Genomic DNA, 57,671 nt, shown 5'->3' with positions numbered 1-57,671 from the left:
GACGAATTAATTGAGATCGATCTTTCAGAATTAAAGCCTCACTTAAACGGTCCATTTACGCCAGATCTAGCGACTCCGATTTCTGAAATGGGAGAAAAAGCTAAAGAAAATGATTGGCCTATTAATGTTGACTGGGGATTAATTGGTTCTTGTACCAACTCTTCTTACGAGGATTTGACCCGGGCAGCTTCAATTGCAAAACAAGCGGTTGACAAAAAAATTAAATCAAAGTCAGATTTTGGTATTAACCCGGGGTCTGAACAAATTAGATATACGGCAGAGCGTGACGGACTTTTAAAGATCTTTGAAGACTTAGATGCTACTGTATTTACAAATGCCTGCGGGCCTTGTATAGGACAGTGGGATCGTAGCGACCGTAAAGGTGAAGAGAAAAATACTATTGTTCATTCTTTTAACCGTAACTTCTCTAAGCGTGCCGATGGTAACCCAAATACGCATGCTTTTGTAGGTTCTCCTGAGATGGTTGCTGCAATTGCAATTTCCGGTCGTTTAGATTTCGATCCAACTCGTGATAAATTAATGAACGAAGATGGAGAAGAAGTGATGCTGGATGAGCCACAAGGAATAGAACTTCCAACAAAAGGTTTTGCCGTAGAGGATGCTGGATACATTGCACCTAAAGAAGATGGTAGTAGTGTAGAAGTAAAAGTAGCTGAAGATAGCGAACGTTTGCAGTTACTTACTCCCTTTGAGCCTTGGGATGGTAAAAACCTAACAGGGGCAAAATTGTTAATCAAAGCCTGGGGTAAATGTACTACCGATCATATTTCTATGGCTGGTCCCTGGTTACGTTACCGTGGTCACTTAGATAATATTTCTAATAACTGCCTTATTGGAGCTGTGAATGCTTATAATAAGAAAACCAATTTTGTAAAAAATCAGCTTACAGGAGAATATGATGGTGTACCTGCTGTACAACGAGAATATAAAAAGGAAGGGGTGCCAACAGTAGTAGTGGGAGATCACAACTACGGGGAAGGTTCTTCTCGTGAGCATGCTGCTATGGAGCCTCGTCACTTAGGTGTTAAAGTGGTATTGGTAAAATCTTTTGCCCGTATCCATGAAACTAATCTTAAGAAGCAGGGAATGTTAGCGCTTACTTTCGTAAACGAAAATGATTATGATTTAATTCAGGAAGATGATACGTTCAACTTTGTAGATCTTGAGGAGTTTGCTCCAGACAAGAAAATCACTATAGAGGTCGTACATGCTGATGGATCTAAAGATACAATCAAAGCAGAACATACATACAACGAGCCACAAATTGAGTGGTATAAGCATGGTTCTGCATTAAACTTAATCAAAAAGCAAAATGGTGCTGCTTAAGTAAGTTTAAAATTTAAGACTAAAAAGCCCTCGTGAAAACGAGGGCTTTTTGCTTTTAAGTCGTTTTTTACTTTAGCTTTATCTCTAATAGCCGTGGTTTTTTAGAATTATTGAAAACCAGTATATTGTTGTTTTTTAAATGGCTTATTGTTGCTGGAACAGGGAAATCTTCTTCGCGAAGTTTATATAATTCTGCGCTCTTATTTAAGATATTTACTTTTAGCAGTTCATGATGTCTGGTGTCCAGGATATGAACTGTTTCTTTAGAATTTTTGCTTATTGCATTCGGTAAAAACCGCTGCGCTGCCTTCAGGTTTTTTCTTTCAGCAAATAAACTGCTATTAAGTTCAATTTCGTAATCAGGGTTAAAATTGATCCTATTCGTTGCGAGGCTGTATCCATAAATTCCTTTTGTTCCTTTATGCTCAAATTTATCATCCTTCACAGCGATTAATAATCGGTTACTAGACGCGTCATAACTTAAGCCACTGGCATTTCTGGAGGCGTCATTGAATATTTGATATTCGGTGATTAAGGGATCTTTTTTGTAATGTTCAAGCTTAATAAGCATACCTTCTTTTTTAAGGATAAAAGCGGTAGTGCCTACAATTTCTATATCGGTGTAATTTTGACTATTCCCAAAGTTGATTTGCTTTTCAATATTTTGGGTTTTCAGATTATAAATATAAATACTGCCTTTATCCCTTGTAATACAGGCAATCTTTTGCTGATTTATCATGCCGATTCCAGAGGTGTTTTTTAATTGGTCGGGTAAGTCCCATGTGCTGGTGATCTGATATCTAAAGATATCTGGCTCTGGATTCTTTTTTCTAAAACTTACCACCAGGCTTGTAATAATTGCTAATAAACTGGCGGCTAAAATCATGCTTTTCTTCTTCATCATTTTCAATTTTTATATATCCAAATATGAAAACTGAAACTGGAAAGAATTTGGAGTTTTGGCCTTCTAAGTATTAAAGATTACTTAAACAGATCGTTTTATAATGCAATGAGATTCCTTAAAATCCTCTTATTTAAGTTATTTTTGCTAAAAATTACGGGTTATGAAAAAGCTTTTTAAAAATGAATGGCTAAATATCATTTTGATTGTGATTATTATAGCCATGATTTTGCCACAAACCAGAACCCCAATTGCTATAGTTTTTAATAAGCTTATAGCTTCAAATCCAAGTGTGACCGATGTGGAAGAGCGCCCACAAATCGAATCCTACAATTGGATTTTGGAAGACCGATTTAAGAATGAAGTTGACTTTAGCCAATTTAAAGGAAAGGTTATTCTAATCAATTATTGGGCTACCTGGTGTCCTCCTTGTATTGCTGAAATGCCTAGTCTGGAAGAAGTCTATCAGGATTATAAGGATAGGGTAGTTTTTCTTTTTATTAGCGGAGAGGATTTAGAAACCAGCCAGGGCTTTATGAATGCCAAAGGCTATGATATGCCCGTCTATCGCATGAAAACGAATTATCCAGATCCTTTAGAGGGGTATAAACTGCCAACCTCTTATCTTATCGATAAATATGGTAGGATAGTGATTAAAAAAGAAGGTGCCGCAGATTGGAATAGCAAAGGTTTCAGGAATACGCTAGAGGAGCTATTGGAGGATTAAAGACGAAATTTTCTAAAAAAAGAAATGATAAACTCAGGGTCAAAAAGACTAAACATAATATTTAGATCTTCATTGAAAGGGGTTTCTTCATCTAAATATGCGAATATTTCTTCAACCGAATTTTTCTGGTAAAATTTGCTGAAAATTTGTTCTCCTTTGTCATTTCTGCGGGCAAGGACATCTAAAAAAATAGCATCGTAAAATTTATATTTTCTTAGGAAAAGATCTTTTGATGGTTTGTGACCAGATTTGATATTTTTGATGATTTTTGAAATCTTTTTTTCGGTATGCTTAAATGAGTAACCTGTAGAAGCTTTAACCCATCCGCCACCAGTACCGATTTTAGTGATTTTAGCGCTATTATCTTTTTCAAAAGGAAAATCGGTCATGGGGATAATTCCCTGTTCTTTATTTAAAATTTCGTAGGTATCTAATTTTAGGTATTCTGAAATATATTTTTTCAACTGCTCGTCATAAATGGTTTCTTCTGTAAGATACGGAGTGAAAAAGGTGTATTCTATCAGCGCTTCATTTTCAGAAAAAGGTAAGATATAAGTGAAACTTGTACTGTTTTTATAGCTCAATCTAAAATCCATCATCGTAAATTGATTAGGCGTAAAAACTGGGAATTCAGATTTTATATGATAACCTTTAAAATGTTGATAGATTCTGGTGTAATCCTGAGTTTCGTAATACTTTGAAGGAATACGGCTATCGAAAAAATGAGTGGCGTTGTAGGTGTTGTTTTTTCCTATCGCTTTCATGGTTACTGGATCGATTTCTGAAATTTCATCTTCAATTAAAATAAAGTCTTCCGAAGTAGTAATTTCAGCGAGAGCGTATTCAAAAAAGCGTTCTGAAGCTAGCATTTTATAGGAATATGGCGTCAGATCCAAATGTTCATCAGCAATATTAGAAATGAATTTTCCTTTTTGCCATTGTGTAGTAATCAAAGCATCCCATCGGCCATGTCCTTTTTCCCAAAAACACCATGTTTTGTCTCTAGTAATTTTAAATGAGGGATCTATAATGGCGATTTTCTTTCCTTTAAAGAAAACATCCTCTTTTAAGCGTAAGGCCAGTTGAAGTCCCGCCAGACCACCCCCAACAATCGCATAAAAATATACAGGGCCTAGCATAGCTTAGGTTTACTTAGATTTTTTGAAGTATTTAAAAGGAACAAACAGCATCCCGAAGTTTTCGCCGTCTTCTTTGCCAATATGTTTATGATGCATTTTATGTGCTCTTCTAATTCCTTTCGCGTACGTACTGTTGGCGTTTCTAAAGATTTTAAAGCGTTGATGAATAAAAATATCGTGAACACTAAAATAAGCGATACCATAAGCTAAGATTCCCAGACCAATGGGCAGGGTAAACCAAACATTTTCATAACGCCATAAAAGGAAGCAGCCAATACTTACGGCAGCGTAGAATACAAAAAAAAGATCGTTGCGCTCCCACCAGCTGCTGTGATCTTTTTGATGATGGTCCTTATGCAAACTCCATAAAAAGCCATGCATAATATATTTGTGGGTAAACCAGGCCATGCCTTCCATGCCAATAAAAGTGGCTAAAAATATGACGATCCAAAGTAGTGTAATCATAGTCTAAATTTACAAATTATATAAGATTTAGTCGGCATGAGATATAAGATTTTGCAAGTAATCCTGCTTTTTGATAATCTGATACCCTAATTCGCTTTTTCTTAATTTCTAAAGATGGGGTTTGTTTTAATTTGTAAAGTAATTTTTTGTAATAAATATAGGCGGTATAAACGCCAAATTTGGCTTCAACAGGCAAGTGGATTATTCCGTTTAAACCTTTTCTAAAATCTTCTTCAATTTCAGCAATGATTCTTTTTTTACTTTCTTCATCTAATTGATCAAGATTGGTGTTAGGAAAATAACTTCGGTTAAGATCCTCAAAATCGGCTTTTAGATCTCTTAAGAAATTCACTTTTTGAAATGCCGATCCAAGGCTCATGGCCGACTCTTTAAGTTGGTCGTACTTTTTCTGATCTCCCTTTACAAATACTTTTAGGCACATAAGGCCAACAACATCTGCGCTTCCGTAAATATATTCTTTATATTCTTCGATGCTTAGGTAATCGGATTTATGAAGGTCCAGTCGCATACTTTTCATAAAAGCGACATACAATTCTTTATCGATATTGTATTTATGGACGGTTTCCTGGAAAGCATTAAGAATAGGGTTTAGACTAATTTTATCAGCTAAAGCTTTGTATAAGTCGGTTTCAAAATCATTGAATAATTTCTCTTTGTCATAATCGTGAAAGCTGTCTACAATTTCATCTGCAAAGCGTACGAAACCATAAATGTTGTAAATGTCCTGTCTTATGCTGGGAGCTAACATTTTTGTAGCAGAAGAAAAAGAAGTACTGTAAGCATTGGTAACTTCTTTACTGCACGTTCTCGAGACAACGTCAAAAATAGATTTCATAGCATTAATTTTTATTTTTTGTGATTAGCCCGGCGGTTAATTTTCCAGAGATCAATGATGGTGGAACTCCCGGCCCCGGTACCGTTAGTTGTCCTGCAAAAAACAGATTGTTTACTTTTTTACTTTTAAGCTTTGGTCTTAGAAAAGCTGTTTGCAGCAGGGTATTCGCGAGCCCATAGGCGTTTCCTTTATACGAATTATAAGCTTCTTTAAAATCGTTTACACAAAAAGACTCTTTAAATATAACATTATTCTTAACACTTTGATTGGTGAGGGTTTCAAATCTAGTGATAATTTTCTCGAAATATTTAGCTCTTAATTCCGCCGTATCTTCAATATCCGGGGCTAGTGGAATTAAAAAAATTCCGGCTTCCTTTCCTTCCGGTGCTACATTATCATCGGTTACCGAAGGAAAGCTCGCATAGAAAAGCGGATTTTCCGGCCATTTAGGATTATCGTATATATTTTGTGCATGTACATCAAAATCGGTATCAAAAAACAAACTATGATGTACCGTGTCTTTTAATTTTTTATCAAACCCCACATAAAAAAGTAGGGAAGAAGGAGCAAATGTACGGCTCTCCCAGTATTTTTCAGAATATTGGCGGTGCTCTTCAGGAAGTAATTGTTCGCTGTGATGATAATCAGCACCACTCAGCACGATATCGCTGGCTATAAATTCATCATTTACATATAAACCCTTAGCAGTATTATTTTCAACTTTAATATTAGAAACAGTGCTATTGGTTTTAATCTTTACGCCTAAACTTTCGGCTAGAGATTGAATGCCGCGAATTACTTCGTACATTCCTCCTTTTGGATGCCATGTACCCAACCCAAAGTCGGCATAATTCATAAAACTGTAAAAAGAAGGGGTGTTTGTAGGTTTAGCGCCTAAAAACAAGACCGGAAATTCAAGAATCTTGATGAGATTTTGATTATTAAATTCTTTCCTAACTTTTTTGGAGATGGTACTAAAAAACTGCCCGATCCTAGCTGCGGTTTGGGGGGTAACCAGTTCCAGTGGCGAAACGCCGGGGCGGTATACCACATCTTTTATAGCAATGTCATAATTTTCCCGGGCTTCTTTAATAAACTTCTTTAAAGCTTTAGAACTACCAGGCTCTTCTTTTTCGAAAGCAGCATAAATTTTTTCAAGACTATCTTCAATACTTATATAATGACCTTTTTCAAAATATACCCTATAGGCAGGATTGAGTTTGATTAACTGGTAATAATCCTCCGGTTTTTTATCAAAATCAGCAAAAAAGCGTTCAAAAACATCAGGCATCCAGTACCAGGTAGGGCCAATATCAAAAGTGAATCCCTCTTTTTTTAACTGTCTTGCTCTACCGCCAACCTCGCTGTTTTTTTCATAGATCGTGATATCATAACCTTCTTTGGCCAGGTAACACGAGGCCGCGAGTGAAGCAAACCCAGAGCCGATAATACTTATTTTTTGCTTCATTTTTAGATGGTCTTTATAAAATTATTCAAATCGCGGTATATTTTAATATTTTCGGGTAATGGGGAATCTTTGAGCATATTTGCTTTATGACCAAATAAATTGAGTTCATACTGGCGGCCATCACAAATAATTTCCTGAAATTCATTAATAAAATCCTGCATATTCACAGGTGCAATGGTGCAGTAACTTAAAAAACGTACATTAGGATAACGTTCTAATAAAAATTTCATGTTGGAAAGGGGTAAACTTGGCCCCAGAAAGATGGTTTGATATCCGGAATGCAACAGCAGGTATTGTATATATAAGATCCCGATATCATGAATTTCGTTTTCTGGCAGAAAAAGAATAAACAGATCATCTTTAATGGGTTTTTTACTGCTTTTTATGTCTACAATATTTATATAAAGTTTTTGCTTTATTAAATCTACGATATAATGCTCGTGAATAGGTTTTATGGTATCAGTTTGCCAAAGCATTCCCACCTCATTTAAAAGCGGAAGAAAGATATTGTTAAAGATGGTTTTAAACGTCTTTTTTTCGAGTAAAGCTTTATAGGTTTTATCGAAAAGACTTTCGTCAAAATTCATCATGGCCATCTTAAACTGATTGATCGCCCTGTTTTCGTCACTAATACTGGAAGTGATACGATGAACCATTGCGGTAATTTCTTCTTCGCTTAGTTTTGAAATCCGTGAAATCTTATATCCATTCTCGTTAAGAAAAGCGATGTTCAATATTTTTTGCAGACTGGAACTATCGTACATTCTAATATTGGTGTCGGTACGTTCCGGTGTTAAAATATTATAGCGCTTTTCCCACATTCTTATCGTGTGAGCCTTAATACCGCTAAGATTTTCGAGATCTTTAATGCTAAAGTTTTGCTTAATTAATTCCATATAACCTATGATACTTAACAAATCTAAAGAAATAGAACCTGTAATTTATATATAGAAAAGTTAAAATGTTTAATCTAGAGATTAATTGGTTAAACAAAATAAAAAAAATGATACAATTGTCGATTTTTAATCACGATGGAACAGCGTTTTTTAAATACTTATCCCAAATCCCATTTGAAGTTTCGAGGTATATTCTTTAGTATTTAATGGTGTTTCACTATCAAAATAATAGTCATAAATCGCAAAGAATTTAAGCCATTTGTTTAAGGGAAAGTCGAATCTAAATTGTTCGAGCAGTCGATAATCATCAAGATTTCTATACAACGGCTGATAGTAAAAAGTATTGGTGAGCATAAAATTGCGGGATGAAGAGGTGTAGGAAAAACTAATATAGGTACTATTTCTATGATTATAGCTTTTACTTCGTAGTGTATCATTATATTCCACCTCGTACATATAGCTATTGCCTAAATGTCCCGTAAAGTTTTTACGGTCAATCCAATTAAAGCGTACACCAGCACCAATAAGATTTCTTTGTCGCACCACCAGTAGTTGGTTGTATTGTCCCTGTAGGAAAGCTTCCAATTTTATAAGTTTATCAATACTATAGTTAAACCTTCCATGTAGAAACCAGGAGTTTTGTAAGTTTCCCTCATCGGCATCAACGAGATTATAATTCCCTAGCAGGAGGTAGGTTTTTTTAAGGTCTTTGGACCGAATTTGGGTAGTGATAGTTGCCTGAATCTGATTCACTGTAACACCATCATTATTAGAGTGATCAAAACCAAAATCGGCATTAAGCACAAATTGAGTAGAGTCAGACTGGATACGTTGAGTTTCTATATTAACCAATTGGGCACTTAATAACCAGGGTAGAAATAAGCAAATTAATAATAAGGTTTTAGGCATTTCAAATGTTCAGAGCGCAAATATAATAGCTTTCGTGAATTAGAAACGGTGATGTTAGTTCTGAATTTATTTTATTGGCATCGCTAGAAGTGTATAAAATTCCGATTCTGATACTTAGCCGGATGCATAGAAATCTTAAAGGATTTTCCATTTTTTCCATATGGCTTTCCTCAAAGTTGTTGATTAGCATGATTAATAACGTGCGGAAACAACATAACATAATAGATGACTCATTAGAGTTAAGCTACAAACGCATAAGCAGAATCCTTTAATGCAAAAATAAAAGCGTTTAGGGCTCAGTTTAAAGGTTAGAGGATGATATAGATTACCTGCAATTTTGGCCTAAACACAACAATTAGGATTGATCCATTAAATGAATAGTTAACTAAAGAAATTTTGGAAAATAGAAGTGTAAAGTGCCCAGGATGGGAGTTGAATATATGTGTTTAGATGTTTTTCATTTTAGTATTTTCCTTGTATTAACCTGCCGTATGAGTGATATCAAGGTTTTTGAGCTAACATCTATTAACATCTAAACACATTATTTAATATTAAAAACGGATAAAGTTCGGATAAAGTTTTATTTTTGACCAAAACAAATCTGTATGGCATCTGTAAATTTTAGGTTAAAAGGGGTAAGGAACCCCACTCCTATATATGTCCGCTTTCGTCACGGTAATGATTTTAATATCTGGAAAAAAACAGGAAAAGTAATTGATCCTAAGAACTGGACGGTTGACAATAAGAAAAAGATCAACGGAATTACGCCAAAGCTAATTAAGAATGATCCAGAACTTGGAAACTTAAATATTAGTTTAGAAAAGTTATCCATTCATATTATTGAAGCCTTTAATAAATCCAATCCCAAAGAAATTACCGCGGATTGGTTGGAAAAGCAAATTGATATTTTCAATGGTGTTTATGATGAAGCTGAGGATGAGCTAAACGAAGGTTTACTTCATGCTGTAAACAATTTAATCGAGAACGCTCACACCCGTGAGAACTATAAAGGCAGTTTAGGACTCTCTAAAAGTAGGATTAACTCTTATATATCCTTGCGAAATATTTTAAAACAATATCAGGGTAGAAAGAAGTTTAAAGTTTCAGATGTAAATATAAAATTCGCAAAAGAATTTCTTAACTGGATGATAGGTGAAAGAAACTATTCTGAAAGTTATTCCCGAAAAATTATAGCAGATCTTAAAACTGTTTGCGTGGAGGCTGAAATGGATGGCATCCCTACTCATTTACAGCTTAAAAAGGTAAAGGGCGGTAAACCAAAAACGGATTATATTATATATCTAAATCCTGAAGAACTGAAAACGATTAAAAATACCGATATGAATAATAGAAAGCTTAATAATGCCAAAAAATGGCTATTATTAGGCTGCAATATTGGTCAAAGAGGTTCAGATCTTTTAGGGCTTAGAGAATCGAATTTTGTAACTAGACAGGGGCTAGATTTAATTGAGTTAACTCAGCAAAAAACAGGAAAGAATGTGACTATTCCGGTTCTGGAAACCACTAAAGAGATATTACAGGAGGGGTTACCTTATCCTATTTCACTTCAGAAATTTAATAACTATTTGAAAATTCTTTGTAGAGAAGCTGGTATTGCAGAAATTATTCCAGGTCGTAAAATAGTTTTAGTTGATGAAAATGGGAATGAATTACCTAAAGATGAGGATGGGAATTACCTCGGAAAGGGAGAAAAGAGAACATTACAAGGTTATTACCCAAAATGGCAATTAATCAGCTCCCATACTTGTAGAAGATCTTTTGCATCTAATCAATATGGAATATTGCCAACTCCTTTAATAATGCAAATAACAGCTCACAGTACTGAGAAAATGCTACTGAATTATATAGGTAAATCCTCTATGGATTACGCACAAGCAATAGCTGAATTTTATAAAAATCAAAAATAATATAAAAGCTAAAAGCGTTTGTGTATGCCCCCAGTCTTTAAAGCCGTATTTACGTAAAACCGTAAGGTTTTTAATGAATCTTCGGTTAGCTTCGTTGGCTAATAATTAAATCAATCAAATGAAAACTAAAATTTTATTACTTTCTTTTTTAAGTGTTCTTTTATTCTCCTGTAGTTCCGATGATAACGAACCTGAACCCCAGATTACCACTTATCAAATTGTCAATAATGCCGAAAGTCAACCTAATGAAAATGTATCTGAATTAGACGGGACCTTATATGAAGTCACCGTTTTGAAATATATTGATGATGATTTGGCTGGCCAGGATGATCTTGATCCTATTTCTGCCGATGGAGGAAAATCCAATAAAATTGAGTTAAGTGAAGATGTAGAAAAAATAAAAGTTTCTTTTAAATGGCTGCCTGAGAGTTCCCCTTATTATGATATTCTGGATTTAGATCGTGTTTATACCGCTTCGTTTACCTATATCAATGTAGGTGAGGACAATGAAATTATTATCGACGGGAATACACTAGTAAAAAATACAGCTGCCTTTGCTCCTGAAAAAGAAAGCATGACCTTTATACAAGCTATCCAATAAAGGATAAACCTAGCTTAACCAACCAGTAAAAGGGCAGGCTTTGTAGTTTGCCCTTTTCTATTGCTAGCTTCTAGATTGAAAATCAAGTATTCCGTTCTCAATTGTACCCATACGGTTATCTAGGGAAGTCAATGTTCTATCCATGGTTTCCAGATGTCGGTTATATCTAGTGTTCAAAGCTATCTCTGAAAGATAAATACTACTTTGTTCGGCAATTAAAACACTTTGGCGCGTATCAATTCGCATAGCATTTAAGTAGCCATTCATAACATTGGCAGTATCTTCGGTTATGCTTTTAATAGCTCCACTCATTCCTGATCTGTTCTCCGGTTGATATAGAGATCCCATACCGGTTGATGAAAGAATATCATCAATTGCGTTTAGATCGTCTCTCGCTCCATTAATCATAGAAGCATATAATTCTCTCAAAGATTCTATTTCTCTGGCTGAAAAGCCTCCATCTTCTCCATAATCAGCAAACTGTTCGTAGAATTTCGCTACTTCGTCTTCAACGTATTTCATTTTGAAGGCGTTAAGCATAGCGTTTTTCATCATATCCTCAAAAGTCTCTGCGAAATCTTCAGCCGCTAGTTTACCCTCTCTAAATCCTTGAATTAGACTATCAGCGATTGAATCCGCAGTAGTACCGGTAAATAACTCGTTTAGTTCTTTTTGTAGCTCCACAACTTCGCGCCTGGCATCTTCCGCTTTTTGTTCTAGCTCTTCCAGTTTGGCCTGATCGGTTCCGCTTCCTTTCCCTTTTTTGGCAATGGTAAGACCTAAGACTTTTACTTGTTTTTCGGCTTCTTTTTCGGCTTCCTGGGCCTTCTTAGCTTGTTCTTCTAAATCCTCTAATTCAAGAATAGCCTGCTGCCTGCTGCCAACTCTGTCCTCTCCAACACTTTGAGAAATAGTGTAGTCCAGTTTTTCTATTGTTTTTTCAAGTTTGGCAATCGCTTCTTCATACACGGCCGTATTACTTTCGACTTCAGTAGATATAGCAGAAGTAAGTACTTTCATAGCACCGCCAATGATATTCCCGCTGGCGATCATTCCGGCTCCTTCGGCGACTCCTGCAAACTGTGCTAATCTATTTGCTCCTTCTTCATCACCAGAGATATTATAATATAAATCTGCCATGCCGTAAAGACCATCTGTGACAGAATAAAGGGCATCAATTAATTTTTTATTGACTTGATCTTCTTTTCGGCTAGGCTCAGTAATTATTTTAGAATCCTTTTCGGAAAGCAATCCCTTACTTCCACTAAGTCCAGCTTGCTTAAGCGTTTTTTCTAATTCTTTAGTGTCAATTTTGACCTTAGCATTATTAGATTGATTGGTTTGATAATCAGAATACCCTAGACTTTGAGAAGTTAAAAGAGTACTTTCTTTATTATTCTTAGCTAATATTAACGCCTCTTTTTCAGCAGCATTTTGAGCGGCTGCAATCCTACGATCTAGGTATTGCTCGTAGTCATCCCCTTGCTTGAGAAGGTTGGCGTACAAACTATTAGCCAGATCATCATAACCGCGTCTAACCAGATTAAAATAGTTCTGATATTTTAATTCAGTTTCCTTAAGTTCTTTTTGAAGTTCTTTTAGTGCATCTTGATCGCCATTTTCGCCATTGCCTGAAAAATCTGTATTCAAATATCGTTTTCTGGCTTCCGCGTACTTCTTGATTTCTTGGTTTTCGGATTCAAGAAATGGCTTTAGGCTTTCTAATTTCTGCAAGTCATCTATTTGACGGAATTGAGCAATAACCTTTTGACGTTCCTGAAGAGCTTTTTCAATCTCTGCGACACCAGAATCGGCAAATCGATTTAACTCGGAAGATTGCATGGCTTTATTAATTTCTTTTATAGCCTGGATCCTTCCTTGTTCGGTTTGTAGTTGTTCTTTGGACTTTCTGTTATCCTTATCTCTCAGCTCATCAACAAGCGCACTTTGCTCTTTTAAACTATCCGTGATCTTGCCTTGCTGGATAACGGTCTGTGATAAATTATTTATCGATTCTTGTGCGAATCCTTTTAGAGATTCACCGAATTTATCACCGGAATTTAATTGCCGGTCAAAGGCTCCCTCAACATCTTGTAGTTGCTCTTTTACAGATTTTAGGATATCACTATTGCTCTGGTCGAAATTGATATTCAAGTCAACGCCATTATCTTTGGCTATCACCTGTAAGTTTGCAAGTTCATCATTGAATTTGTCTTGAACGTTTTCCAGATTGATTTCAATATCGCCCTGCTTTTGGCTGGCCTTTATAATTTCCTCTTGTCGCTTTTGGAATTTATAGCGCTCAATATAGGAATCATTAACCCGGTCAAGGATCAATAGAAGATCTTCATTAGAAGCTTTTTCTTTATCAATTCCAGCTAAAAAATCTGGGAATTGATCTATAATTTGATCGCGAACTTTTTTAAACTCATCGGAACCATCTTTAACCCGGTGAATTTCATCTCTTAGCTTTACAATTTCAACACGTTGCTGATCGAATGAGTCTTTTAAAGAATCACTGTCATCTAGCGCCTTATTAACAAAACCAGCGAAGTTACTTGAGATTTGAACAATGGCATTTCCTACTTCTTCTGTAGTCGCTTTGATACGGTTGTTTAGAATCGCCCATTGATTTTGATTTGAGCTTAACATTCGCTCATTAGCAATGGTGGTGGCACCAGCTGCCTTCGCGTATTCAGCTAGATCTTTTTGCGCTCCTTCGGCATTTTCACCCGATACAGCAAGTATAGCACTCATAGCTTCAACACGGCCGGTAAGTTCTTTAAGCTTGTTCTGGCTTCCTCCGGCTTCATTATAGATTGCCTGGAAAGCATTTTGCAGAGTCATAGATTGTGCGGCCCCGTCTCCTAAAACTTCATTGGTAGCTTCTATGGCCGCTCTTATTTGTGTCATTGCCTGGCTAGTGGGAACACCTTGTTTCGTGAGCGTTGCAATAGCGGCTGCCACTTCCTCAAAGTTATAGCCAGAAGATGCTGCGAGAGGAGCAACCTCAGACAAAGAATGCGATAATTCATCAATCGTTGTTTTCCCTAGGCGAACAGTTGTAAACAAGATATCGGATACTCTTCCGGCATCTTCGGCTTCTAACTTAAAGGCATTTAATACAGTGGTTAATCCGTCGGCTGCCACTTCGGTACTGGTTACCCCAGCCGTTGCGGCTTTTGTGGAAGCTTCAAGAAGTTTAAGACCTTCGGCTCCATCATAACCAGCAGAAACTATTTGATAATAAGCTTTTGCGAGTTTAGCAGGTGGATCTGGGCTTATTTTGGAAAGTGCAAATACTGCTGCAGATATTCCTTCAAAGTCCTTTTGAGCAGCTTGAGAGATCGTTTGTACCTCTTTCATTGCTTGCTCGAATTCTCGCATCATTTGATACGCATCATTTGCAATCTTGCTAAAAGCTGTTGCTGCCCCAGTAGCAAGAATGCTAAACGGACTTATTTTTCCAATTGTAGATGCAAGGTTTCTAACTATTCCAGTTGCATTTGCTGCCCCGGATTTTAACCCATCTAAATCTATTCCTGATTCAAAGAATAAAGAATTACTCCCTCTAACCGCCATAATTATCGCATTTAAACAGTGCAATGTAGAGTAGGGGAGAGGCGTAAAGCCTTTATTTACGGTCGGTTATGCGTAGATGCAATTAGTTTTGAAAGTGAATTTCGGATATGTATTTAAAAGTCGTTTTTGTGAAATAAATTCTTTATTTTTAAACTGTATAACTTTTATAAAATCTTATAGAAATGCAAATAACCACTATAAATATGGCTAATGTCCACGATGGAAAGCCTTTCAATACGGCTCAATGGAGAATGGCTACAATGGAGGAAAAAGCTAAAGTGTATAGCAGAATTGCTTCTTTTAATAATCAAAGATGTAATGACGTAATTGGAGGAAGTTAGACAAGGCTTTTATTAATAGGATAATCATATTTTAAAAGACTCGTCCTATACTTATTATAATCATTGTACGCGGTTTTTATGCCTACTGAAAATACAACAGCGGCTTCTTCAACTGCTTTTTTTATTGTATAGCCTTTAGCTCGTTTTCGGGTTATAAAAATACCAATGAGGCTTTGTCTTTTATGAACTAGCTTCATGTTACGATTCATAGCTTAATAAACTAGATCGCGCTTAGTAGCTTGAATTTCGGCTTTTCCTTCGCTATAATCTTCGATTAAACACAAACCTTTACTTTGGATTTTGGAACTCCCAAAAACTACTACTTTGGAATTTTTAGAAATCACCTTGCTATTATGGAAAGCCGTTATAAATGAAGAGTCGTAGCTTTCGCAAATAGAGTTATCAAAACATCGCGCTTGGCTATGACCGGAAACAATAGCTTTGGCATCTTTAAATAAGATTAGTTTGCAATCTTTCTCTACTGTGGTTCCAGAAAAGAAGATTCCGGCATCGTTCATTTTCTTTTCATCGCCCAGGGATAGAATAATATCACTATTCACAACATCGCTATTGATTAGCCATTCAATATTTTCAAAAAGCATTTGTAATGCTGCTTGATCTGTGAAGTTCGCTTTAAGGCGTTCAAGCTTAAACCAGTACTGCTTGCAAAGTTCGTTTTCGTCGAAATTAATTTCCTTGATGCTATTGTAAATGTGGTCAAATAACGTTCTCATCGATTAATTTTAATTGATTTCAGTAAATCCTTGATCTTTTTAGAGGTTGGAGCAGATCCGGTAATCACATCGTAACCCATGCTTTCTACTGCAGCGGCATAGCTCATACCGGCCACTCCGATCAAAACGAACCCCGTACTTTGTTTTTCAGCCACTTCAGCGGCTATCTTCTTTCCATTCTTTACACCTTCGCTTTTGTCACCATCGAACCGGGAAAATATTTCTTTACCGTCTTTTAGAATGATATAACCAATGGAAGCGGCTAAGTTACCGGTGCGGTCGCCATGCGTTCTATTTCTCTTAGCATCCTCGGCAAACTCATCACCTGCGTAATGTAGCGCTTCAATAACCCTATCTTCATAAGTGTTAATCTGACTTTGAATGTATTGGTTAACCGCTGCTATTTTGAATTTTGGTTTCATTTTTTACTGGGCCTGCGTTCGTCAATCCATGCTTGCATATCATTCAAGATTATTTCGGTAAGCTTTATTTGATCTTCCGGGCTATAATCATCGAAATTTGCTGCGAAGAGTAAGCCAGCTTCAAATGGATCTGTAGAAAACTTGTTTATTTTTCGATTGATATCCGCACTAACCATTTTCTTAAACTTGGCATCTTTAACCTGTTCCGCTTTGGATAGGTTTGGCCGGCCGCTTATTAAAAGCTTGATTAAAGCAGCGGCATGAACAATGTTATTAACACGAACGCCAGCAAAATTATATCCTGTTTTCATAATGATGTAATTAACTTACCACTCTACGTGCAAAATCTTTGATCTCTTCTTCGGATGGCCTGTTTACAGACTTTAGTCCTTTAAGTTTCTCTTGCAGTTGGGTGATTTCTGCCTCAGTCTCTGCAATTTCTTTTTCGTTCTCTGTCATCGTAATTTAATTAGAGGTTCTTACTTCCTTTTCGATTAATGAGGTGACAAAGCCGGTCATTGTTTGATCGTTCTTCGCTGCTTTAATCCTAAGTTTCTTTTTCAAACTAGAATGCAGGTTGATAATCAGCAATTCATGGTCTTTGTCTTTTTTCTTACTCATTTTAAAAAGGCTTACTGTTTCAATTGCGAAGATATAGACAGGTGTATATAGTTAACCCCGATTTAATAAGTTAGATGCGTAGATGCTATTTAGGCAACCAGCGCAATTTTACGCTCGTTGTATCTGGCGTTAACTTTGACGTCAGTGATTGGGGATAGGACTGGGAAAAATTTCCCTATCCTTCTTTTTTGAAATGGAAGAAGCATGGTTAAATTTAGCTCAGGGAAATTTTTCCCTCATCTCTTATGTTGATTCCCAGAATAGAAAAAGCAACATCTTCGTGCATCCAGGTGCCACGATTATTTCCTCCATTAATAGTATTTACAATATTTTTCACTTCGCATTTTTTCGAAGTGCCTACTCCGTTAACTTTATCGACTAATTTTAACCTACCATAATTTCTGGTAGCTCCTAGTACAGATAGAAAATTTTCTGTGCTAATAAATCAGACCTGTGTGATTTTCTCACAGCTTCTAATTCGTTAAACTCCTTTGATAGTTTTAACTAAATCATCGAAGTGTAATTTTCTCTTTCCGGGCTTTTGTTTTATTGATATAAGTTCCGTTATGGGAATATGCTTAACGGCTAAAGCGTTTACTATATTTCCCGATGGGCATTTATGCCTACCGGATAATTCTTTTTATTGATACCATCTTTTCTTGTAACGATTAAAATATGCACTAGGATATTTATCCTACTGGCTAAAGCCTTTACTAGTTCATTTGTGATACGTGATTTTTTATCACGTATGCTAAAACTATTGATTTAAAGCAATACGGAATTTTCCCGCAATAGCCTTTATTAATTCTTCAAAGCCGGAATTCCGGCTTTGGTTCAGAATCAACCAAGTTAAATTTAAATTGGATCGAAACTACTGAGGGAAAAACTTCCCTGAGTGACACTGAGCGCAAAATTACGCTTAGTAAACTTTTCGTCGAAAATGACGTAAAGTCCAATTAAGAGTTGATACAAAAAAGAAATCCCTAGCAATTGCAGGAACTGTTAGAAGTTCAGTTGATAATCTTCTCCGTATTTTATCCGAAATATAAATTAGCCTCACCAAGTTAAGCCTTTTACAGGTTTTGGTTTTACGACTTCGAAATCATCATTCTTTAACCCGAATATTCTTTTCATCATCTTTGAATCTAATAAATCAGGGGAATCACCTTGTAAATACTTTTCTTTCATGGTCTGCTTAGCGATAAGTGCCAGCGGTTCTTCATCCATGCGTTTCTTTTTCTTAATGGCTTTACGCTCATGCAAGAGCCTTTGACGTACAGTCATTTTAGTATCGTACATCTTATCGGCTACCTTTGGCGAAATATATTGATCCATGACTTCACCATCCAGATAGTAACATTGTGCCTTGAGGTTTTTAAATTTACGGCCGTCTTTCATTTCATAAGCTTTTCCACCGTTATCAAATGGAATTGAATTAGGGATAAATGCATTATCGGTACCACCAATGAAAGAACCTACTCCGTTCGCATCATATGTGATTTTTGAATTCGGCACACCATGACGTCTAGCCATTTCTAAAATAGCATCGATCACTTCTTTTCCAGTGGATTTGTCTATGATCTCGATATCTTCCCAGCGTTCCCCTTCAAAGTAAGAAATAACCAGCTTATTCTTTCCAGAGGTAGCAACGTCCACTGTGATACATTTTTCTCCTGATTTTACCCAGTCATTGGTGAAGTAGTCCTTAAACTGATTGTAATTATAGATATCGCTTGGATTAAGAGAAACCTTCCAGTTCCCGTCTAATAGCTGCAATTTAGTTTGATCGTCCTGAGCGGCAAGGTTTGCCAGGTAGTCGGGGTTTTTACTTAAAAGTTTTTTGTTGTCGTAAATGGAGCCACCTATGAAAGTAATTGATTTGATGAAGTGTTTAGGGGCTATGCCTGAAGCCTTAACCAATGGATCAATGAAATATGCCGCTTTCTTTATGAGTTCTTCTATAGAACTTCCCCAGATCATAGTATCTCCATCCTTTATAAAATATCGGATCACGCCTTGGCGCTCTTCTATCGGGAAACCATCATCCCCAATCCACCACTTTACGAGCTCATACACCCAGCTGTCAGGATCAGGGTTACATGTCGCCCGTATGTAAGGTTTAACTCCGCAACTAGATCTGTTACGGGATAATAGATAGAAAAATGTTTCCTTGGAGAAGTGGGTAAGCTCATCAAAGCCAATAAAAGGAATTTGGGAACCTTGCCAGCTTGTGACATTCTTCTCATGCTCCAGGTGTGAAAACTTAATCTTGGCACCGCTCGGAAATGTCCATTGCAATTCTGTTTGGTTTGGAGTGCCGCCTACTATAGAGTACAATTTTTTAGATTCATCCCATAAACCGCCCTCGGCTTTTATCTGTGTGGTTAGCCTTCTGAATATCACACCACCAAAGTCGGCTGTATTGATATCCCTTAACGGGTCCATGAGTAAGCAGAATGTTTTACCAACTCCGGCAGCTGATCCACCGATCACGATATCAGCCCCAGAAGAAAGTGCTTTTTCCTGATAACCCGGTTGGGCTTTAATTTGAGTTATTTCTTCCATTGTCTGGAATTTGAACCATTACTATATTGCTGCTGGCTTTTTGTCTATTGTCCGCTTCGTTAAATCCGATATGCTTATTAATCATCGCCTGAGCGTTCTCCTTATCCACAAATACGCATTCTACGTAATCCTCGGTAACTATGTTATCGCCTTGGGTGAACGTCTTTCTACGGTGCTTAAATGACTTAATCAGCTTTCGAACATCCAGAGGTAAAGCCTTTACTTCATCTACACTAAGTCCCAAAACTTCGGTAATGTCCGATTCTACCCATTTATGTAGCTTCTTTAAAACATCTTGGTGTGAGACTTTAAGCTCTTCGCTTACTTCATTTTTAAGCTCTGCAATATAATTTTGAACGTCAACATTAGTCAACAGCCTTTGCCCTTGTGATTTTGCTGTTTTAGGTGAATACCCCGCTCTTATGGCTGCTTGTTTGGCGTTTAAATCAATCACATACTCCTGGCTAAACCTTTTTCTTTTTTCGCTTAGGTTTTTCGTATTCTGGCTCATAGTCTGGTTTTATAATTCGTATCACTTCAATCTCGCTTATCTTTAAATAGAACTCAGAGAGATCATTCAATAACAGATGAAAAGAAGCTTTTCGAGTATTGAAGTACCATTTAATAAATTTGGCTCTATCCTCTTCAAGTTCAATTCCGAATTCCTGTTTAAATTCCTCCCGGGTAAACTTGATGATTTCATTGGTTTTGTCTGTTAAGGATTGCTTCAAAAAAGCAGCTTCTAAATCAAATTCCTTAACTTCAACTATATGCTCTTCAATGGGTGGGGTTGTCTTTAACGTTTTATACAGTCCTAGCTTTGGTTCTTTTTTGGCTTCAATAACTCGCTGTATAAACCAACTCATTTTTTTTCCATTGATGAACCGGTGTATCTTAACTTGGAATAGTCTCATTTAATTTAAATCCGGTTTTAGTTGGTGTGAAATTATCTCGTATGAAATACGGTGTATTCGCCCAGCCTTTTATTTGTTCCGCATTCTTATTAAGAAAATTAAGGCCTCTTTTTGGCATTCCCTTAACCTGGTACTTCGCAGGTATTGGTTCGCCAGCTAAATAATTCTTCATGACATTTCGAGGAATACGCACCGAAGTAGACAGGCATTTGCACTGGGGATGGAAGCCCACAAACTTAAATTCCTTCGGATAAAGGCCTACTAGTTCATCACAAATATCGGGTTCTCTTGCACTTGGGCTAACTCTTATTCGCTGGCCCACAATAAAGGGTAGACTTTGTCTTCTTTGAAAATCATTATCTCTATACGCCATATTAACCTCCGTGCGGCTCATTCTTAATGCATTCTTGTAGCTCGATCGATATACACCTCTTCCCGGATGATATCGCCTTGCTGGTTTACTCAATTGCAGTTTTCCATTCTCGTCTCGAATTCTTCGAAATCTTCGGTTTGGCTCTTTGAGGAACTTTTTTAAATCGGTTGCCATTTCTGGTGCGCTTCTTCCATTAACGACACCGCTCTCTAATAATAGATCGATATTTTCCTGCGTCTGTCTGGTGAGTTTCCAGACCCGGTCACTTAATCCTAATCCTTTTACTTTACGGTTGATAAATGCCATGGTAGCCCCTTCATTTTTCATAAGCATAGTGTTCACTTGCTCCGAGGTCATATCCATATCTTGGAGATAATTTTTAATGAAATCATCAGTACAGGCATTCGACTGGTCAACGCCTCTTGTAATTTGCTGAATAAAAAGCGCCTCCAAGTCATCATGGAATCGTTGGAGCGCTCTGTCTAATTCTTGTTTTCTGGCTTGGCTCAATCTGCCGTTATAATTGCGTAGGATGGTCCCGAATTCATTCGTGTATTCAGAATATAATTGATTCATGTGCCATTCCTGCGCACTAATCAATGAGAAGATCTTACGCTCGCATGGGTCTATTGAATCACTCATCTTCACCGCTATTTAAAAATCCACCGCTTCGCTGTTTTTCTTCATTTTGAATTTTGGTAAATTCATTGTCAGCATCTTGAGTAAATGGACTTAGTTTAATTCCAGATTCTTGGCTAAGGATAGCATTACCACCGGTGGCATCGATAAGCGTTTCGATTTGCTCTTTCAAGTCATCGGGAAGGGATAGATTGAATTTGATATTGAAATCAAACTTTTCTTTGTTTCCTTGGCCTGCAGAAATCACGTTCAATATGCGTTCAATAACTATTTGGTATTGATTCTGTTTTGCCTTGGCTTTATTGATCGCATCTTGCAGCATCAATTTTAAAGCTCTTCCAGATATCGCACCAATACCTTTCACATTGTTGAACGATAGATCAGGAGTGCGCGAAATGTTGAAGATCATTTCTTTCAGAGTTTTAAGCTCTAAGTCTATGGATTCAACTCCGGTGTCTCTTTGGATGAATTTAGCGTCAGCTTCTAAAACATGACCGTTTTTTTCTGCAAAACCGAGCATTAAAGATTTTCCGTCTTCACTTATATCGATCAACGTTTCTTCTTTTCCTTCTTTATTTTTAAAGGAGCCACCTTTCAAGCCTAGTATTGGAAAAGCAAAGTAATTATTAGATCCTGAAAGTTTGGATACCAGCATTTCAATACGGTCGATGAGTTCTTTAACCTCCCACCACTCTGGTTTCTTTTGATCCATGAAAACAATTGGAATAACACCAAAACCGTGATTGTCTTTTCCTTGATATTTCATGTCTCCATCTTTCCCCTCGTAATAATGAATTTCTGCATTGGTGAAAATCCAGATGTAGTCAATTTCATCCATATGAAATTTCCAAAATACGGCTTCCAGATCCCCGAAAACATCATACTTAGGAATGAAAGTACCGTTCTCATGGCCATAAAGTCGACAGCTCACATCCTTTCCATTTTTTGTAAAAATGAACACTCCCATAGTGGTGCTCATCACCTCCTCGGCGAAGTCGTATAGCTTATTATTGATCCGGTTAGCCTTATACGCTTCCAAGACTTTCTTTTCTTTTTCGGAACCTTCCCCAGAGATACTTATGTCTGGGTGCTCACCAAAAAGAAATGAAGCGGCCGTCTGTACAATCTTTTTTTGAAAGTTAAGGGTGATCCTTTCGGCTTCGATTACTCGGTCTCCCTGGCGGATGTTTTCCCGGTGACCAATCTGTAATTTTCGGATTTTACGGTCACCGTTATATTCAGCATAATATTGGCTTTTTTCTTTATTGTAATTGCTGCTAATGAAGTTTTCTACTTCACTTTTCTTCGTATAATCTATTTCTAGTACGCTCATTGTTGTGGGGTTTTATAGTTGAGAATAATGAGGAGGTCTTAAATCATCATTTACTTTATTCCAATATTTTCTGTCTCTATTGCGGGCTGCAATTTGTTCTTTCTGCCCAGATACCGCCCATCGGATAGAACTTGGCTTTATTTCAGGTTCTCCATCCTTGTAAGTGGTAAAATGATTTAGAATACTTTGGATATTTCCATCGTATTTGTAACCAAGTTTTTTAAGATGGTTCTTCATCTTTTTTGCAGCCATTAAAAACTCTTGAACTTCTTGATATAGTTCGTGTTCCTCTGGACCTTCTAGGTAAGTCTTGCAGTACTCTTCAAGAATTTCCTCACGTTGTGCCTTTAAAACCGCAAATCCTCCTCTTTCGAAGCTTGTGATGTAACTTTTAGGTAGGCGAGGAGTATTATCCATTCCGTATCTTGTAGCACTGAATGATTTTAATTTATTGACCTGAGTATTGAATTTTTCAAATACTTCGTCGGCTCCGTTCATCATATTCTTCTGAAGTCGGGTAGAAGTAATGCCGGCCTTTTTAATTTGGTCTTCTTCTTTCGCCAAGTATTCTCTTTTGATTCTAGCGGTACCTTTGCTAAGAATCTCTTGGAAAATATCATTGTTTAGATCTCCAAGTTCCAAATCATAGAAACTGGCTTCCAGCTTATTCAGGATTGGTTTCATTTCACTAAAATCCCGAAGCATAGCATTTAGCTTATCCATGTCTTCATGGATTAATGTTCTTTGTTTAATTTTTGTTGTCATAACTAATCGGTTTTTGATTGATAAATTTTTATTTTCGGTAGGAGCTTCCTTTGAATTGAATGATGTTGAACATTTCAAACAACCTGTCAAACATGTGACCTCCATATTTTTCTCCGAATTCTCCCATAGCGTCCTCAAGGTCTTGCCTACCATCACCTTCTCGATAGTTACAGGTGATATGCGTAATGGCTCTATTTTCATATCTGTTTTCCAGAATGTCACGGATCACATCAACCTTTCCGAAATTGGAAGCCATTTTTTCTTTTTTTACATCGTCGATATACATAGGGTGTTTTGAGTGCCGCTTATAAAATTCGGTTCTATCATTTGGCATTTCTAAGCCTTCAAATTCCCTTACCAGATCATGACTACTGTAACTTTTAAACCAACCGGGAATCCGGTAGTTTTGCATTAGCTTGGATAATGTGGTCATGATAGAGGTTTTGCCGTTTCCATAATCACCAATGATGAGTAAGCCTTTATCGAAGCTTAAATTCAGTTTCGTAGATCCGATGTTTTTTAACAATCTTTCTTGTTTGAAAAAATCAAGATCCTTAGCAAAATAGAGGATGACTGGCGCAATGTTCTTTATGGTCTCTGGTGTTTCCTCAAAGCTTTTCCCGTTATGTAAAGCATAGAATTTTTTAAATCCTCGCCACAATAGCGCCTTAGTGATTTCTATTTTTTCCTGAGGTTCTTTTTTCGTCTGGGGAGTAGGCCTTTTGAAGACTCTAGGTTTTTTGATGTCTTCAAATTCTTTGCATTTCTTCTCCTCTTCTTCCGTGAGATTTGGAAATGTTTTGAGCCAGTTGTATTCTCGCTCCGAAATTACACCTCTTTTGCTTTTTACGTTCATAATGTTATCGATTTATAGAGAAGCGCGGTTTTTCTTTTTTCGCGAAACTTTTTTCTTTTTTATATTCTTCTTCTTTGCTTAACCAGGTAGACCACCTTCTCGTAACATCAAAAGTTTTTTGTTTCTCGAATTTGAGTTTTGAACCTTGCATATTGGATTCTGTCCAGTAGTTTAAAAACTTATTAAATGCATTTGTTTGTTCGTGGGTGGGTGAGCATTCGGAGAATGCGAGTTTCTTGAATTTTTCTTCTCTTTCTTTTTTAGATTCCTTTTTAACTTCTCTTTCTTCTTCATATTCATATTCTACTTTTCGAACCATTCCGAAATGGTTAAGAAGCCTTTCGAACCCTTCCAAAGGCTTGTCTTTTGATATGTTTAAAGAGTTGTCTTTCAGGTGGTCAGGTAGGGAGTTATAAACATCTATAGCACTTTTCTTCATATTAGTGTTATAGTTTTGGTGTTTCATATAATTGTGAATAATTACATGATTGTTTTTGTATTTAACCTTTCCAACTCTTTCGAAGCCTTTCAAACCCTTAGAAATCTTTTCTTGATCAATGCCAGTTTCAAATGACATTTTTCGAATAGAAACCTCGTAAATACCAAGCATGTTGGTTTTTTCGTTGGTAACTAAATAAATGAAAAGAAGTTTATCTAATGGTGATAGAGTTTCTATCCAAGTGTCTGACCAGAAGCTAGTATTTAATGATCTTAGCTTGCTCATGTACCTAGATTTAATCTATTGGCGTTAAACTGGCTTCTACTTCGGAACGCTTGTATAATAATCGCTTTCCGTAAATTTTATATGTTTTTAAATACCCCTTTTCAACGTAGTTGTCGATTGTATTAGGATGGACTTTGAGAAGTTTAGCAACATCTAGTTTAGTTAGATATTCCTCTTTCTTTTTAGGGGCTATCGCAGTCTTTAGTTCAAGAATTTCCTCTCTTAAACTTTGAATGCTTTCAAAGAATTTTTCGGCTGTGATGCCTTGTACTTGAAGTTGTGTTACATCTTCCATTATACTGTCAATTATTGGTTAACAGTGCAATGGTAAGGCTGTAAATGACCTTAAAATGTATAGTACATAGTATAGTACATTTAAAATTTAACTTTTTTTAACATAGTGAGATTTATTTGTCAGGATTTTTCTCCTGAATCATCTTCCTCCATCTAGTTAGGTTATTACTCATTTCGTTTAGCAATGGATTTTCGTCCTTTTTAGCCAAATTTTGATTGGTGCTGTTAACATAATTAACTTCTGTATTAAAAAATGCTGCAATTTCTTTATATAATTCAGTTTGGGTCATCCCTTTTGGAATAAGCCGTTTGGTTTCCCATAAAGCCTTACATAACTCTGCTACTTCAATAGATTTTATATTCCAATTATATTTCGAGTTAAATATCTTGTTCTCGGCTTCATAAGATGTGTTTTCTTCCTGTATCTTATCCTCAATCATTTTCTGAATTTTATAAATAGAAGTAAATTCATGAGGAAAAAGTAATTTTTCTAAGTCAATATTTTTTTCCTGATTTAATCTGGAATTCAAATCTTTAAGCTTTCCTTTGAGTGGTTTTTTATAAGGTATTTCCAAGCCTTCTTGTTCCCTATTCCTAACAGCCATTTCAATGGTTTCGTTTGAATAGCTGTATTCCTCTTTTTCCTTATAAAGGGATAAATAAAGAGCGACATCTTTCTTCAGAGCAAATAATAACTCCCTATCATAATTATTAGTTATATCCCTTAGCTTGCGAATTATATCGTACTGGCCTAATTCTTCGTTTCTAATTTCCTCAAAAAATGAAAAGCTTAAAGAATCCTTTTTCTTATCTAATTGTGCCTGCTTTTCTTTTTCAAATAATCTAAAATTATCAAGATCTCTAATATCTTTACCTTTCCAAGTACAATAGTTTTCATCACGTCTGCTCATATTATTTATTTTATTTTAAGCTATTTGGATTCAATTCACCTACCTTAATATAGGTTTCGCCCTTTTTGATATAAAGTGCCTGGGCTTCACCTTCAGGTGTAAATAAATCCCTTAGTTCTACATCCAAGGCTTTAGCTATTTTTCGCAATACGTCTGGCCGAGGAAATGAATTTCCGCTTACAATATTAGACATTGAAACAGTCGAAACACCAACCTCTTCTGCGAGTTGTTTACCGGTCATGTTCTTTTCTTTCAATAATTCACGTAGTCTTAAATGCTCCATTAGGTTTGTATTATTTATTTCGGTAAAGATATAAAATTAAAGTTTAAATATATTATTAGTGTTTAAATTCATATAAACTTTAATTTAAATTAGGTTGTTATTAAAGTTTATAGTAATTTAGCATCAAATTATTAAATAAAACTTTAATTAAATAGTATATCATGAGAGAATTATTAAAAGATCAAGATGAATGGTTAAATGAATTAGAAGCCATGAAACAAAGAAGTCATCATTACATGGTTTTAGATACACGAGATATTAAAAAAGAAGATCTCAGGAGATTAGAGCTATCTATAAATATCCTAAGCGTATGCCACACATTAGCTATTGCAAATGCCATGCTTAGAAATCTAGGTGTATCGAAAGAATTTGATTTCTCGATTATGTTGGAAACGATGAATGCAGTTTTAAATGCAAAGAGTTTAACCGATGATCGCTTAGAAAAATACCATCAATTCATAAAAGAATATAGCCGTATTAAAAATGGCTTAGAACTTATTGATATGAATGTAGGTGATATCTGCATAGACAGCGATATCGATTTACTTATGATAGGTTTTAATTTAGAAGAGGTCGAGAAGATTTATAACTGGTCCTCAGAGAAAATAGGAATAGAGCATTATTTCGACATTCAGGAAGAGTATAAAGATGGTAAGATCTCTTTCAACAAATTTATTACTGAAACAAAGCAAATTCTAACTGCTATTCTGGCAAATCCTTTAAACAAGCATTAATCACATTTTTAATTTAATCCCTATAAATATGAAAGCTGAATTCACTACAAAAAAAATTATGTTGGATCTATTTGATCCGGATCTTGAGAAAATGGTAACAGAAGAAGCTGAGCAGAGAATTTTTAAAGAACCGCAGTTGTTAGAAAATGAAAGGATTTTTGAAGTTGGACACGTCTACTATAAACCCAAGTTTCAAAACTTGCAGATCATAACCAGATTTAAAAACTTACCATTAGAAACTTTACTAAAAATTGCAAATTCATTTAACCTCAAACAGGTGAAAATAAAAAAAATGATTTCTATGGAGACTGGAAAGGTTGATTATTTTATCAGCTATGGCCCGAAGTCAAATCTATGGGATCCTGAAAGCGAAACTTTCCAAACTATAACGAACGATCTTAAATTCGAAAAAGTTTATTGTTATGCTATCACCCAAATACCAGGAGGAAATCAAATAATTCATAATAAACCTATAAGTTAAAATGAAAGAGCTTAATAAATTATTCAAAAATAATGAGGACTTTAGAAAGCATTTGGATAATCTTTGGAAGACCAGGGAAGGATTGCATTTCATATACGAAAGTCGACCCGATTTGAGAACGTCTATTTTAACGCAGTTAAATACTTTAAATGAAATCATCGGTGCACTAATTAAAGAACGGCCATATCATCCAAAATTAGGGTTCAGATCAACAGAAACTAACGGAGTTAAAACCGTCACGCCACTTTTAAAAATTCATGCAGAACCAAAAGAAAAGATGAATCCTTATGAATTGAGGCAAAAGTATATCAATAAAAAATATCTAACTTATAAGGAAATTTCGGATTCAGAGTTTTGGGGCTACTTGACTAAAAAAGGAGTTTATGCAACAGCTAAAAAAATGTTGGAAACCCACGAAATAATTTTAAAAGGGGGAGTTCATCATATTTCTGTATCCGCAGTAAGGCGTGTAGCAAAAATTAAAAGCATTTTATAGATGGACGAAGCATTGATCAGAAAAGTAGTTCGTGAACTATTCCCGGTATTTATTGAGGAATTAAAAAACGAAGGTTTAATTGTTGTTCCTGAATCGTACGCTGCTAAGAATCTGCAGCAAAAATACCTGAGGAAAAAATCACTAACTTTTAGAGAGATTGCAGACGCCAATCTCTGGGGAGATATCGGTAAAAGCCGAGTCGAAGCAATCGCCAAAGAAGAACTTATTCCTCACGAAAAATTTAAAGATGGGAATAAGTGGAAGGTTCATAGAGCAGCCGTAGAAAGGATTGGAAAAAATAGAGGAATCATTTAAAGTTCATGCGGAAAATGGAAAAATATATCAATACTCAAGAATTCATGGAATACTTAAAAGAAAATAATCTAGTCATTATTCCAGAGTCTTATGCGGACGAACGAATAAAAGAGCTGAATGCTGAAAAATTAAAAAAGCGATTGCTTCGAAGACGTGGCATGATCACTTTTAGGGAAATCAGTGATTCTAAACTATGGGGCGAAATTTCACCTAAAGCTGCTAAATCTTATGCGCTTCGAGAAATAGAAAATAAAGGGCTTGTCAAAGAAAATGAGGTTATAAAAACCAAAAAAGGCAAGCTATCAATATGGAAGATACACCGCATAGCAGTTGAGCGAATAGCAAAAAACAGAGGGACAATATAGACTATTACTATGTGGACACCAGAAGAAAAAGAAGAGCGCTTAAATTATTGTCTAATTAAGTTAATATATATTTTGTATATATTTGCTTAAAATAAAAAAGTAATGAGAAAATTAATAGATATTCCAGAAAACATAGTTACAGACCTAAAAGTATTGGCTGCTTTATCGGATAAAGATTTGAAAAACTACATCCAAGATCTAATATTGGAAGACGTTAAAAAAAATAGAGATTTAATTAACTCTCAATCCGGTGAATTGGAAAAATGGGCTAACACCCAATTAGAAGAATTAGAAAAATTAAAAAGCAAAGTGGGCCTGAAAGGAGATCCTCGTGTTGAGATTGTTTATAAGGCTTTGGAAAAAATAACCAGAGAATCTATATCAAGTCGAAAAAACAATATTAAAGAAAGCAACATAAAAATTTTTAGAACAAAAAAACCAAAAGGATTAAATTTTGGGAGTTAATTGCCCCAAACACCATACCTCACTTTTTCAGTTTTGTCTACTCCTATGCAATAGGGCAGAAATGTTTTTGTACACACAAAGACACAACTTGCAGTAATATTTCCGGGATAGTTAGATTTTTATAAAAAATACAAAAATGGAGAAAATACGGAGAAAGTAACAGGGTTGTAAGTTGTAAACTGCTGGCAACTAAACCTATATAGTTTTAATTAGTGCCCAGGATGGGAGTCGAACCCATACGCCCTAATGGACACATGGCCCTCAACCATGCCTGTCTACCAATTCCAGCACCTGGGCAAATGCGCCATTAAAAATTTAACGGGCTTTAATATTTTCAAAAAAGTGGAGAACTTCAAAATAAAAAAGTGATCTAGATGGGGCTTCTTTCGGTTTCGCTCAAGATAAATTTCTCGCCCACCCATATCATTAGTGATCTGGCTGGGGCTCGAACCCAGGACCCTCTCCTTAAAAGGGAGATGCTCTACCAACTGAGCTACCAGATCAAAAATATATTAAATAAAAAATAAGAACAAAAAGTGATCTGGCTGGGGCTCGAACCCAGGACCCTCTCCTTAAAAGGGAGATGCTCTACCAACTGAGCTACCAGATCATTAAATTGTACATCCGTCGTTTTGCGAATGCGGGTGCAAATATATAATCAATTTTTTATTTTTCAAGCTTATTTTAAATTAAATTTGCTTTCAGTAAAAATTAACTTGAAAAAAACGGCTAGACTATGAAAATTTTCCTGAATGGTTATATGGGATCTGGAAAATCCCTTATTGGTAAAATGCTTTCTGATTCAATGGGTTACCCCTATGTTGATATGGACGATCAGATTGAAATTATGGAAGGCACCAGTATTCATGAAATTTTTCAAAAAAAAGGAGAATTATATTTTAGGAAACTGGAAAATGACGTTTTAAAGGATATTTTGGCTTCAAATTCAGATATGATTATTTCACTTGGAGGTGGAACGCCATGCTACGGAAATAACTTTGAATTGATAAAAGCAGATCCTGAAAATATAACTGTGTATTTAAAAGCCTCGGTAGAACAATTAACGCAACGATTGTTTTTAGAAAAAGTACACCGCCCAGTAATTAGTCACCTTGATACAAAAGAGCAGTTGGAAGAGTTTATAAGAAAACATCTTTTTGAAAGAGCATATTATTATAATCAATCTAAAATCATTGTGGATGTAGATCATGCCACACCCACAATGATTTTGGAAAAAATAAAAGCGAAGCTCGATTAAACAAGCTCGGCCCTGTCATTTCCTTCTTCAAAAGTGATCTTCACCATTTCGTTTAAAGAAGTAGATAGAGAGATACCTTTAAAATCGGCTTTTACAGGATATTTTTTGTGATTACGGTCAACCAGTACGGCTGTTTTAAATTGTCTTAGCGGTACGTCTAAAAAGTGGCGTACGCCATAAATTAAGGTGGTGCCCGAGTTTAAAACATCGTCTACCAGAACAATTGATTTATCGCTATACTTTTCTGGTGGAATAGAGGTGGTTATAGTATTCAACGGATGTTGTTTATCTACTTTTACCTCACAAAGAATAATTTGAAGCGGGGAAATTTTTTCTAATTCGGCCTGGATTCTTTTTGCCAGTTTAAAACCTTTACGGGCAATACCGGCAAGAACAATCTCTTTTTCATTAATATTATTTTCGTAGATCTGAAATGCGATACGCTTGGTTTTTTGAGCGATTTCAGCATGATTTAAAATCTGAACCTTTTCTTTCATGTAAACGCGATTAAGTATTTTGATCTTTATTTTCAGTATCACCGGTATTATCAAACCAGTCTTCGATGTCCCGGCGGTCTTTTTTTGTAGGCCTTCCGGTTCCTTTTTTTCGGTAATACTCTTTAGAATATTTTAGAAGGTCTAATTTTTCAAAAGCTTCTTTTGGCGTGTGGTCTTGTATATAAATAGTGACCAGTTTTGCGCCTACCCGGCTGGGTGGAAGGTCTAATACCTCTAACTGATAGTCTATCTGATTTTTTCGTACTAGCAATCTATCACCGGGAAAAACCTCTTTAGAGGGTTTCATGTTACTACCGTTCATTTTAACCTTGCCTTGCTTGCAGGCATTGGTGGCAATGCTTCGGGTTTTAAAGTACCGTACACTCCATAAAAATTTATCAACTCTCATAATAAATGGTCCTTAAAACTGTTCTATAATCATAAACAAAAATACAAGATTATTGTATCTTGCGCCCTTAAAAAACGAGACAATGCGATTAAACAAATATTTTTTAGCCGGAATTGCTTTGGCCGGCCTTATTTTCACTAGCTGTAATGACGATGATGATGGCGGAGTTGAGCCGGTAGAACTGAGGGATGAGCGGGAACAGGCCGTAATAGATGATGATAGTATTGTAGAATATTTAACAACGCATTTTTATAATTACGAGGAATTTGAAAATCCCACTCCAGATTTTGATTATAATATTGTGTTTGATACCATTGCTGGAGAAAACAGTGATAAAAAATCTATTTTGGAATCACCGCTTTTGGAGACGAAAAAAGTGACTTATAAGGTGAATGAAACTGAAATAGATTACAATCTTTATGTGCTAAAAGTTAGAGAAGGTGCAGGGGAAAAACCACATTTTACAGATTCTACCTACGTAAGGTATAAAGGAGAATTGCTGAATGCTGAGGTTTTTGATAATAATATTAATTCACCAGTTTGGTTTGATCTCATTGGTTATCTTTACGCAAACTTTAATAGTGTAGGGCAACGACAAATTTATAGAGAAGGAGGAGTAATCCCAGCTTTTAGAGAATCTTTAACTGAATTTAAAAGCGCTTCAAATTATAGTGTAAATCCCGATAATACGATAGAATGGTCTAACGATTATGGAATAGGTGCTTTATTTACTCCTTCTGGATTGGGGTATTTTAATACTCCAAAAGGGGGAAAGGCTTATAGTCCATTAATTTTTACATTTCATTTATTGAATGTTAATGAAGCTGATCATGATGGGGATGGTGTTCCAAGCTGGATGGAAGACGTTGATGGAGATGGAGATGTATATGATGATGATACTGATGAAAATGGGTTGCCAAATCACTCCGATCCAGATGATGACGGAGATGGTTTAGCAACAAGGCGTGAAATCATTATCAACGCCGATGGTACTATAACTTTTCCAGATACTAATAATAATGGTACACCTAATTATCTGGATGCTGATTATTTTCAGCCGGTAGAAGAAGAATAATATATATATGTTTCACCAATAAAAAAGCTCCTTTTAGTTTTTTAAAAGGAGCTTTTTTATTGATACTTGCACAGGCTTATAATGCTCTGGCATGAGGATTATCACAATGCCTTTTATTTATAAAAAAACGTTTCCAGTTCATACTTCATTGTCACTCTACGATTCTTGATTTTTTACTATTACATTGCTTTGTGACTATTTTAAAGTGCTAAGGATAAACTAAGGATCCATTGCGAAGGCCTGGAGTCTATACCGAAGTTATCGCTGGCCTCTTCTCTAAAAGCAGTATTGTCTGTAAATGCACCTTCATATCTTACATCGATCCCTAAATTACCTAAATTTAAACCGGCTCCCAATTGATAGCCAACGGTAAGATCGTTTTCTACATCGCTAATTTTAAAAGAGCCATTCTCGATCTCGTTATTGGTGATATACTGAAATGAAGGGCCGGCTTTAATATTTAACGGGCCAAGAATATCGACACCTAATAATAAGGGTAAATCTATTTTGTCCAGGTTATAGTCGAAAGCCCCATAATCTGTAGTTAGTTTGGTATAAACAAGTTCTGGTTGGATGAAAAATGAAGAAATTCCAAAATTTGCGAATATTCCAAAATGGTAACCTGCTTTTCTTTCTCCATTAGTAATATCTGGGAAGTCCTCCCTTGCGTCTGAAAAGTTATCGATATCTCCTGTAGATCCATAATTTAAACCTCCTTTAATACCAAATTCGGTTGATTGTGCCCATAATCCAGTAGTGGCAAGGCACAACATAATGATTAAAAAATTTTTCATGATATAAATTATTAGTTAGTTATAAAACGCAATTTAAGCGGTAAAATTTTGGTATAAAATAACAAAGCCTTTTAAAATCATTTTAAAAGGCTTTGTTTTATATTTATTTAACGTTTTTTAGCTTTTATTTACGTTTTATGACTTTTTCAGAAGCAGCTACAATAGCTTCGGCATTTAGGCCATATTTTTCCATTAACTGTTCAGGAGTACCACTTTCACCAAAAGTATCTTTTGTAGCAATAAATTCCTGTGGGGCAGGTTGATGCTCAGCTAAAGTTCTGGCTACACTTTCCCCTAAACCACCAAGGAAGTTGTGTTCTTCAGCAGAAACTACACATCCCGTTTTCTTAACTGACTTAATGATCGCTTCTTCATCGAGTGGTTTTATAGTGTGAATATTGATAATTTCAGCACTAATACCTTTTTCTTCTAAAGCTTCACCGGCTTTGATCGCTTCCCAAACCAAGTGTCCAGTAGCAATGATAGTAACATCAGTACCTTCATTAAGCATAATAGCTTTACCAATTTCAAATTTTTGATCGACTGGAGTAAATATTGGTACTTTTGGACGACCAAAACGCAGATATACCGGTCCTTCATGTTCAGCAATAGCAATTGTTGCTGCTTTAGTCTGGTTATAATCACAAGGATTGATCACCGTCATCCCCGGTAACATTTTCATAAGTCCGATATCTTCAAGAATCTGGTGGGTTGCCCCATCTTCTCCTAAGGTTAACCCAGCGTGAGATGCGCAAATTTTTACGTTTTTTCCTGAATATGCAATAGACTGTCTAATTTGGTCATAAACACGACCGGTAGAGAAGTTGGCAAAAGTTCCGGTAAAAGGAATATAGCCACCAATAGTCAATCCTGCCGCCATTCCCATCATGTTCGCTTCAGCGATTCCTGTTTGGAAAAAACGCTCTGGATTAGCTTCGATAAAGTCGGCCATTTTTAGGGAGGGGGTAAGGTCGGCACAAAGTGCAACTACTTTCTCGTTGGTTTTACCAAGCTCTGCAAGCCCTGCTCCAAAACCACTTCTTGTATCTTGTTTTTCTGTATAAGTGTATTTCTTCATTGTATTCTTTTTTGGAAATGAGGATTTAGTAATCACCTAAAGTTTCCGGATTCTGTGCAAGCGCACTTTCTAATTGTTCATCGTTTGGAGCTTTACCATGCCACTCGTGTGTGCCCATCATAAAGTCTACTCCGTTACCCATCACAGTAGTAAGTAAAACACAAACAGGTTTTCCTTTGCCGGTGTGTTCTTTAGCTTCTTTAAGTCCTTCGATTACTTTTTCGATATTATTTCCTTCAGCAATTTCTAAGACATCCCATCCAAAAGCCAAGAATTTTGCTTTTAGATCTCCCATGTTGAGTACGGTATCTGTACTACCATCAATTTGCTGGCCGTTCACATCTACTGTAGAGATGATATTATCCACACCTTTTGCTCCGGCATACATGATAGCTTCCCAGTTTTGTCCTTCCTGCAGTTCGCCATCTCCATGAAGGGAATAAACGAGCTTACTGTCCTTATTTAATTTTTTTGCCTGTGCAGCACCCAGAGCTACAGACATACCCTGTCCCAAAGATCCAGAGGCAACTCTTATTCCTGGAAGACCCTCGTGGGTTGTTGGATGTCCTTGCAGGCGAGAATCGATCATTCTGAAAGTTCCTAACTCTTCAATAGGGAAATATCCGCTGCGTGCAAGTACACTGTAGAAAACGGGAGAAATATGTCCGTTAGAAAGGAAGAAAATATCTTCGCCAATTCCGTCCATATTAAAACTAGGATCGTGATCCATTATTTCCTGATAAAGTGCTACAAAAAATTCGGTGCACCCAAGAGAACCTCCAGGATGCCCAGAATTTACTTTATGAACCTGTCTTACAATATCCCTGCGTACTTGGGTAGCAAAACTTTTTAATTCTTCAATGTTTGCCATTATATAGTTATTGTTGTGAATATTTCTTGCTAAAATAAGCTAATATTATGCTTTCTCAAAACTAAAGGGAAGGAGTATTTAATATAAGTGTTAAATTTATATTTTATTTTTGGAATATCTTAATACTTTAATTTGCAGAAATGTTAAGTATCTTTGCTGCCATTAAAAAAATTTATGGAATTTGAACTTTTAAAGACCGATCCTGCCAGTAAAGCCAGAGCCGGTAAGATAACTACAGATCATGGAGTTATAGAAACCCCAATTTTTATGCCTGTAGGAACTGTAGCCTCTGTTAAAGGAGTACATCAAACCGAATTGAAGCAAGAAATTAATCCAGATATAATTTTAGGAAATACGTATCATCTTTATTTACGTCCTAAAACCGGCATTCTTAAAAAAGCAGGCGGGCTTCATAAGTTTATGAATTGGGATCGTAATATCCTTACCGACAGTGGTGGTTATCAGGTATATTCGCTTTCAGGAAGAAGAAAGATTAAAGAAGAAGGTGTTAAGTTTAAATCTCATATCGATGGTTCTTACCATGTTTTTACGCCAGAAAATGTAATGGAAATTCAACGTGAGATTGGAGCCGATATTATTATGGCTTTTGATGAGTGTACACCTTATCCGTGTGATTATAATTATGCCAAAAGATCGATGCATATGACGCATCGCTGGCTGGACAGGTGTATTAAACATTTTGGGGAAACACCGCCACTTTACGGATACGATCAAACTTTATTTCCAATTGTTCAGGGAAGTACGTATAAAGATTTAAGAAGACAGTCTGCGGAATATATCGCCTCCAGAAATGCTGAAGGAAATGCGATAGGAGGTCTATCTGTTGGGGAACCTGCGGAAGAAATGTATGCTATGACCGAGGTGGTGACCGAGATTCTTCCTGAAGATAAACCACGATATTTAATGGGAGTAGGTACGCCTATCAATATTTTAGAGAATATTGCCCTTGGTATCGATATGTTTGATTGTGTAATGCCCACCCGAAATGCAAGAAACGGCATGCTTTTCACAGCACACGGCAGCATTAATATCAAGAATAAAAAATGGGAAGACGATTTTTCGCCCATAGACGATATGGGGATTACTTTTGTAGATACCCAATATTCGAAAGCATACGTTCGGCATTTATTTACCGTTAATGAAATGCTTGGCAAGCAAATTGCAACAATTCATAACCTTGGTTTTTATCTTTGGCTGGTACGCGAGGCCAGAAAGCATATCTTAGCAGGAGATTTTAGAGCCTGGAAAGACATGATGGTAAAACAAATGGATAAAAGACTATAAAAACATCGTAGTTTGAAAATTTTAGACTGGTATATTTTAAAGCGCTACTTAGGAACCTTCAGTATGATGCTGTTATTATTTATCCCTATTGGGATAACGGTTAATCTTGCTGAAAAAATAGATAAGATTCTTGAAAATGAAGTTCCTTTTGTTGAGGTAGCCGAATACTATCTAAATTTCACGATCTATTTTGCCAATCTTCTATTTCCGCTCTTTTTATTTTTATCCATTATTTGGTTTACCTCAAAATTGGCCAATAATACTGAAGTTATTGCTTTTTTAAGTAGTGGAGTTTCTTTTTATCGATTTTTAAGACCCTATATTATTGGAGCTACTATCGTGTGTATTGCAGCCTTAGGACTAAGTATGTTTTTGGCTCCAAAAGCAAGTAAGGGCTTTAATGAATTTAAATACGAGTATTTAAAAAGAGGTCACGAAACCCAGGAAACTAAAGATGTATATCGGCAGGTGAATGATAATGAAGTGATTTATGCCAGCCATTTTCGTCCCAAAACACATACCGCCAATAACTTTGTGATAGAGCATTTTGAAGGTAATCAGTTAAAATTTAAAATAAGTGCCTCCAGATTGAAATTTAATACCGAAGATTCTACGTATACCTTAACCAATGTTGATAAAAGAATTATTGGTGAAAATGGAGATATCATGAGTAATCAAGCTAAATTAGATACGATTCTGCCTTTTGAGTTTGATGAATTAACGCCAGAAACCTATATCGCTGAGACTTTAAGTTTCTCTGAACTCAATGAATTTATAAAAAAAGAAAGTCGGCGTGGATCGGGTAACATGAATATGTATCTGGTAGCTGCCTATAAGCGAGTTAGTATTCCAGTTTCGGCATTTATACTTACTATCATCGCTGTAGCAGTATCTTCGATGAAGCGTCGTGGCGGAATGGGCGTAAATCTTGCTGTAGGGATTTCCCTGGCTTTTATTTTTATCTTTTTTGATAAAGTTTTTGGTACAATAGCAGAGCAGTCAACCTTTTCACCCCTACTGGCGGTTTGGATTCCTAATATCTCATTTGGTATACTGGCAGTGTTTTTATTGTTAAAAGCGAAACGTTAATAAAAATAATTAAGCTCAGGCTTTAATTCTTCGATTTAAAGTTTGTTATATTTGTAGGCTCAAATTAAAACAACCATAGCTACTTATGGAATATTTAGACTTTGAATTACCGATTAAAGAGCTTGAAGAGCAGTACGAGCGCGCCTGTAATATTGGCGAGGAAAGCGAGGTGGATGTAACTGCTACCTGCAAGCAAATCGAGAAAAAACTTCAGGAAAAAAAGAAACAGATCTATAAAAATTTAACTGCATGGCAAAGAGTGCAGTTGTCCAGACATCCTAACCGTCCTTATACCTTAGATTACATTAATGCTATTTGTGGTGATACATTTTTAGAATTACATGGCGATCGAAGTGTAAAAGACGATAAAGCCATGATTGGCGGTCTGGGGAAAATTGGTGATCAAAGTTTTATGTTTGTTGGCCAGCAAAAAGGCTATAACACCAAAACAAGGCAGTACCGTAATTTTGGGATGGCTAATCCAGAAGGTTACCGCAAGGCTTTGCGCTTAATGAAATCTGCAGAGAAATTTAATCTTCCTGTAGTATGTTTTGTGGATACTCCCGGAGCTTATCCTGGACTGGAGGCCGAGGAGCGAGGGCAGGGCGAAGCTATTGCTCGTAATATCCTAGAAATGACACGTCTTAGTGTACCGGTTATTGTTGTGATTATTGGTGAAGGAGCCAGTGGTGGTGCGCTAGGAATAGGTGTGGGGAATAGAGTTTTGATGTTAGAGAATACCTGGTATTCTGTAATTTCTCCTGAATCTTGTTCCTCTATCTTATGGAGAAGCTGGGAATATAAAGAAACTGCAGCTGAAGCTTTAAAACTTACAGCTGAAGATATGAAAAAGCAAAAGCTTATTGACGAGATCGTAAAAGAGCCACTTGGTGGTGCACATAGTGATCGCGACGGCGCTTTTAAAGCTGTGGAAAAATCTATTTTGAAAGCTTTTGAAGAACTAAAAAGTTTATCAAAAGAAGATTTGATAAGTTCCAGAATGGATAAATATTTGGAAATGGGTGTCTATCAAGACTAACCCGTTAAAAATCATAATAGGTGAGGGAATCCGAAACAAACGTTTCGGATTTTTTTGGCCTTATTAACAAAAAAATAAAGTTTTCAACAACCAGATTGTTTAATAGTAGTGAACTAGAAATCGCTATTTTCTTAAGAACTACTTAGCAAATTGGTTACATTCGTGCTATGGAAAAAATCGCAACATCACCAGCATATAATAAACAGAATTCTAATGTAATTAGTCTCGAGAAGGGGAAGATACCTCCTCAGGCTGTTGATTTAGAGGAAGTTGTGCTTGGGGCGATGATGATCGATAAAAAAGGGGTAGATGAGATTATCGATATCTTACACCCTGATGCTTTTTATAAGAACTCGCACAAGCTTATTTACGAAGCTATTTTCAAGCTTTTTGAAAATACCGAGGCGATTGACTTATTAACGGTTTCCAACCAGCTCAAGAAGGATGGGAATTTTGAAAAGGCAGGTGGTGATTATTACCTCATTCAGCTTACCCAAAGAGTATCATCTTCAGCCCATATCGAGTTTCACGCGAGGATCATTTTACAGAAATATATCCAACGTAGTCTGATAAAAATTTCTGCGGAAATTATTGAAGAAGCTTATGATGAAAGTGTAGATGTATTTGACCTTTTAGATTCTGCTGAAGCCAAATTGTATGAGGTGACTCAGGGAAATATTAAAAAGTCTACCGAATCTGCACAAAGTCTGGTGATTCAGGCAAAAGCAAGGATTCAGGATATATCAAACAGAGAAGGATTAAGTGGTGTTCCATCAGGATTCGATAAGTTAGATGAACTTACTTCGGGATGGCAGCCTTCAGATTTAATTATTGTAGCGGCTCGTCCCGGTATGGGGAAAACAGCACTAACCTTATCGATGGCAAGGAATATCGCAGTAGGACAGGGCATCCCGGTAGCCTTCTTCTCGCTGGAGATGTCCTCGGTACAGTTAATTACTCGATTGATTTCTTCGGAAACCGGACTTTCTTCGGAAAAACTAAGAACGGGTAATCTTGAAAAACATGAGTGGGAGCAGCTTAACGTAAAGGTAAAAGACCTTGAAAAAGCACCGCTTTTTATTGATGATACCCCCTCGTTGTCTATTTTCGATCTTAGAGCGAAAGCACGCCGACTGGCCTCTCAATTTGGTATAAAGTTAATCGTCATCGATTATTTGCAGTTGATGACTGCCGGGGGAACGCAAAAAGGAGGAAACCGTGAACAGGAGATTTCCACGATTTCCCGAAACCTAAAGGCACTGGCAAAAGAATTAAATGTTCCGGTAATTGCACTTTCTCAGTTATCCCGTGCGGTAGAAACCCGTGGGGGTAGTAAAAGACCTTTACTATCAGATCTTAGGGAATCTGGAGCGATCGAGCAGGATGCAGATATCGTATCCTTTATTTACCGTCCTGAATATTATAAAATTGAGGAGTGGGATGATGAAGAGCGATCTCCAACAGAAGGACAGGGAGAATTTATTGTCGCAAAACACCGTAACGGTGGTTTGGAAAATATCCGTCTTAAATTTATTGGTCATCTTGGTAAATTTGATAACTTAGAAGACTTTGATTCGCCTTTCGAATTTCATTCAAAAATGAATGATGGAGACGGTGATAACGAGTTTGGAAGCGGTAATCTTCCAAGTCCAAGTGCAGATGAAGCTTTTGGAAGTTCGATGAATGATTTTAATCAGGATGATGATAGTGACGTTCCGTTCTAAATTTAGAAAAGTAAAAAATAACCAAAGACAGTTTAAGGCATTAATGCTTTTTACTGTCTTTTTCTTTTTGGGTCTGACCGGTTTTGCCAATAAGATTTTGGTGCCAATGGATCCGGATACGCAGCAAAATCATCTTAAAGCCTACGGGATTACCTATTTTGCTTTGGAGCATCAGATTAAAGCGCAGTGGTTATTAAATTATCGCGGTGGTTCTTTTCTTTTTGATGCCGAAGATCTTTTAGAAAAAGAATGCAAAATTAGAGGTGTTTCTTTTGAAATGTTAACCGATAATGATGCATTGGCCATATTAGATGAAATTTCCAGTCCTTCTAAAAATAAGGAAAGTGTGATTTTAGAAAAGGCTCCAAAAATTGCGGTGTATTCACCCAAAGGGAATAAACCCTGGGACGATGCGGTAACCATGGCGCTTACCTATGCTGAAATTCCTTACGAAACTATTTATGACACCGAAGTTTTAAATGATGCACTTGTTCTGTATGACTGGTTACACTTGCATCACGAAGATTTTACCGGGCAATACGGGAAGTTTTACAGAGCTTATCGAACTGCCCCCTGGTACATTGAAGATAAAAAGAATGCAGAGGCTCTGGCCGAAAATTTAGGTTACCGTAAAGTATCTGAAGAAAAGCTGGCTGTAGCTTTAAAGATTAGGGATTATGTCGTTGGGGGCGGATTTATGTTTGCCATGTGTAGCGCAACCGATAGTTTTGATATTGCGCTTGCCGCTGAAAATACCGATATAGCTGAACCTATGTTTGATGGGGATCCTAGTGATCCCGGCTATCAATCGAAGTTAGATTTTACAAACTCTTTCGCTTTTACTGATTTTATTCTGGAAAGAAACCCTATGGTCTATGAGTTTTCGTCTATAGATATGACTGCCAAAAGAGCGGTGCCTATGGAGAAAGATTATTTCACCCTTATGGACTATTCCGCAAAGTGGGACGTAATTCCTACGATGTTAACCCAAAATCATACAAGACTGGTTAAGGGATTTATGGGGCAAACCACGGCGTATAACCCGGATAATATAAAAGCTAATGTGTTGGTGATGGGAGAGAATAAGGTAAATGGAGAGGCAAGGTATATCCATGGTGTAAAAGGAAAAGGATTTTTTACTTTTTATGGAGGTCACGATCCAGAGGATTATCAGCATCGAGTAGGAGATCCTAAAACCGAGCTGGAGTTACATCCAAATTCTCCCGGCTATCGATTAATACTGAATAATGTTTTATTTCCTGCAGCTAAAAAGAAGAAGAAAAAAACATGAAAACTAAACTTTTAACACTTAGAATACTTACAGTATTTATGGTGGTTTTAATTCTTTTAGAAGTGCTGCATTTATCTGAAGCTATTATGTTAGATGCCATCCTGAATGGTTTTTTAATGATAGTTATTGGTGTTTTAAGTTTGATTTTGGCGTATTTAAATTATAAAAAGAAAGATTGGTAAGATGAAGACATTTCAGAAACAAATAGCATTAAAACCTAAATCGCGTGGATTTCATTTGGTAACCAGTGAAATTGAAGATCAGTTTCCTGAAATTGGTGAAATTCAGCAGGGTATTTTACAAGTGTTTATAAAACATACTTCTGCTGGATTAACGATAAACGAAAATGCCGATCCTACGGTAAGGGATGATTTTGAAAGTCATATCAATAAAATGGTTCCGGAAGATCAGCCTTATTATCGTCATACTTTTGAGGGATCAGACGATATGCCGGCGCATATTAAAGCCTCGCTTATGGGGACATCAGTTCAAATTCCAGTCACTAACGGTAAATTAAATTTAGGGACCTGGCAAGGTATTTATTTATGCGAACACAGGAATCACGGAGGTTCCAGAAAACTCGTGCTTAGCCTTATGGGGGCTTAAACCAGATAGATGGTTTCCCCTTTCCCTTATTAGCCAATAGGTAATGATATTTTGATTAAATCTCTATAACTATCTTATCAGCATTTTTTGAAACGGTAAAAGGTTTTGCAATTTATACTTTATGAGCATGCCCAATATTGTTGATTAGGGGTTCCATTCCATTTTAAAATTAGAACCTTAATTTTTAATCCTAAAAATAAAGTTTATGAAAAATAGAATAATTTCTGTTTTCTTGGTTGTTTTTGGTCTTTTAAACGGTCTTGCTCAGGAACTTTATGATATTCCTGATGGAAAGGTAACAAGATGGGCAAGCTTCGAAAATGCTAAGGCCGAAAAGGGCGGCGGTGGTAAAGAAAACAAAGGTGCCAAAGGCCATCCATTTGAACGTATTCCGGCGGGGAAAAGCCTTGATCTTTTGGATATCGATGGCAGCGGTACGATAAAAAGGATCTGGCTAACCATTAGTGATCGTTCGCCCGAAATGCTTCGGGCATTAACTATTAAAATGTTTTGGGAAGGTAGTGATAAACCTGCCGTAGCTGTACCTTTGGGAGATTTTTTTGGGTTAGGTTTAGGACAAAAAACAGCTTTCGAAAACAAACTATTTAGCGATCCGGAAGGCCGTTCTTTTAATTGTTTCGTTCCCATGCCTTTTCAAAAATCGGCTCGCATTACGATAACCAATGAATCCGATAAAGATTTAGATGCCATATTTTATGATATAAACTTATTAAAGGAAAATCATGAGGGTGAATTATTTTATTTTCATGCCTATTGGAATCGTGAGAAAAATACCACTTTAGGAGAAGCGTTTAAGATCTTGCCGAAAATTAATGGTAAGGGACGTTTTATAGGAACTAATATGGGGATTGTTACCAATAAATTATATAAAGATACCTGGTGGGGTGAAGGCGAGGTAAAAATGTACATCGATGGCGACTCCAATTTTCCAAGTCTGGTAGGTTCAGGAACAGAGGATTATGTAGGTACGGCCTATGGACAGGGAACTTATGATCATATGTTTCAGGGATCGCTTATTGCCGATAAGGAAGAGGGTGCATTTGCATTCTATCGGTATCATATTCCAGACCCTGTATATTTTTATGGGGATATTAAAGTGACTATTCAGCAAATGGGTGGTGCTCCCAGAGATGTGGTTCGAAAATTAGTAGAAAACGGAGCAGATCTAATTCCGGTTACTATTGATCATGCCCCTAATTTTACAAAATTATTCGAGTTAGAAAATGCTCCTAAGCTTGGGGATAAGGATTTTCCAGATGGATGGACTAATTTTTATCGTAGCGATGATGTATCGGCAACGGCCTATTTTTATTTAAATAAGCCATATAGTGACTTACCACCACTTCAAACTGTAGAGTTAAGAACAGCGAGTCTAATAAAGACCGCGGTTGTAAAGAATGATTTGTAGATATCGAGTGGAGCTAAAAAGTACTTTGAAATTTTGACTTAATCAGCACTTCCAAAAAGTAATAATACTGCGATCTCGATGATTATCAGGATGTGGCGATCTGGTTTAGACCTCTTGGGTGTGCATTGAGGTAATGATTTAGTAACTTCCCTCTTTTTATTTTTCAATGATATTCAAAAGCAACTTTCAAAGGAGAAACTATAATTTTAGCCTGTTTTTTTATGATTTCTATCCAGTCTTCTTTACTACTTACGTCTCCGCTTTTTTCCCAGGCAAATCCTGCATAATAAGTAAACGGACTTTTAGGAGTAGTAGTAACTAAAAGATTGCTTTGATCTGGAAACTTACTTGTATAAGCAAATGCCGAGTCGATTACAGCAGGTTTCATCACAATACCTTCTCCAACCTGTGCATCATCGATACGCTCCCAATGCATAATCCAGCCTTCTTCTTTATCAATCTCGTATTCTCCTTGATTGTTGTGCAATGTAATTCCGGTGGCGTAATTAGGGATTCCATCTTCAGCTTCTATGCTAATTTCAAATTTTGAAAAATGAGATCCTAAAGCTAGGCTAATTCTTTTAGTTTCTTTTACATTATAAGGACCCCACGGGGCATAGCTTAACTCAAATATGGTTTTTAATGGGCCGCTGGCAATAGTTTTATATTCCACAAAATTTTGAGAAACATACAGGCTGTCATTTTCAAAAACACCAAGGCCTCCTAATCCGCGACTATTACCTACATGGTAAGGATCATAACCTTCTCCATGATCTGTATGGTAGTATCCTGGATTTTTAACATGTTCAGCATACCACTTGTTGATAATGGATTTGTTGGTGCGTTTTAACCAGATATCGATCCCGCTGGAAAGAGTGCTTCCCGCCACACCTTCTAAAGCCTCTTTCTGCCCTGTTGGACCATAGGTTCTAAAAGCCACTTTATCATTTTCCCAGGCGTAATCATCTGTTCTTTCAGGAACAAACCTGGAATATGCTACGACTTCTTTTTCGGGCATTGCAAATGAGCTGTCGCTTATTATTTTATAATGCGAAGTTTTATGGGCAGCAACTTTTGCCATAAATAAAAATTCTTCTGGAGTACCATCTTTATCGTAATCGAGCCATTGATGTCTTATGGTTTTTCCAGTAGAATCTGTTATATGAATGTAATCAATAGCAGCTTTTTCGAATTTGTCTAATAAGTTTTTAGCATCAAAACTTACAATTTCATTTCTATCAAAATCAAGGTCGTTACTAACTGAAATTGAAAAACCTGACTCTTCGGTTTTTTCGGGTTTACATCCGTTCGCGAGCAGGAGTCCTAGTATAGCAGTAGTAATTATTCTTTTCATTTTTGTTGAGGTTCCGTTTAAAATTTTAGTTTTTAGGTGAGGTCTTTATTCAAAGAAAAATCAGAAGGTAATCGCCCAAATTTCTCTTTAAAGATTTTTCTAAAGTATTTCATGTTATTAAAACCAACTTCGAAAGCAGCCATCGATATATTTAATCCTTCTTTTTCTATTAAATATAAGGATTTGTCTAGTTTTATATCGCGAATATATTCGTTAATACTGCTTCCTGTAAGTGCTTTTATCTTACGATACAGCGATGCCCGGCTCATACCCATTTCTTCCGCAATTATCTCTACAAGCTTTCCTTGTACCTGAATATTTTTATGTACGGTATTTTCGAATTTTTTGAGGAATTGCTTTTCTATTTTAACCTGTTTACTTTCCGTAGCAGTTTCTATACTTTTATTTTCTTCTTTTTGAAGGAGCTCTTTTTGTAAACTGAATTTACGATCCAGTAGATTTCTAATTCTTGCTTTAAGAATGGCGGTACTAAAAGGCTTGGTGATATAATCATCTGCTCCTTCATTATAACCAGTTATAATAGATTCTTGTGCATCTTTAGCCGACAGTAAAATTATTGGAATATGTGTTGTTTCTTTTTTAGATTTTAAAGTGTTGGTAAGGTCTATACCGCTTTTTTCTGGCATCATAATATCAGATACGATAAGATCTGGAACATGTTTTATGGCCATGTTAATCCCTTCCTGCCCGTTTAAAGCATGCAAAAGATCATACTTCTCTTTTAAAATTGATGATAAATAATGATGAATATCTGGATTGTCGTCAATAAGTAAAATTAATTCCCTCTCGGTATCGGGATTAAGCAATGCACGATGTTCCAATTCCCTATTTTCGTTAAGGATATCAGCGGTTATTTTTACAAAATCGGTGACTTCAGAAGTATTTTCAGATTCCAAAAGATCTGGTTTTCCTTTTGGTAAGAAAACTTTAAAGACGGTAAATTGATTTTCGATACTTTTTGCCGTGATTGCTCCGTCATGCAATTCAATAAAACGTTTAGAAAGGGCAAGTCCAATACCGCTTCCGTCTTTCTTCACTTTTTCGTCTGAATGATAGTACCAATCAAAAATATAAGGTAAAATTTGGGCAGAAATACCCGTACCATTATCTTTTATCGAAAATTGATAACCATTGCCTTTTGGTTTTAATTTGATCTTTATCTGGTCTCCTTTTGAAGTATATTTTAAAGCATTAGACATTAAATTATTAAAAACGATATGTATTTTCTCCAGATCGCAGTAAACTGGTGATGATGCTAAATCGATATGCTTAATTATTTTAACCCCTTTTTTGTGAGCTATAGGCTCATACATTTCTATCCATTTTGATAACAGCCTGGTAAGTTGATGTTTCGTGATTTTTAGTTTATTTAAACCATCTTCACTTTGCCTAAAATCGAGTAATTTGTTTATTCTGCTTAATAAAGTTTTAGCATTTTTTTCAACGATCCTTAAACTATTAATGTGTTCCTTTTTTCGAATTTCACTTAGTAAGCTTTCTACCGGAGCCAAAATCATCGTAAGCGGAGTTTTAAGCTCATGTGAAAATCCTGTATAAAACCGAAGTCTTTCTTCATTAAGGTCATGCTCTAACTGTCGCTGATTTTTTTCGAAAATCAATGATTGTTTTAATTTAATTTTATCTGTATAATATTTTAAGCCAAACCATAGCAACAATACAGCAGTAATAAAATAAAGAAGATATGCTGGCAGGGTTCTCCATATAGGAGGGATTACCTGAATAAATAACTGATTTGAAGATTCCAGATAATCGTTATTATTGGTTTTTAATTTGAGCCTATAATCGCCTGGGGGCAACTGGCTAAAGTTAATCCGATTTGCATTTTTGATGTTGATCCAGTGATCATTATAACCTTCCAAAATATAAGAGTATTCAATATTATCTGATCTTGGATATTTCAGAGAAGCAAAATCCAGGGAAAATAGCGCCTGATTGTAATTAATACTAATGGTATCGGTTAGCGAAATGGATTTTTCCAGGATCGTCTGAGTACTGTCATTTAGACTTATAGATTTTCCATAGACTTCAAGATTTTTAAAAACAGTAGGGAAATTTGTTTTAACAGGATGAGATAGATCTTTAGTGTCAAAAATATTTAAACCTTTGTTACCCCCTATCAATAAAATACCATCCTGAGTTAGGAGGCTGGCACCAATATTAAATTCACTTTCCTGTATATTATTAAAATTGTTAAGATTTCTAATCTTATTGGACTGTAGGTCATACAGACTTATTCCGTCATTGGTGCCTATCCAAAAATTGCCAGACAAATCCTGGGTGATAGAATTTATCGTATTATTACTTAAACCATCGTTAGTAGAAAAACGTTGTACTTTTTCAGTTTCCAGGTTTAGTTTTAATAAACCTTCGTTCATGGTACCCACCAAAAGGTTGTTATTATCTATAAAATGAACGCTAAAAACAACGTTTGTTGGGAAATCGATATTTCCTGTATGAAAACCTGAATATTGTCCTGTTTTATAATTGTATTTTATTAGTCCGTTGCCGTAGGTAGCAAGCCAAATTTCATTAGTATCTTTTTGGGTAATATTGCGAATATCAAGCTTGCCAAGCTCATCTATATATATAAAACTATCTTTTTTAGAGTTATATTGATATAATCCGCCACGATTGGTTCCTACCCAGATATTACCCGATGCATCCTGGAATATAGATCGTACATCACTGCCCTCAGATACTTTACTATCTAAATAAGTAGTTAATTTCTTTGATTTAAGATTATATCTGCTTATGCCTTGTCGATAGGTGCCAATCCAAAGATTTTCTTTTGAATCTTCTAATAAAGAAAGTACCAGATTTGTAGGAAGAGGAAGGTCTAATTTTCCGAATCGTTTAGATATTCGGGAATAGGTGTTAATTCCTCCACCATCGGTTCCAATCCAAATATTATCTTCTTTTCCCTTTGCAATAGCTTTAACACGATCGTGGGAAATTTTAATATCTTTATTTGTTGAATGATCGATAAGCTGTATGGATTCTCCTTTTGGGTCTACAAAATCAAAACCAGCCTCAGTACCGATCCATATGTTCCCATTGGAATCTTTATAGAGGTTTAAAATATTTCTGTTAAAAACACTACTGCCATCGTTTTTGGGCGAAAAAGATTGAATCCTAATTTCTTCGTTATTAAATAAGGAGGTGGGGTCAAGAATATTTAGTCCACCATTTCGAGTTCCTATCCATAACAAACCCTGATTATCTTCAACCAGGCTCCGAATAGCATCATCTGTAAGTTTACTATTCTCTTTATTAATATGTATAATTTCGTTTCCGTCAGCAATAAGCTTTAAACCTTCATCGGTTCCTACCCAGTGTCGGTTTTTTGAGTCGGTATATATAGTATTAATCCTACCCTGAAATAACTTTTCTATATTTGTTATTATAGTATCGTTTATAGAAATACTGTAAATACCATTATTATAAGTACCCGCAAGAATAGTATGGTCATCCCTTAAATCTAATGTGCTTATACGGTATTCTTTTAATAAAACGTTTTCTGAGATATTGTTTCGTTGAACTGCTATGTGTCTGTTCCCTTTTATAAAATGAACACCAGAAGAATAATCTCCTACTACCAGCATATCTTTCGATAATTCTATGATACTTGTGATACCATCAGAGAGATTGGAATTTTCTATTGATTTTTTATGAAATAAATTTTTCTGAATGTCATAAGTGTGAATCCCGCTATTAGTGGCCAGGTACAAATTTCCACTTGTAGAAGGTACGATTTGTTGAATATAATTGTTGAGCAGTCCTGAATTTTCTTTATCAAATTTTTCGAATTCATTACCATCAAACCTGTTTAAGCCAGAATTTGTGCCTATCCATATAAAACCTATTTTATCTTCTGTAATTGAACTAACCATATTATTGGATAATCCATTTGAAGTATCATAATGATAAAACTTGAGCCCATTTGGAAAAAGAGAGCTATGCTCACTATCCTGAGCAGAGATTTTCAAACTTAAAAGAGAAACAATAAGTAAAAATTGGAGTTGGATTTTTGTTTTTATGATTCTCATAATCCGTATTTTGGAATGTGATTCTGCCTACCCGCAATTAGAACGAAAAGGATTTGTGATTTTATGAAAATATGTTGCGAATATTAATAAATATATAAAATAAAACAAGAATAAAATAGGTTTTTGTTAGTGTGTTTTAGTTAATATTATGATTTTATTTAAAATTTGTACTCTTTTATATTCTTTCATCTAATAGAGCCAAATGATGTTATACTATATGTATCGCGAAATTCATCAAAAATGAATGAAGTAAACTACGTAAAGTAAAGCCTAACAGAAAATGGAATTATACCTAAATTGAGAATCCTTGAATATAGTCATTGGGATTAATAAAATATAAAGTTCTGATTAACTTTACTTCATTAATATCGGTTTTCAATTCTTCGCTTATAGTCATTTGGAATGACAATAAATCTTATCCTAAATTGAAAAACAAATATAAAGGGAGCCCCAAATTAAACCTGTTGGTGGGCATATTAAATGTGATGATACCTTATTATTATACTGCCTATAGCATAGGCTTTAATTCTCTTTGAGTTGTAAAAATGAGAGTAAATGAGATTTCTAGAAATATTATTTCATATAATCCTGAAAATTTTCATAGTTTTTTACGAAAAAATTATCAATTAAATACTTGGTTTTTAATTAGTTAATTGTATGTGATCATTTTACCCCCCTAAAAGTATTATTTGCTACCTCATAACATTAATAAAATTTAAGGAGTATTGCTAAAGTTTTAATAAAGTAAACTAAATCGTTTTCGTTTATTCACATAATTTAATAGCAAATGAAATTATACAATTACAATTTTGTGTTATCTGCTTTTTTAATGCTGTTTTCGTCCTTGAGCCTATTTGCTCAGGATAATAGTATAAAAGGAAAAGTGGTTGATCAACAGGGAGTACCAATACCCAGTGTCACTGTTAGTATAAAGGGAACTTCTACAGGTACTGTAACAGATTTTGATGGAATGTTTTCTATCCGTGCAAAAGCGCAGGATACTATTTTATTTTCCTTTATTGGGTTTGAATCCCAAGAAGTACTTGTAGGAGATCGAAACATAATTAATATAACCCTTGCCGAAAATACTGCAGAATTAGAAGAGGTAGTGGTTGTAGGATATGGAACTCAAAAACGCTCTGATGTAACAGGTTCTGTAGCATCTGTACCGGAGGAACGATTAGAAAATTTGCCCGTAACAGATGTTACACAGGCCATACAAGGCACAACAGCAGGCTTGAATATTACCCAGGGCTCTTCTGTACCAGGATCAAGTGGTTCGATACAAGTTCGTGGAGTAAACTCCATTAATGGCTCCACCAGTCCATTTATTGTCTTGGACGGTATTCCATTTACAGGTACTATTAATGATATTAATGTAAGAGACATTAAATCGATTCAAGTACTTAAAGATGCCTCAGCAGTGGCAATCTACGGAACTCGAGGATCTAATGGGGTAATTCTAATACAAACAAAAAGAGGAGTGGACGGTGCGCCTCAGATCAACTATAGCACTTATACAGCCTTTGAAGAGTTCGCAAATATCTTAACTCCACGGGGGCCAGAATCCTATGTTCAGAAATACGAGGATTACTTTAGTCAGGCGTTTCCAGACCGGGAACAGGATCGTATTCTTGAAAATCAAAGTGAGATTGATAACTACAATCTGGGTAGGACAACAAACTGGTTTGAGGAGGCCACACAAACAGGAATAATACAGGAGCACAACCTGAGTATCCGAGGGGGTAATGATAAGGTAAAATATTTTGTTTCTGGTCTTTATCTAGATCAGGAGGGAGTTATTAAAGGATATAACTATAAGAAATTTACGATGCGTTCTAATCTGGATGTTGCAATAACAGACTGGTTAAAGGTGGGACTGAATGCTTTTTTTGCTAATAATAATTTTGACGGCGGGCGGGCTAACCTGCTTAATGCGACTGCCATGAGCCCTTATTCGGTTCCGCTTCAGGACAATGGAGAATATCTTATATTTCCAATGGCACCGGAGCTTTTATACGTAAACCCGTTACTTGGCTTAACCACGGATCGCTACGAGCGGGAGCGTACACTTTCTGGTAATGCTTTCTTTGAGATTAAGCCTCAGTTTTTAGAAGGGCTTTCTTATAGAATGAACACCTCATATACCTTAAATCCTTATGAATACCGTAATTACGAGGGAAGGGCCGCAAACAACAACAGGGGGTTCGCAAACATAGGAGGTGATGAAGAAAAAGTATGGATTATTGAAAATATTTTAAAATATACTAAAAGTTTTGGAAAACATAATTTAGACTTTACTGGTCTCTACAGTGCTCAGGCTAATGAATTTTTCAATAGAAATTTAAACGGAACCGGTTTTATAAATGATCAATTGTCATATAATAATATTGGATCAGCAGAAAATATAGCTGGTGGTACGGGAAGTTCACGTTCTACTTTATTATCGCAAATGGCAAGGATCAATTATTCTTATGATAGCAGGTACCTACTTACGCTTACTGCAAGACGGGATGGGTATTCGGCCTTTGGCGCAAATACCAATAAGTATGGTACTTTTCCTTCTCTGGCCGTTGGTTGGAATATTCATAATGAAGATTTTATGAAAAATGCCGATAAGGTAAATAATTTAAAATTAAGATTTTCATATGGTCAAACCGGTAACCGTGGTGTAAACATTAATCAGACCAAATCCCTGGCTGGTACAGTACTTTATCCTTTTGGAGGTACCGCATATACAGGAACCTTTCTGGCTGGGCTTGGTAATCCCAACCTTGTATGGGAAACGACAACGACTGCCAACTTGGGGATTGATTTTGGCTTCTTAAACAATAGAATCAATGGTACAGTAGAGATTTATCACTCTAATACTGATGACCTTCTGCTCCGCAGAAGTATTCCTGCCCTTACAGGAACAAACAATATTATAGATAATATAGGTGAGGTAAGGAATAAAGGTCTGGAATTTACGGTCAATACCATTAATGTAAGAAATGATAATTTCTCTTGGGAAACCAACGTGAATTTTTCAACTTATCGAAATGAGATTGTAGACCTTTATGGAGATGGGGAAAGTGATATACCTAATAGATGGTTTATCGGGGAATCTCTAGGGGCCATTTTTGACTATAATATGATAGGAATATGGCAGGAAGGTGAGGATACCGGTACTTTTAATGCGCAACCCGGAGATATTAAATTTGCAGACCTCAATAATGATGGTGTAATTGATCCAGAGAATGATAGAAGTTATTTGGGGAATTCTTTACCAAGTTGGACTGGCGGAATTACTAACCGTATTTCTTATAAGAATTTTGACTTATCTTTCTTTATTCAAACGGTACAAGGTGTTTTAAAAGGCAATTCGGATATCAGTTATGGAGATGAGGTAGCGAGAAGAAATACACCCGAAGCAGTGGGCTATTGGACGCCTGAAAATCAAAGTAATGAATTTCCTTCCCTTGTTTTCAGAAACACAAGAGGCTATGGTTATCCGAGAGATGCAAGTTATGTAAGGCTTAAAGATGCCCGTTTTAGCTATAGGTTTCCTGCGGCAAGCATAGAAAAATTTGCCCTTACCGATCTTATGGTTTATGTGGCTGGTAGAAACCTGTATACCTTGACAGATTGGATAGGCTGGGATCCTGAAAGCCGACAATATAATCGTGGATCTAGTGATAGTAATGGAAGTTGGAATAATAATTACCCTGTGGTAAGGTCATTTTCATTAGGTGTTAATATATCATTATAAAAGATTTTATTAAAGTGAATTTTATGAAAAATAGAATAAAAATAGTTTTAATCATTTTGACTTTGGGTTCCTATACATTTGTTTCCTGTAGCGATGATTTTTTAGAGGAGGAGGTAAGGTCGTCATTTACGCCTGAAACTCTAAATGACGAACTTGGTTATGAGGCGCAGCTTATCGGTCTTTACCAACAGCTTAGTACATTTTACACTCGTAATGGCGAGCAGGGCTGGTTATCGGTATGGCAGGTAGGAACCGATATTGTTTGGCCTACAGCACCGCAGGGTGTAGAAGTGCCCTGGTTCAAATACAATGAACTTACATCAGATAATGGTGCTGCATTTCAAAGTTGGGATCTATGGTTTAACATGATCGAAAACGCAAATAGCATCATTAATAGTATAGAGCAGACCCCTCCTGAAGGAATATCACAAGAAGATGCCAATGCGATTAATGCAGAAGCACGGTTTTTTAGAGCTTTAGCCTATAATAACTTAGCAACACTTTTTGGAGGAGTTCCACTGATCTTGGATCCAGTAACCGAACCAAGATTTGATTATACTCGTAATTCATTACAAGAGATCAATGATCAGATCGAAATAGATCTTAGTTATGCAGTGGAGAACCTTGGAGACCCTACAAATACTCCAAGGTACGAAGCTCGCGTAAATCGTTATGTAGCCAGTCAATTATTTGCAGAATTTTATTTGAGATCAAATCGGCCTGAACTTGCTGAAGAGCAGGTAGACCTGATTATCAATAGCGGAAAATTTTCACTGGTTACGCAACGATATGGCGTAAAATCCAATGAACCTGGTGATCCATTTTCAGATATGTTTTTTAAAGGCAACCAGCGTAGATCCCAGGGAAATACAGAGGCTATCTGGGTATTGGAAAATGAAAACCCTGCTGAGGTACGAGGAGGATCTACAGGTTTTCCTCAGCAACGTCGTGTATGGGGAGCTGCCTATCATAATGTGAATGGTCTAGTACCCGCAGATTCTCTTGGTGGTCGTGGTTTATCACGTATTCGCCTTAATAATTGGGTACTTTACGATCTTTATGATGATGATGATATGCGTAATTCCAAATACAATATCAAAAGAAGGTTCTATTATAACAATCCAAATTTTGATTATAGTCAGGTAGATTTCAACTATCAGGATATGGTTCCTTATGAAACTATTGATACTTTGGGTAGAATTAATCCGTATTCACTGAAATGGGGCCATTTTGATCCTACAGATGTTTTTGGCTTCGGGATGTGGAAGGATTTTATACTTATGCGACTGGGAGAAACCTACTTGCTTAAAGCGGAAGCCCAGGTTATGCAAAACGATTTGGATGGTGCTGCCTCTACGATCAATATTCTAAGACAACGTGCCAATGCACCTATGGTATCTGCTGGCGAAATGGATATTGATTTCATTTTGGATGAGCGCGCACGTGAACTTATTGCCGAAGAAAATAGGAGGATGACCCTCATGAGGACCGGGATGCTTGTGGAACGTGCTACACGATTAAACCTTCAAAGCCCCAGCGTCCCTCTTCCTGATCTTATGCGTATTGAGGGATTACAGGAATTTCATGAACTTTTTCCCATACCTTTAACAGAGATACAGTTAAATAAGGATGCTGTTTTAGAGCAGAATCCCGGATATTAGTTGGTAATTTGAGTTTTGCTTGCAAAGCAGGCGATTATTTGATTAATCGTCTGCTTTCTCTTTCGATTGTAGCTAGATTTTATATGAATTGATCAATTTATACCCTTAAATTAATCCAATAGCACCTTTTATATATAGTAAAAATTTACAAAAATTGTAGAATCCTATCTTTAAAAGATGAAGTTTAAATTATTACACTTTATTTATCTGGTTTTTCTATGCTTATCCTGTAAATCAGTAAAGGTAAAAGAATTTCATGTAGGAGAAGGATGGGCCAATAATTCGGTTAATACCACAATTTTTAGAAAGAATGCAATAACATCAGCAGGAGAGTATCAATTTCTGGGATATTACGATAATAACGAGCACATGATTATTGCAAAAAGGAAACTCAATTCATCAAATTTCGATTTAAGTAGTAGTGATTTTACCGGTAATGCGAAAGATGCACATAATTCGATAAGCCTTGCGGTAGACGGCAATAAACAGTTACATGTAAGCTGGGATCACCACGATAATCCTCTAAATTATGCAGTTGGCGACTCGATTTTAAGTCCACAACTTGGTGGTAAAACAAGGATGACAGGTAAGGATGAAAATAAAGTTTCTTACCCCCAATTTTATAATCTTAAAAATGGAAATCTTCTCTTCCTGTTTAGGTCTGGACAATCCGGGGAAGGTAAACTGGTTTCAAAACTTTATAATATTGAAACCCAAAATTGGACAGATTTGCATGAGAATCTTATAGATGGTGAAGGAGAGCGAAACGCTTACTGGCAAGCTAGTGTAGATACAAAGGGAACGATTCATTTATCATGGGTGTGGCGTGAAAGCTGGGACGTTTCTACCAATCATGATATGGCCTATGCCAGATCTAAAGATGGTGGAAAAACCTGGGAGAAATCGACCGGTGAAAAATATTCCCTGCCTGTAACGGCTGAAACCGCTGAATATTCCTGGAGGATTCCGCAGAAAAGCGGATTAATTAATCAAACCGCTATGACGACCGATAAAAACGGAAATCCTTTTATCGCCACTTATTGGACAGAAAATAATAAAACCGATTACCAAATAATCTATCTGGAAGATGGAAAATGGAAGCACGAAAATACTAATTTTAGGAATACATCATTTCAATTAGGCGGTGGGGGAACTAAAAAAATTCCGATTTCAAGACCGGATATTTTACTTAAGGAAACCAAAAATGATCCCACGATTTATCTTTTGTTTAGAGATCAGGAAAGAGAAAACAAAGTTTCTTTAGCCTATCACCAGTTGCATACCAATAAACCCTGGAAAGTAATTGATCTTACAAAAGAATCTGTAGGCGAGTGGGAACCGAATTATGATTTGGAGCTTTGGGGTAAAGAAAGAAAATTACATGTTTTTGTTCAGAAAGTCACTCAGTTGGATGGAGAGGGGCTTGCAACGACACCACCTACAGAGGTTCGGATACTGGAAGTTTCAAATTTGCCGAAGTAATAAATAATTATAGATAAGCCTAATGAAATTAAATACAATTAAAATACTTAGCATTGTTGTTTTTTTGATCACGCTGATTTCCTGTAAAGAGAATAAAAATATTGAAGAAAAAGAATCTTCGGAAGCTGAATTAACTAAAAGCATTTCCGAAGAAAAAATAGATTCAGTAAACCAGTTAGCGGCTAATCAGTATTTAGCAATGTCCGAAAGCTTAGAGAAAAGTAGGTACCCAAAGACCTTTTATCCTAAAAAGAACGAATTTGAATCCAGTAATTCAGGTTGGTGGACAAGCGGGTTTTATCCGGGAACGCTCTTGTATCTTTACGAAGAAACCGGTGAGGATAGTTTAAAAATTGAAGCTGAAAGGATATTAGAAGATCTTAAGAGAGAAGAATCTAACACCTCTACTCACGATCTTGGATTTATGATGTTTTGCAGTTTTGGTAATGCCAACCGTATTGATCCAAAACCAGAGTATCAGGAGATTTTAATGAATAGCGCTAAATCACTGGCGACACGTTATAATGATACGGTAAAAGCCATTAGATCCTGGGATAGCGCTTCCTGGAATAAAGCAGGGGAAGATGATTTGGTAGTGATTATAGATAATATGATGAATCTGGAGCTTTTGTTTTGGGCTACGGAATATAGTGGTGACAGTACCTACTATGATATTGCAGTAAATCATGCGAATACTACGATGCAGAATCATTTTAGGGATGATTATAGTTCCTATCACGAAGTAATCTATGATGAAAATACCGGAACTGTAAAAAAGCAAATTACAAATCAGGGATATGCAGATGAGTCTTCATGGGCAAGAGGACAGGCCTGGGGTTTATATGGATATGTCGTGATGTACCGGGCAACCAAAGATGAAAAGTATTTAGAAATGGCAAAAAATATCGCCAATTTTATATTAAATCATACTAATCTTCCAGAAGATAAGGTGCCTTTTTGGGATTTTGATACTGATAAAATTCCAAATGATTTAAGAGATAGTTCTGCAGCTTCGGTGATGGCTTCGGCTTTATTAGAATTATATGAGTTTACAGATCAAACGCAATATTTTAAAGCTGCTGAACAAATGTTGAAAACCTTGTGCAGTCCTGAATATTTAGCAAATCAGGACGAGTTAGGTGGATTTTTGCTTAAACATGGTGTAGGAAACATGCCTAATAAAACTGAAGTAGACGTACCATTAACTTATGGCGATTATTATTTTATTGAGGCTTTAAAACGATATAAAGAAATTTAAAAAACCGAACATCGAATTATACTAAAACTATGAAAAAGACCTTTTTAAGCCTACTAGGATTATTATTGTTTACGGTGGGCTATACGCAGCAAAACGAGTGGGAAGATCCCACTAAAGTAGACCGCCATAAGCTTGATGGCCGTAGTGATTTTGTACTCTACA

General features: G+C 36.2%; 57 protein-coding genes and 3 tRNA genes (1 of these 60 running past the window's edge). 25 read left to right on the top strand and 35 right to left on the bottom strand.

Annotated elements, in window-relative coordinates; all coding sequences use genetic code 11:
• Window positions 1–1,347, top strand: the 3' portion of a protein-coding gene (locus AC13DP_RS02870; RefSeq protein WP_041578668.1) for an aconitate hydratase. It extends 924 nt beyond the left edge of the window; 1,347 of the gene's 2,271 nt are visible here — the last part of the coding sequence; its start codon lies off the left edge, out of view; the stop codon is at window positions 1,345–1,347.
• 67 nt (window positions 1,348–1,414) lie between these two features.
• Here the strand turns inward: AC13DP_RS02870 and AC13DP_RS02865 are convergent, their stop codons facing one another.
• The gene (locus AC13DP_RS02865) at window positions 1,415–2,251 is read right to left on the bottom strand and encodes a hypothetical protein (RefSeq protein ID WP_228251528.1); all 837 of its coding nucleotides are present in this window, start codon (window positions 2,249–2,251) and stop codon (window positions 1,415–1,417) included.
• A 160-nt stretch (window positions 2,252–2,411) separates the two neighbouring features.
• Between AC13DP_RS02865 and AC13DP_RS02860 the strand changes: the two genes are divergently transcribed.
• Window positions 2,412–2,975 (top strand): TlpA family protein disulfide reductase, encoded by a 564-nt coding sequence (locus AC13DP_RS02860; RefSeq protein ID WP_347407114.1) that lies wholly within the window; start codon window positions 2,412–2,414, stop codon window positions 2,973–2,975.
• On the opposite strand, the gene AC13DP_RS02855 is transcribed toward AC13DP_RS02860, so the two are convergent.
• The 6 genes from AC13DP_RS02855 to AC13DP_RS02830 all read right to left on the bottom strand — a co-directional run bounded on the left by AC13DP_RS02855 (window position 2,972) and on the right by AC13DP_RS02830 (window position 8,708).
• Window positions 2,972–4,114, bottom strand: a complete 1,143-nt coding sequence (locus AC13DP_RS02855) for a lycopene cyclase family protein (RefSeq protein ID WP_347407115.1) — start codon at window positions 4,112–4,114, stop codon at window positions 2,972–2,974. The genes AC13DP_RS02860 and AC13DP_RS02855 overlap by 4 nt on opposite strands.
• 9 nt (window positions 4,115–4,123) lie before the next feature.
• Window positions 4,124–4,579, bottom strand: coding sequence for a sterol desaturase family protein (locus AC13DP_RS02850; RefSeq protein WP_483067285.1), 456 nt, complete (start codon window positions 4,577–4,579; stop codon window positions 4,124–4,126).
• 16 nt (window positions 4,580–4,595) lie between these two features.
• Window positions 4,596–5,435 carry a phytoene/squalene synthase family protein gene (locus AC13DP_RS02845; RefSeq protein ID WP_013070377.1) on the bottom strand — a complete coding sequence of 280 codons (840 nt, stop codon included), beginning with the start codon at window positions 5,433–5,435 and terminating at the stop codon, window positions 4,596–4,598.
• Between the two features lie 4 nt (window positions 5,436–5,439).
• A complete protein-coding gene (locus AC13DP_RS02840; RefSeq protein ID WP_228251532.1) occupies window positions 5,440–6,903 on the bottom strand; it encodes a phytoene desaturase family protein in 1,464 nt (487 codons plus the stop codon).
• A 2-nt stretch (window positions 6,904–6,905) separates the two neighbouring features.
• On the bottom strand, window positions 6,906–7,799 hold the full coding sequence (locus AC13DP_RS02835; RefSeq protein WP_347407118.1) for a MerR family transcriptional regulator: 894 nt from the start codon (window positions 7,797–7,799) through the stop codon (window positions 6,906–6,908).
• A gap of 150 nt (window positions 7,800–7,949) precedes the next feature.
• A complete protein-coding gene (locus AC13DP_RS02830) occupies window positions 7,950–8,708 on the bottom strand; it encodes a DUF481 domain-containing protein (protein ID WP_347407119.1) in 759 nt (252 codons plus the stop codon).
• 605 nt (window positions 8,709–9,313) lie between these two features.
• On the opposite strand from AC13DP_RS02830, the gene AC13DP_RS02825 reads away from it, so the two are divergent.
• Together AC13DP_RS02825 and AC13DP_RS02820 are read left to right on the top strand one after the other, a co-directional pair.
• A complete protein-coding gene (locus AC13DP_RS02825) occupies window positions 9,314–10,636 on the top strand; it encodes a tyrosine-type recombinase/integrase (RefSeq protein WP_347407120.1) in 1,323 nt (440 codons plus the stop codon).
• Between the two features lie 118 nt (window positions 10,637–10,754).
• On the top strand, window positions 10,755–11,237 hold the full coding sequence (locus AC13DP_RS02820; protein ID WP_347407121.1) for a hypothetical protein: 483 nt from the start codon (window positions 10,755–10,757) through the stop codon (window positions 11,235–11,237).
• 63 nt (window positions 11,238–11,300) lie between these two features.
• Here AC13DP_RS02820 and AC13DP_RS02815 read toward each other — a convergent pair whose 3' ends face one another.
• Window positions 11,301–14,819 (bottom strand): phage tail tape measure protein, encoded by a 3,519-nt coding sequence (locus tag AC13DP_RS02815; protein WP_483067284.1) that lies wholly within the window; start codon window positions 14,817–14,819, stop codon window positions 11,301–11,303.
• Between the two features lie 182 nt (window positions 14,820–15,001).
• Between AC13DP_RS02815 and AC13DP_RS02810 the strand changes: the two genes are divergently transcribed.
• Complete coding sequence (locus AC13DP_RS02810) at window positions 15,002–15,160, top strand: hypothetical protein (RefSeq protein WP_483067283.1); 159 nt, start codon at window positions 15,002–15,004, stop codon at window positions 15,158–15,160.
• 212 nt (window positions 15,161–15,372) lie between these two features.
• Here AC13DP_RS02810 and AC13DP_RS02805 read toward each other — a convergent pair whose 3' ends face one another.
• The 17 genes from AC13DP_RS02805 to AC13DP_RS02725 form a co-directional block, all read right to left on the bottom strand.
• Window positions 15,373–15,894 carry a hypothetical protein gene (locus AC13DP_RS02805; protein WP_483067282.1) on the bottom strand — a complete coding sequence of 174 codons (522 nt, stop codon included), beginning with the start codon at window positions 15,892–15,894 and terminating at the stop codon, window positions 15,373–15,375.
• Window positions 15,891–16,316: a hypothetical protein gene (locus AC13DP_RS02800; RefSeq protein WP_483067281.1), complete on the bottom strand. Its 426-nt coding sequence runs from the start codon at window positions 16,314–16,316 to the stop codon at window positions 15,891–15,893. Before AC13DP_RS02800 ends, AC13DP_RS02805 begins: the two co-directional genes overlap by 4 nt.
• Window positions 16,313–16,627, bottom strand: a complete 315-nt coding sequence (locus AC13DP_RS02795) for a hypothetical protein (RefSeq protein WP_483067280.1) — start codon at window positions 16,625–16,627, stop codon at window positions 16,313–16,315. Before AC13DP_RS02795 ends, AC13DP_RS02800 begins: the two co-directional genes overlap by 4 nt.
• 10 nt (window positions 16,628–16,637) lie before the next feature.
• Window positions 16,638–16,775, bottom strand: a complete 138-nt coding sequence (locus tag AC13DP_RS02790) for a hypothetical protein (RefSeq protein ID WP_483067279.1) — start codon at window positions 16,773–16,775, stop codon at window positions 16,638–16,640.
• A gap of 6 nt (window positions 16,776–16,781) precedes the next feature.
• A complete protein-coding gene (locus AC13DP_RS02785; protein WP_483067278.1) occupies window positions 16,782–16,937 on the bottom strand; it encodes a hypothetical protein in 156 nt (51 codons plus the stop codon).
• A gap of 214 nt (window positions 16,938–17,151) precedes the next feature.
• Entirely contained in the window at window positions 17,152–17,274 is a 123-nt protein-coding gene (locus AC13DP_RS02780) for a hypothetical protein (RefSeq protein WP_483067277.1), read from the bottom strand.
• A gap of 719 nt (window positions 17,275–17,993) precedes the next feature.
• The gene (locus tag AC13DP_RS02775) at window positions 17,994–19,502 is read right to left on the bottom strand and encodes a terminase large subunit domain-containing protein (protein WP_483067276.1); all 1,509 of its coding nucleotides are present in this window, start codon (window positions 19,500–19,502) and stop codon (window positions 17,994–17,996) included.
• A complete protein-coding gene (locus AC13DP_RS02770) occupies window positions 19,480–20,013 on the bottom strand; it encodes a terminase small subunit (protein WP_483067275.1) in 534 nt (177 codons plus the stop codon). Before AC13DP_RS02770 ends, AC13DP_RS02775 begins: the two co-directional genes overlap by 23 nt.
• Entirely contained in the window at window positions 19,967–20,368 is a 402-nt protein-coding gene (locus AC13DP_RS02765; RefSeq protein ID WP_483067274.1) for a hypothetical protein, read from the bottom strand. The genes AC13DP_RS02770 and AC13DP_RS02765 overlap by 47 nt, the downstream gene beginning before the upstream one ends.
• A 28-nt stretch (window positions 20,369–20,396) precedes the next feature.
• Window positions 20,397–21,152: a hypothetical protein gene (locus AC13DP_RS02760; RefSeq protein ID WP_483067273.1), complete on the bottom strand. Its 756-nt coding sequence runs from the start codon at window positions 21,150–21,152 to the stop codon at window positions 20,397–20,399.
• 271 nt (window positions 21,153–21,423) lie between these two features.
• Entirely contained in the window at window positions 21,424–22,761 is a 1,338-nt protein-coding gene (locus tag AC13DP_RS02755) for a phage portal protein (RefSeq protein WP_483067272.1), read from the bottom strand.
• 12 nt (window positions 22,762–22,773) lie between these two features.
• Window positions 22,774–23,526 carry a hypothetical protein gene (locus tag AC13DP_RS02750; protein WP_483067271.1) on the bottom strand — a complete coding sequence of 251 codons (753 nt, stop codon included), beginning with the start codon at window positions 23,524–23,526 and terminating at the stop codon, window positions 22,774–22,776.
• Window positions 23,527–23,554: 28 nt separating this feature from the next.
• Complete coding sequence (locus AC13DP_RS02745) at window positions 23,555–24,382, bottom strand: P-loop NTPase family protein (RefSeq protein ID WP_483067270.1); 828 nt, start codon at window positions 24,380–24,382, stop codon at window positions 23,555–23,557.
• 4 nt (window positions 24,383–24,386) lie between these two features.
• Window positions 24,387–25,106, bottom strand: coding sequence for a hypothetical protein (locus AC13DP_RS02740; RefSeq protein ID WP_347405861.1), 720 nt, complete (start codon window positions 25,104–25,106; stop codon window positions 24,387–24,389).
• Between the two features lie 10 nt (window positions 25,107–25,116).
• Entirely contained in the window at window positions 25,117–25,401 is a 285-nt protein-coding gene (locus AC13DP_RS02735; RefSeq protein WP_347405860.1) for a helix-turn-helix domain-containing protein, read from the bottom strand.
• A 112-nt stretch (window positions 25,402–25,513) separates the two neighbouring features.
• A complete protein-coding gene (locus tag AC13DP_RS02730; RefSeq protein ID WP_347405859.1) occupies window positions 25,514–26,311 on the bottom strand; it encodes a hypothetical protein in 798 nt (265 codons plus the stop codon).
• A 10-nt stretch (window positions 26,312–26,321) separates the two neighbouring features.
• On the bottom strand, window positions 26,322–26,594 hold the full coding sequence (locus AC13DP_RS02725; RefSeq protein WP_347405858.1) for a helix-turn-helix domain-containing protein: 273 nt from the start codon (window positions 26,592–26,594) through the stop codon (window positions 26,322–26,324).
• A 161-nt stretch (window positions 26,595–26,755) separates the two neighbouring features.
• On the opposite strand from AC13DP_RS02725, the gene AC13DP_RS02720 reads away from it, so the two are divergent.
• The 6 genes from AC13DP_RS02720 to AC13DP_RS02695 all read left to right on the top strand — a co-directional run bounded on the left by AC13DP_RS02720 (window position 26,756) and on the right by AC13DP_RS02695 (window position 29,450).
• Window positions 26,756–27,328 (top strand): hypothetical protein, encoded by a 573-nt coding sequence (locus AC13DP_RS02720; RefSeq protein WP_483067269.1) that lies wholly within the window; start codon window positions 26,756–26,758, stop codon window positions 27,326–27,328.
• A gap of 28 nt (window positions 27,329–27,356) precedes the next feature.
• Window positions 27,357–27,809, top strand: a complete 453-nt coding sequence (locus AC13DP_RS02715; protein WP_483067268.1) for a hypothetical protein — start codon at window positions 27,357–27,359, stop codon at window positions 27,807–27,809.
• Window position 27,810: 1 nt separating this feature from the next.
• Window positions 27,811–28,305 (top strand): hypothetical protein, encoded by a 495-nt coding sequence (locus AC13DP_RS02710; RefSeq protein ID WP_483067267.1) that lies wholly within the window; start codon window positions 27,811–27,813, stop codon window positions 28,303–28,305.
• Window positions 28,306–28,620 (top strand): hypothetical protein, encoded by a 315-nt coding sequence (locus AC13DP_RS02705; RefSeq protein WP_347405854.1) that lies wholly within the window; start codon window positions 28,306–28,308, stop codon window positions 28,618–28,620.
• Window positions 28,621–28,634: 14 nt separating this feature from the next.
• Window positions 28,635–28,985 (top strand): hypothetical protein, encoded by a 351-nt coding sequence (locus AC13DP_RS02700; protein WP_347405853.1) that lies wholly within the window; start codon window positions 28,635–28,637, stop codon window positions 28,983–28,985.
• Between the two features lie 102 nt (window positions 28,986–29,087).
• Window positions 29,088–29,450: a hypothetical protein gene (locus tag AC13DP_RS02695; RefSeq protein ID WP_347405852.1), complete on the top strand. Its 363-nt coding sequence runs from the start codon at window positions 29,088–29,090 to the stop codon at window positions 29,448–29,450.
• Between the two features lie 213 nt (window positions 29,451–29,663).
• Here the strand turns inward: AC13DP_RS02695 and AC13DP_RS02690 are convergent.
• From AC13DP_RS02690 to AC13DP_RS02680, 3 genes are all read right to left on the bottom strand, one after another.
• Window positions 29,664–29,747: transfer RNA gene (locus tag AC13DP_RS02690), tRNA-Leu, on the bottom strand.
• Window positions 29,748–29,880: 133 nt separating this feature from the next.
• Window positions 29,881–29,953 (bottom strand) — tRNA-Lys (locus AC13DP_RS02685).
• A 34-nt stretch (window positions 29,954–29,987) separates the two neighbouring features.
• Window positions 29,988–30,060, bottom strand: a tRNA-Lys gene (locus tag AC13DP_RS02680).
• A 126-nt stretch (window positions 30,061–30,186) separates the two neighbouring features.
• Between AC13DP_RS02680 and AC13DP_RS02675 the strand changes: the two genes are divergently transcribed.
• On the top strand, window positions 30,187–30,708 hold the full coding sequence (locus AC13DP_RS02675) for a shikimate kinase (RefSeq protein WP_013070386.1): 522 nt from the start codon (window positions 30,187–30,189) through the stop codon (window positions 30,706–30,708).
• On the opposite strand, the gene AC13DP_RS02670 is transcribed toward AC13DP_RS02675, so the two are convergent.
• Window positions 30,705–31,205, bottom strand: a complete 501-nt coding sequence (locus tag AC13DP_RS02670; RefSeq protein WP_281682242.1) for a phosphoribosyltransferase family protein — start codon at window positions 31,203–31,205, stop codon at window positions 30,705–30,707. The genes AC13DP_RS02675 and AC13DP_RS02670 overlap by 4 nt on opposite strands.
• Before the next feature lie 10 nt (window positions 31,206–31,215).
• Window positions 31,216–31,614: an RNA-binding S4 domain-containing protein gene (locus AC13DP_RS02665; protein ID WP_483067266.1), complete on the bottom strand. Its 399-nt coding sequence runs from the start codon at window positions 31,612–31,614 to the stop codon at window positions 31,216–31,218.
• Between the two features lie 82 nt (window positions 31,615–31,696).
• Here AC13DP_RS02665 and AC13DP_RS02660 point away from each other — a divergent pair, with 82 nt between their 5' ends.
• Entirely contained in the window at window positions 31,697–32,689 is a 993-nt protein-coding gene (locus AC13DP_RS02660) for an FKBP-type peptidyl-prolyl cis-trans isomerase (RefSeq protein WP_228251543.1), read from the top strand.
• A 200-nt stretch (window positions 32,690–32,889) separates the two neighbouring features.
• Here the strand turns inward: AC13DP_RS02660 and AC13DP_RS02655 are convergent, their stop codons facing one another.
• The 3 genes from AC13DP_RS02655 to AC13DP_RS02645 all read right to left on the bottom strand — a co-directional run bounded on the left by AC13DP_RS02655 (window position 32,890) and on the right by AC13DP_RS02645 (window position 35,432).
• Window positions 32,890–33,483 (bottom strand): outer membrane beta-barrel protein, encoded by a 594-nt coding sequence (locus AC13DP_RS02655; protein ID WP_228251544.1) that lies wholly within the window; start codon window positions 33,481–33,483, stop codon window positions 32,890–32,892.
• Window positions 33,484–33,607: 124 nt separating this feature from the next.
• Entirely contained in the window at window positions 33,608–34,561 is a 954-nt protein-coding gene (locus AC13DP_RS02650) for a transketolase family protein (RefSeq protein WP_228251545.1), read from the bottom strand.
• Between the two features lie 25 nt (window positions 34,562–34,586).
• Window positions 34,587–35,432, bottom strand: coding sequence for a transketolase (locus tag AC13DP_RS02645; protein WP_013070392.1), 846 nt, complete (start codon window positions 35,430–35,432; stop codon window positions 34,587–34,589).
• Between the two features lie 174 nt (window positions 35,433–35,606).
• Here AC13DP_RS02645 and tgt point away from each other — a divergent pair, with 174 nt between their 5' ends.
• From tgt to AC13DP_RS02605, 8 genes are all read left to right on the top strand, one after another.
• Window positions 35,607–36,737 (top strand): tRNA guanosine(34) transglycosylase Tgt, encoded by a 1,131-nt coding sequence (tgt, locus tag AC13DP_RS02640; protein WP_013070393.1) that lies wholly within the window; start codon window positions 35,607–35,609, stop codon window positions 36,735–36,737.
• 12 nt (window positions 36,738–36,749) lie between these two features.
• Entirely contained in the window at window positions 36,750–37,826 is a 1,077-nt protein-coding gene (locus AC13DP_RS02635) for an LptF/LptG family permease (RefSeq protein ID WP_013070394.1), read from the top strand.
• Window positions 37,827–37,911: 85 nt separating this feature from the next.
• On the top strand, window positions 37,912–38,865 hold the full coding sequence (locus AC13DP_RS02630) for an acetyl-CoA carboxylase carboxyltransferase subunit alpha (protein ID WP_013070395.1): 954 nt from the start codon (window positions 37,912–37,914) through the stop codon (window positions 38,863–38,865).
• Between the two features lie 167 nt (window positions 38,866–39,032).
• The gene (gene dnaB / locus AC13DP_RS02625; protein ID WP_049771414.1) at window positions 39,033–40,589 is read left to right on the top strand and encodes a replicative DNA helicase; all 1,557 of its coding nucleotides are present in this window, start codon (window positions 39,033–39,035) and stop codon (window positions 40,587–40,589) included.
• Between the two features lie 43 nt (window positions 40,590–40,632).
• Window positions 40,633–41,880: an asparagine synthetase B gene (locus AC13DP_RS02620; RefSeq protein ID WP_347405863.1), complete on the top strand. Its 1,248-nt coding sequence runs from the start codon at window positions 40,633–40,635 to the stop codon at window positions 41,878–41,880.
• Complete coding sequence (locus tag AC13DP_RS02615; RefSeq protein WP_347405845.1) at window positions 41,877–42,062, top strand: hypothetical protein; 186 nt, start codon at window positions 41,877–41,879, stop codon at window positions 42,060–42,062. The genes AC13DP_RS02620 and AC13DP_RS02615 overlap by 4 nt, the downstream gene beginning before the upstream one ends.
• Window position 42,063: 1 nt before the next feature.
• Entirely contained in the window at window positions 42,064–42,486 is a 423-nt protein-coding gene (locus AC13DP_RS02610) for a secondary thiamine-phosphate synthase enzyme YjbQ (protein ID WP_347405844.1), read from the top strand.
• A 205-nt stretch (window positions 42,487–42,691) separates the two neighbouring features.
• Complete coding sequence (locus AC13DP_RS02605; RefSeq protein ID WP_347405843.1) at window positions 42,692–43,915, top strand: glycoside hydrolase family 172 protein; 1,224 nt, start codon at window positions 42,692–42,694, stop codon at window positions 43,913–43,915.
• Between the two features lie 163 nt (window positions 43,916–44,078).
• Here AC13DP_RS02605 and AC13DP_RS02600 read toward each other — a convergent pair whose 3' ends face one another.
• Together AC13DP_RS02600 and AC13DP_RS02595 are read right to left on the bottom strand one after the other, a co-directional pair.
• Window positions 44,079–45,269 (bottom strand): DUF4861 family protein, encoded by a 1,191-nt coding sequence (locus AC13DP_RS02600; RefSeq protein WP_483067265.1) that lies wholly within the window; start codon window positions 45,267–45,269, stop codon window positions 44,079–44,081.
• Window positions 45,270–45,301: 32 nt separating this feature from the next.
• Window positions 45,302–49,357, bottom strand: coding sequence for a hybrid sensor histidine kinase/response regulator transcription factor (locus AC13DP_RS02595; RefSeq protein WP_483067264.1), 4,056 nt, complete (start codon window positions 49,355–49,357; stop codon window positions 45,302–45,304).
• A gap of 787 nt (window positions 49,358–50,144) precedes the next feature.
• On the opposite strand from AC13DP_RS02595, the gene AC13DP_RS02590 reads away from it, so the two are divergent.
• The 4 genes from AC13DP_RS02590 (at window position 50,145) to AC13DP_RS02575 (ending at window position 57,509) form a co-directional block, all read left to right on the top strand.
• Entirely contained in the window at window positions 50,145–53,108 is a 2,964-nt protein-coding gene (locus AC13DP_RS02590; protein WP_483067263.1) for a SusC/RagA family TonB-linked outer membrane protein, read from the top strand.
• Window positions 53,109–53,131: 23 nt separating this feature from the next.
• Window positions 53,132–54,769 (top strand): RagB/SusD family nutrient uptake outer membrane protein, encoded by a 1,638-nt coding sequence (locus tag AC13DP_RS02585; RefSeq protein WP_483067262.1) that lies wholly within the window; start codon window positions 53,132–53,134, stop codon window positions 54,767–54,769.
• A 177-nt stretch (window positions 54,770–54,946) separates the two neighbouring features.
• Window positions 54,947–56,251 (top strand): BNR repeat-containing protein, encoded by a 1,305-nt coding sequence (locus tag AC13DP_RS02580; RefSeq protein WP_483067261.1) that lies wholly within the window; start codon window positions 54,947–54,949, stop codon window positions 56,249–56,251.
• Between the two features lie 22 nt (window positions 56,252–56,273).
• A complete protein-coding gene (locus AC13DP_RS02575; RefSeq protein ID WP_483067260.1) occupies window positions 56,274–57,509 on the top strand; it encodes a glycoside hydrolase family 88 protein in 1,236 nt (411 codons plus the stop codon).
• Window positions 57,510–57,671 lie beyond the last annotated feature (162 nt).

This window comes from Zunongwangia sp. L-65, from assembly GCF_056859415.1.
The sequence above is the reverse complement of the archived record's forward strand: the minus strand, read 5'-3'. Positions and strand labels throughout refer to the sequence as shown.

Coding starts and splice junctions, on each gene's coding strand:
- AC13DP_RS02740 (WP_347405861.1), bottom strand. CDS start 25,106: ATGAGCAAGCTAAGATCATTAAATACTAGCTTCTGGTCAGACACTTGG.
- AC13DP_RS02735 (WP_347405860.1), bottom strand. CDS start 25,401: ATGGAAGATGTAACACAACTTCAAGTACAAGGCATCACAGCCGAAAAA.
- AC13DP_RS02585 (WP_483067262.1), top strand. CDS start 53,132: ATGAAAAATAGAATAAAAATAGTTTTAATCATTTTGACTTTGGGTTCC.
- AC13DP_RS02725 (WP_347405858.1), bottom strand. CDS start 26,594: ATGGAGCATTTAAGACTACGTGAATTATTGAAAGAAAAGAACATGACC.
- AC13DP_RS02605 (WP_347405843.1), top strand. CDS start 42,692: ATGAAAAATAGAATAATTTCTGTTTTCTTGGTTGTTTTTGGTCTTTTA.
- AC13DP_RS02630 (WP_013070395.1), top strand. CDS start 37,912: ATGGAATATTTAGACTTTGAATTACCGATTAAAGAGCTTGAAGAGCAG.
- AC13DP_RS02600 (WP_483067265.1), bottom strand. CDS start 45,269: ATGAAAAGAATAATTACTACTGCTATACTAGGACTCCTGCTCGCGAAC.
- AC13DP_RS02580 (WP_483067261.1), top strand. CDS start 54,947: ATGAAGTTTAAATTATTACACTTTATTTATCTGGTTTTTCTATGCTTA.
- AC13DP_RS02700 (WP_347405853.1), top strand. CDS start 28,635: ATGGAAAAATATATCAATACTCAAGAATTCATGGAATACTTAAAAGAA.
- AC13DP_RS02820 (WP_347407121.1), top strand. CDS start 10,755: ATGAAAACTAAAATTTTATTACTTTCTTTTTTAAGTGTTCTTTTATTC.
- AC13DP_RS02595 (WP_483067264.1), bottom strand. CDS start 49,357: ATGAGAATCATAAAAACAAAAATCCAACTCCAATTTTTACTTATTGTT.
- AC13DP_RS02695 (WP_347405852.1), top strand. CDS start 29,088: ATGAGAAAATTAATAGATATTCCAGAAAACATAGTTACAGACCTAAAA.
- AC13DP_RS02840 (WP_228251532.1), bottom strand. CDS start 6,903: ATGAAGCAAAAAATAAGTATTATCGGCTCTGGGTTTGCTTCACTCGCG.
- AC13DP_RS02830 (WP_347407119.1), bottom strand. CDS start 8,708: ATGCCTAAAACCTTATTATTAATTTGCTTATTTCTACCCTGGTTATTA.
- AC13DP_RS02705 (WP_347405854.1), top strand. CDS start 28,306: ATGGACGAAGCATTGATCAGAAAAGTAGTTCGTGAACTATTCCCGGTA.
- AC13DP_RS02850 (WP_483067285.1), bottom strand. CDS start 4,579: ATGATTACACTACTTTGGATCGTCATATTTTTAGCCACTTTTATTGGC.
- AC13DP_RS02855 (WP_347407115.1), bottom strand. CDS start 4,114: ATGCTAGGCCCTGTATATTTTTATGCGATTGTTGGGGGTGGTCTGGCG.
- AC13DP_RS02750 (WP_483067271.1), bottom strand. CDS start 23,526: ATGACAACAAAAATTAAACAAAGAACATTAATCCATGAAGACATGGAT.
- AC13DP_RS02720 (WP_483067269.1), top strand. CDS start 26,756: ATGAGAGAATTATTAAAAGATCAAGATGAATGGTTAAATGAATTAGAA.
- AC13DP_RS02575 (WP_483067260.1), top strand. CDS start 56,274: ATGAAATTAAATACAATTAAAATACTTAGCATTGTTGTTTTTTTGATC.
- AC13DP_RS02745 (WP_483067270.1), bottom strand. CDS start 24,382: ATGAACGTAAAAAGCAAAAGAGGTGTAATTTCGGAGCGAGAATACAAC.
- dnaB (WP_049771414.1), top strand. CDS start 39,033: ATGGAAAAAATCGCAACATCACCAGCATATAATAAACAGAATTCTAAT.
- AC13DP_RS02710 (WP_483067267.1), top strand. CDS start 27,811: ATGAAAGAGCTTAATAAATTATTCAAAAATAATGAGGACTTTAGAAAG.
- AC13DP_RS02590 (WP_483067263.1), top strand. CDS start 50,145: ATGAAATTATACAATTACAATTTTGTGTTATCTGCTTTTTTAATGCTG.
- AC13DP_RS02655 (WP_228251544.1), bottom strand. CDS start 33,483: ATGAAAAATTTTTTAATCATTATGTTGTGCCTTGCCACTACTGGATTA.
- AC13DP_RS02785 (WP_483067278.1), bottom strand. CDS start 16,937: ATGAGTAAGAAAAAAGACAAAGACCATGAATTGCTGATTATCAACCTG.
- AC13DP_RS02650 (WP_228251545.1), bottom strand. CDS start 34,561: ATGAAGAAATACACTTATACAGAAAAACAAGATACAAGAAGTGGTTTT.
- AC13DP_RS02715 (WP_483067268.1), top strand. CDS start 27,357: ATGAAAGCTGAATTCACTACAAAAAAAATTATGTTGGATCTATTTGAT.
- AC13DP_RS02610 (WP_347405844.1), top strand. CDS start 42,064: ATGAAGACATTTCAGAAACAAATAGCATTAAAACCTAAATCGCGTGGA.
- tgt (WP_013070393.1), top strand. CDS start 35,607: ATGGAATTTGAACTTTTAAAGACCGATCCTGCCAGTAAAGCCAGAGCC.
- AC13DP_RS02775 (WP_483067276.1), bottom strand. CDS start 19,502: ATGGAAGAAATAACTCAAATTAAAGCCCAACCGGGTTATCAGGAAAAA.
- AC13DP_RS02835 (WP_347407118.1), bottom strand. CDS start 7,799: ATGGAATTAATTAAGCAAAACTTTAGCATTAAAGATCTCGAAAATCTT.
- AC13DP_RS02675 (WP_013070386.1), top strand. CDS start 30,187: ATGAAAATTTTCCTGAATGGTTATATGGGATCTGGAAAATCCCTTATT.
- AC13DP_RS02800 (WP_483067281.1), bottom strand. CDS start 16,316: ATGAAACCAAAATTCAAAATAGCAGCGGTTAACCAATACATTCAAAGT.
- AC13DP_RS02825 (WP_347407120.1), top strand. CDS start 9,314: ATGGCATCTGTAAATTTTAGGTTAAAAGGGGTAAGGAACCCCACTCCT.
- AC13DP_RS02845 (WP_013070377.1), bottom strand. CDS start 5,435: ATGAAATCTATTTTTGACGTTGTCTCGAGAACGTGCAGTAAAGAAGTT.
- AC13DP_RS02755 (WP_483067272.1), bottom strand. CDS start 22,761: ATGAGCGTACTAGAAATAGATTATACGAAGAAAAGTGAAGTAGAAAAC.
- AC13DP_RS02620 (WP_347405863.1), top strand. CDS start 40,633: ATGCTTTTTACTGTCTTTTTCTTTTTGGGTCTGACCGGTTTTGCCAAT.
- AC13DP_RS02765 (WP_483067274.1), bottom strand. CDS start 20,368: ATGAGTTGGTTTATACAGCGAGTTATTGAAGCCAAAAAAGAACCAAAG.
- AC13DP_RS02805 (WP_483067282.1), bottom strand. CDS start 15,894: ATGAGAACGTTATTTGACCACATTTACAATAGCATCAAGGAAATTAAT.
- AC13DP_RS02865 (WP_228251528.1), bottom strand. CDS start 2,251: ATGATGAAGAAGAAAAGCATGATTTTAGCCGCCAGTTTATTAGCAATT.
- AC13DP_RS02760 (WP_483067273.1), bottom strand. CDS start 21,152: ATGGATATGACCTCGGAGCAAGTGAACACTATGCTTATGAAAAATGAA.
- AC13DP_RS02645 (WP_013070392.1), bottom strand. CDS start 35,432: ATGGCAAACATTGAAGAATTAAAAAGTTTTGCTACCCAAGTACGCAGG.
- AC13DP_RS02860 (WP_347407114.1), top strand. CDS start 2,412: ATGAAAAAGCTTTTTAAAAATGAATGGCTAAATATCATTTTGATTGTG.
- AC13DP_RS02660 (WP_228251543.1), top strand. CDS start 31,697: ATGCGATTAAACAAATATTTTTTAGCCGGAATTGCTTTGGCCGGCCTT.
- AC13DP_RS02815 (WP_483067284.1), bottom strand. CDS start 14,819: ATGGCGGTTAGAGGGAGTAATTCTTTATTCTTTGAATCAGGAATAGAT.
- AC13DP_RS02670 (WP_281682242.1), bottom strand. CDS start 31,205: ATGAAAGAAAAGGTTCAGATTTTAAATCATGCTGAAATCGCTCAAAAA.
- AC13DP_RS02810 (WP_483067283.1), top strand. CDS start 15,002: ATGCAAATAACCACTATAAATATGGCTAATGTCCACGATGGAAAGCCT.
- AC13DP_RS02730 (WP_347405859.1), bottom strand. CDS start 26,311: ATGAGCAGACGTGATGAAAACTATTGTACTTGGAAAGGTAAAGATATT.
- AC13DP_RS02615 (WP_347405845.1), top strand. CDS start 41,877: ATGAAAACTAAACTTTTAACACTTAGAATACTTACAGTATTTATGGTG.
- AC13DP_RS02795 (WP_483067280.1), bottom strand. CDS start 16,627: ATGAAAACAGGATATAATTTTGCTGGCGTTCGTGTTAATAACATTGTT.
- AC13DP_RS02770 (WP_483067275.1), bottom strand. CDS start 20,013: ATGAGCCAGAATACGAAAAACCTAAGCGAAAAAAGAAAAAGGTTTAGC.
- AC13DP_RS02790 (WP_483067279.1), bottom strand. CDS start 16,775: ATGACAGAGAACGAAAAAGAAATTGCAGAGACTGAGGCAGAAATCACC.
- AC13DP_RS02665 (WP_483067266.1), bottom strand. CDS start 31,614: ATGAGAGTTGATAAATTTTTATGGAGTGTACGGTACTTTAAAACCCGA.